This window comes from Granulicella pectinivorans (genome assembly GCF_900114625.1).
GTDB classification, from domain to species: domain Bacteria; phylum Acidobacteriota; class Terriglobia; order Terriglobales; family Acidobacteriaceae; genus Edaphobacter; species Edaphobacter pectinivorans.
The window spans coordinates 2,300,580-2,358,250 of sequence record NZ_FOZL01000001.1 but is presented as its reverse complement, the minus strand read 5'-3'; the positions used below and the strand labels follow the sequence as shown (position 1 = coordinate 2,358,250).

Below are 57,671 nucleotides of genomic sequence, written 5' to 3'. Positions count from 1 at the left end.
GTTCGATTTTCAGCTTGGCGCGAACAATACGCTGAGCGTGCGGTATATGTACGACCGGCAGAAGCAGACCAACAGCGGTGTCTCGGGGTTTGCCCTGCAGAGCCAGGCCTACGATGTGCTGAACCATGAAAACACCATCCAGATCAGCGACACGCAGGTGTTGAGCCAGAAAGTCGTGAACGATTCGCGCTTTCAATATACGGCGGCACGCAACAGCCAGGCGGCCTCCACGACGACACCCACCGTGACAGTGCAGGGTGCGTTTACGGGCGGCGGCAGCAATGCGGGCACGGTGAAAGACAACCAGGATCGCTACGAGTTCCAGGACTACATCACGGCGGCTGAAGGGCTGCATGCGCTGAACTTCGGCACGCGTCTGCGTTTGACGCACGAGGTGGACTCCTCCACTTCGGGCTTCAATGGGAACTACATCTACCAGTCGCTGAGCGCGTATGCGGCGGGCACACCATCGGAGTATGACGTGACTGCCGGCACTCCCACAGCGAAGGTGAACCTGTTCGACGCTGCGTTCTTCTTTCAGGACGACTGGTCGATCAAGCCGAACCTGACGTTGAGCTACGGCGTTCGGTATGAGGGACAGAACCGCATCAGCGATCACGCGGATTTCGCGCCGAGGTTCGCGGTCTCGTGGGCTCCGGGGGCTCGCAACGGCAAGAAGGCCAGCACCGTGTTGCGGGCGGGCTATGGCTGGTTCTTCGATCGCTTCAGCTCGACGTATGTGCTCGATGCAATCCATCAGAACGGCATCAACCAACAGAACTATGTGGTGAAGAATCCGACGTTCACGACGAACGCTCCATCGGCCTCGCAGTTGAGCGCGCTGAGCACGGCTGCGCCTACGCTGTATTCTGTGTCGCCCAACCTGAAGGCGTCGGTGAACCAGCAGGCTGCTTTCGGGATCGATCGGTCGTTTGGGAGAATTGCAACACTTTCCGCTACGTATATCAACTCGCGCGGTGTTCATCAGTACATGAGCGACAACGTGAACGCGTATGTCGGGTATGACGCGACGACCGGCACGGGGACTCGGCCGAACGGGATCAATGAGAATATTTACCAGTTTCAGTCGGCCGGACAGTATAGCCAGAACCAGTTGATGCTGAACTATATGGTGAAGGCAAAGAAGGTCTCGCTGTTCGGGTTTTATATGCTGGGCTTTGCGAAGTCCGATACCTCCGGTGCGACGTACTTCTCGTCGAACCCGACGAATCCCAAGGCGGACTATGGTCGCGCCACGTTCGATGTGCGCAATCGCTTTGTGCTGGGCGGCAACTACCAGGCGCCGTTCGGGATCTCACTGAGCCCGTTCCTGGTTGCGAATTCGGGCAGCCCGTTCAACGTGACGATCGGTCAGGATCTGAACGGGGATAACCAATATAACGACCGGCCCTCGTACGCGACGGCATCGAGCACGAGCACCATGCAGACGGCGTATGGAGACTTCGATCTGAACCCGAGCGCTACGGCCACGCGCATTCCGTACAACCTTGGCACAGGGCCCGCGCAGTTCAGTATGAACCTGCGTATGAGCAAGACGTTCGGCATTGGGCCTCGCGTGGAAGGCGGATCGGGCGGCGGATCGCAGGGCGGAGGTCCTGGTGGCGGAGGTCCTGGTGGCGGCGGCCCGGGCGGTGGTGGTCCCGGGGGTGGTGGTCCGGGCGGCGGCGGTCTTGGGCCGGGTGGGTTGAGCGGCAACGGTGGACCACCGCGGCTCGACCAATTGGCACCGCGGCGCTACTCGCTTACGTTTTCGGCGATGGGACGGAACGTGTTCAACCATGTCAGCCTGGCTGCTCCGGTTGGTGTGCTGAGTTCTCCGTCGTTCGGGCAGTCGCGATCCATCGCGGGAGGCTTCTTCGGATCGGCGGCTTCGAATCGCAGCGTCGACCTGCAGGCAAGCTTCAACTTCTAGTGCCGACGCAGCACACTACGTGGGCCGCATCCTCATGGGATGCGGCCCGCTGGTGCGTGTGGGCGATAGCGCTCCGGCTATGGAGCAGATAGGGAGCGGCCATGGCTGAGATTCACCGCAGATGCGATGTTTATTCTGGAGGAAGCTCTCCCACGTTTTTTTGTTGTCACTATGCGCCGGCATTGGCGCGCGCCTGTCTTGTACCACTGAGGAGCTTATGATCCAGGCAAAGACCACGATTTACGATCCCGCCTTGAGCGGCAATCCACAGTCCGGCGGTGGACGCGTCTATCCGAACGGCAATCCGAACGACTCGTTGAATCCGCCGGGAGCGAGGAACACGGACAGCGTTGTGCCACTGCATTCCGCGGTGCCGGTGGTGCATGACTATCACTGCGATGGACCTGCCTCTGGAACGATCGGATTTCGGTGGATCTACGGGTCGAACATTGCGGCGAGGAATCGAGATCCACGCGTGCAGGTGATGCAGTACAACGAAGATACCTACCTGATGCGGGAGAACATCTGCGTACATTGGGAGGGACCCTTTACGTACCTTCTGTTTGGAAATGATGGTGCGCTGCTGATCGATACGGGAGCGACGAAGCAGGTAGAGTGGTATCCGCTGCGCAAGACGGTGGACGCAATCGTCGCCCGCTGGGCGAAGATGCGTGGGCGCGTCCATGTACCGTTGACGGTGGTGATGACTTCGGGCGAGGACATCGCGCAGAACCAGGGATATGAACAGTTCGTTGGACGACCCGACACGGTGCTGGCTCCGAAGACGCTAGAGGGTGTGAAAAGCTTCTATAAGCTCGAGGGTACGTGGCCCGCGGGGGCGGGCGCGATCGATCTTGGTGGGCGCGTGATTGAAGTGCTGGCGACGCCGGGTACGCATCGGGACGGTGTGAGCTTCTACGACCCTTATTGCGACCTGCTTTTTACCGGAGACTTTTTGTATCCGGGAAAGATACAAATCAGCAACGATGCGGATTTTGTGCAGTCCCTGACGGTACTCGCGACATGGAAGAAGACGCATCCGGTGAAGTGGATCCTGGGCGGGCATGTGGAGATGCAGTTTCTGCCGGGAAAGGCTTACCCACGGTTCTATACGTACAAGCCGTATGAGCGCGTCTTGCAGATGGAGCCTGGGTTGATCGATGAGGCTCTGCAGTGCGCGAAGGAGGTCGTGGGCAAGCGGATGGTGCTGGTTCGTCCCGACTTCCATCTGCTGAACGGTGTCAGTCCCGACCAGAAGACGACGGTCTTCCCTGCCGGGGTGCCGAACATCACCGCACCGCGCCCCTTCTAAACTGGCCCTTTGAGGAGATCTCTTCCATGATGAATCTGAATCGCAGAAGCTTTCTGTCGCTTCCCGTTGCTTCGATCGTGGTTCCGGTGGCCGAAGCGATGGCACCCCACGCCTATGCTGCTCCTGTGAAGGCCTTGACGGTGAACTTCAAGGAGAATGTGCCAGCGAAGGGTACATTTCCCGCGAGGTGGATCTGTGGGTCGGAGTCCGCGATGGACAACACCGATCCGCCGACGCAGGTGCACTGGTACAACGAACACACCGTGGTGCTGCGGCAGAACAAATGCTACAGCTATGAGGCTCCGTTCATGATGCTGTACTTCGGCAATGAACGCGTGCTGATGGTGGACCAGGGCTTCAATACCCTGGCTACCGACTGGCCGCTGCGTGCGGTCGTGGATGAGTGCATGACGACGTGGGCGAAGAAGCACGGGCGCAAGATGGAGGACATGGAGCTCCTGCTTGCGTTCAGCCATCTGCACGCGGACCACTATGCGGCACAGAATGAGTTTGCCGGTCGCACGAACACGCGCATCATGGGATTGACGCATGAGGAGATGGTGGGCTTCTGGGGGATGACACAGTATCCAGAAGAGCGCGTCGTGCTCGACCTGGGTGGGCGTGAGATATGGATATGGGGAAGTCCGGGCCATGTGATGAGTGAGTTCGCGTACTACGACACGTATACGCAGATTCTCTATACCGGCGATATGTTCTACCGGGGGCGCTGCTACATCAGCTTCTGGCAGCCGTGGTTCGACAGCATGACGCGGCTGATGAAGTTTCTCGATGAGCATCCGGTGACGCATGTGGTGGGGTGCCATGTGGAGATGGGACGCGGTGGCGAGGACTATCCGTATGGGGTGACGTGGCAGCCGGATGAGGCGACGTGGCAGCTCTCCGTCGCGGAGCTCCGGCATGCGTATGACGTGGCGAAGACGATTACCAAGCCGGGGATCTATTTCACCGGGGGCGTGTACCTGTGCAATCAGACGCGCGGTACGACGACGATCGACAAGAATCCCTACGCGTATTGAGCGGACTTTGCTGAGCCCGTGCCGTGGAACATAGGCCGCGGTACGGGCTCGTTTTTACTTTGCAGCTTCGGGCATAACGGCGCCGGCCCTGATCCAGTCTTCGATGGTCCTAATGTCCGCGTCGGAGAGCTTATCGCCCTTCGGCGGCATATTCCTGGGCTCGTCCTTGGGGCCTTCGTGGCGAATGAGCGTGATGAGCACGGACTTCGCCGGATCTCCGGGAACGATGACAGCACCATCGCGTCCACCTTTGAGCAGGGACTCGCGAGTATCCATGTTGAGGCCACCGCGGTGATTGACGCCGCCATGGCAACGAGCGCAGGTCGCATCGAAGATAGGCTTCACCCGCTTGGTGTAGAACTCCTCCCTGGCCTTATCCTCGCCCGCTTCGACGTGAGTCATGGGCTTCAAGGCAAGGGTGAGGAGCGCTGCAACGGTCAGTCCAACAAAAAGCGAACGCATGATCTCTCCTGAGTGTTTGTAAAGAGTTGATTCGATCGTTTCAGGGTTTCGTCTGATCCCACATGTGACCGAGCTGGTATTGCTGAACCTTCTCGAAGCTGGACTGCGACCTGTCCGCGGCGCGGAAGGCCGGGCCAGATGGCCACAGAGAGAAGTCCCGATAGGCGACCCGCTTCGGGGATCCATGCAGGCTTTCAAGGGCGGCCTCCATCTCGAGAAGAGCACCACGCGAGAGCGATAGCTCATGCTCGTCGGGTTGGTAGAGGGTTCCGGTGGGGTAATCGAGGAACGGCGTGCGTGTCTCCTCGATATGACAGCCGAGGATATGAGCGATCGGCTTGTCCTGCGTGAACTGCACGAGCCGTGTGGTGCTCCGGACAAAGGCATCGAAGTCACGGATGTAGATGCGGCCAGGGTAGAGGCTATCTCCGGTGAGAAGGACTCCCGTGTGGCGATCGTAGAGCGCTACGCTCACGGCGTCGTGGCCGGGGATGGGAATGGCGTCGATGACACGGTCGCCGAGATCGATGGAGCCGGTGTCCTCCGGCCAGTTCGCGATGTTGTAGAGGGCCCTGGTGGGCTCGATAGCAGCGGCGACGAAGGTGATGGGCATGGCAGGATCGTTGAGCGCCTGGATGCCTGCGTCGCCGGCGACATGGTCACCGTGTGAGTGAGAGTGGACGACGACGAGCGGCATACTCGTGCGCTGGTTGCGCTGCATCCACTGATGCATGACGTGTTGCAGCGTGGGCGCGAGATTGCCCTTGCGGGATCCGGTGTCGTAGAGCAGAGCGCGATCCTTGCCGAAGAAGAGATAGACGAACGGCTTCTCGTAGTCAGTGCATCCGCTCTGGCGCAGGATGAAGAGATCGGGGTTGTACTCATGGACCTGCCACTCAGGCATCTCCATGCAACGGGGACCGCCAGTGGACCAGGAGAGCGGAAGTCTTCCGGGACGCACGGATCCGCCATCCGGCTGAGCGAACTGCGCGTGCAGCGAAGTGGAGAGTACGAGGTTGGCGAGCACACATCGTATGAGCATCTTCAAGCGAAGGTTCCTTGCATGGTGATCGGCAATGCCTTCGCGATCGGAACGGGTAGGACAGATGTCCTGCCGCCACGGCGAACGGTAGATATTGTGTATCACACCTCTTTCGCGGTACAGACTCGATACGAGGAGTGTCAAGTCGTCGATAAAAGCCGATGTTTATTGGGTTTTATCCCATATTGACAGACAAATCGAGCAGGAGTGATCGATCTATCTACGCGTTGACTTTATGCCAGCCATAGGGAATGCCTTGGGGTCCGAGAATCGGTCTTTTGGTGCGCTATGCTCGGACCATCAATCGAACAAATCGCCAGGCCTGAAGACGCGTCTATGCATGACTGTCGAAGTGTAGACCGAAATTTTCGCCTGAGTTTGCACGCTTTCCCAAGGATCTTCCGGAGGATGTTCATGCCGATTCACAAGCTTGATTTCTGTAGGAGCATTGCTTTCGCTCTCTTGATCGCACTCGGCGTCTGTTCGCCGCTCGTTGCACAGAGCAATACAACCAGCATGAGCGGGACCGTCGTCGATCCGCAGGGTGGGCTTGTCCCCGGCGTTTCGATCACGCTGACCAGCACGACGACTGGAGCGAAGCAAGCCACCATTACGAAGTCGCAGGGTGAGTATGTGTTTCCTCAACTGACCCCGGATCTCTACGAAGTCCGCGTGAACGGCGAGAACTTCTCCGAGCAGATCCAGACGGTGAAGCTGCTGATTGGAACTCCTGTGAAGTTGAACTTCACCCTGAGACTGGGAACGTCGCAGGTGGTCAATGTTGAGACGAGCCTTGCGGTGATCAACTCCACGGACGGCACGCTGGGCAAAGCGTTCGACAGCGCCCAGGTTCAGAACCTTCCCTACCTCGCCAACAATGTGACCTACCTTCTTTCCCTGCAGCCAGGCGTTCTTGGCCTCGACAGCGGCGCGCAGACCGGCGGGCTCAACCAGGATACTCGCACCGGCATCGTGAACGGTGCGCGACAGGATCAGACCAACATCACGCTGGACGGCATCGACAACAACGACGTCACCAACGGCTACGCCTTCAACGGCGCTCTGCGTTCCACACGCGATTCCGTCGAAGAGTTTCGCGTGACGACCACCAACGCCGGCGCGGAGGCGGGCCGGTCATCCGGAGGACAAGTTTCCCTGATTACACGCGGCGGCACCAATATCTTTCATGGCAGCGCGTATGAGTTCTATCGCGGCGGCATCGGACTTCAGAACAACTGGTACAACAAGCAGAGGCAGCTCGCTTCCAATCTTCCGAACGTTCCGGCCAAGGTGCTTCAGCACACCTATGGCGCGTCGTTTGGCGCGCCGCTTCTGAAGGATAAGCTCTTCTTCTTCGGTGCTTATGAAGGCTTCAAGCAGGCCAGCGGTACCACGGTCAGCCAGACGGTACCGTCGGTGTTCGGCGGTGGTGGACTCTACACCGGCAACGTGACGTATGGTGCCTGCGCAGCCGGCGTGAAGAGCTGCAGCGCGATCTCGAGCTACAAGACACTGACACCGTCCGACATCAAACAGATGGACTCCCAGGGCATTGGCACCAATCAGGCGGCGCTGGCCTACTTCAATACCTTCCCTCTTTCCAACACGCCCGGCGCCACCACCACAGCCGACACGTACAACACCGGCGTCTATTCTTTCGTGTCGCCGCTGCCCATCCACCAGATTACGAATATTGTGAAGCTGGACTACAAGATCAGCGATAAACAAAGCCTGTTTGTGCGCGGTAACCTGCAGAGCGACAACCAGGCAACGGCGCTGCAGTTTCCGGGTCTGCCTCCGGCTTCGAACATCTTCAGCAACAACAAGGGACTCGCGGCCGGACACATCTGGAATGTTCGGAGCAACCTGGTCAACAATGCCCGCTACGGTGTTGTGCGGCAGGGTACCGCGACGCGCGGGACGGGCAGCCAGCCGTATGTCAGCTTCTCCGGCATCAGCACGATTACAGCCACGACTACCTCCAGCGTTTACTTCATCACGACGCATAACTTCGCGGACGATCTAACCTGGACCAAGGGGCACCATAACTTCCAGTTCGGCGCGAACGAGCGTCTCATTTATAACAGCCGTTACTTCGATTCTCCGCTGCTTTCGAACGCCACCATCAGCGCAACGATTCTTGCCAATGCGGGCATTGCCGGAACAGGCGGCAGCTTCGATGCGGGCGCCTTCAATTGCGCCAACTGCGCCGCGGTGGCAACGGGCTTCAAGACGTTCTACAACGCGGCCATCATCAACAACGCGGGCATCATTGAGAACGCCAGCAGCGGTACCGAATACCTGGTGCAGAACGGATCGCTTGTTCCGACCTCAAGCGTCCCGACACACGTGTACAAGAACTGGGAACAGGACTACTACTTCCAGGACCAGTGGAATGCCACTCCACGGTTGACGATCACCGCCGGTGTTCGCTACTCGTATCTCGGTGTTCCCTACGAGAAGAACGGGCAGCAGATTGCCCCGACGGTCAATCTCAACGACTTTCTGAAAAACCGCGTGTCTGCTGCCGCGGCCGGCACGTCGTACAACACGCCGATCTCCTTCCGGTCGTCGGGCTCGGCGAACAATCAGCCGGACTTCTGGACGCCCCAGAAGACGAACTTCGCTCCGCGCATCTCCTTCGCCTACTCCACGCCGAACAATAAGACCTCGGTCCATGGCGGGTTCGCGCTGGTGTTCGACCACATGGGAACAGGCATCATCAATCAGTACGAGTCGAGCTCCAGCTCACTTCTGTCGCTCTCGAAGACGAACTCCTTCCCGTATAGCTACATCGATACCAACCCCCGCTTTACGGGCTATCACAACGTGCCGATCGGTACGGTGGCCAACACCTCCATCGCACTGCCTGCCACGCCGGCCAGCGTTCCCTTCAGCTTCCTGCGCAGCATCAACCAGCAGCAGAAGACGCCCTACGCCGAAACCTTCAATCTGACCGTGCAGCAGGAAATGACGCGTGGCATGATCTTCACGCTGTCCTACGTTGGCCGCCTTGGTCACCATGTTCTTGCCAACCTGGACGTGGCACAACCTTTGAACCTTGTGGATACGGTGAGCGGCCAGACGTACTATCAGGCTGTTCAGGCTTACGACAAGATGATCGACTCCGGTACGACCGCGGACAACGTTCCGGATAGCGGCTACTTCCACAACATGTTCCCCAAAGCAGCGTACAAGGGGTACAAGGGCGCGCAGGCCTACTATGCGTATCTTGCGAACGGCGATCGCGGCAATGAGACCGATCCGTTGTTCAACTGGGATACGAGCACGGCTGCTTCGTCCGCAGGCCAGAGCTTTCGCTTCTTCTATCCCCAGACCTCGTCCATCTACGCTCAGTCGACGGTTGCCAACAGCAACTACCATGCACTGCAAGTCTCGCTGCGTCACGTTCTGAAGTCGGGTTTCCAGTACGACGTCAACTACACCTGGGGCAAGGCGATGGATCAGGGTTCTTCGCCGGAGCGCTCGAACCTGAATAACCTTCACAATACGGTGGACCAGCATGGCGAATATGCCGTGGCGGACTTCGATGTGCGGCACAACATCACAGCCAACTACAACCTCGCTCTGCCGTTCGGCAAGGGTAAGGCCTTCCTCAACAACAGCGGATGGCTCGATCGGATTATCGGTGGCTGGCAGTTGAACGGCGTTGCCCACTACAGCAGCGCCTTCCCCTTCAGCGCAATCGCCACCGGCAACTATGGAACGAACTTTGCCAGCGCCAGCTACAAGGTAAAGACCGGACCGGTCGCTTCCGGAGGTCATACCTACAACCCAACGACCAAGGTTCAGTCGGCATTGGCCGGTGGCACAGCGGCCAATGCGGTTGCCAACATGCGCTTCGCCTACGGCGGAGAGGTTGGACGCCGCAACGACTTCCGTGCGGATGGCTATATCTCGCTGGACAATGGCATGTCCAAGTCGTTCCGGACCTGGCATGAGCAGGCGTTCAAGATCTCCGCAGAGGTCTTCAACGTTACCGGGTCTCCCCGGTTCAATACACCGAGCACCAACGGAACCAGCACGACGGCCTTCGGAAACTACACCGCTATGCTGAACCAGCCTCGGCAGATGCAGTTCTCCGGCAAGTACACCTTCTAACCCAACCCATGGTCGAGGGTGGCAGCGGGCCAAGCTATCGCCCTCGACGTACTCTTGATCTATGACTATCCAAATGCAGCGCAATCCGCACAGAGAATCAGGACACGCGATTTGATTCGTGAGTCCTGATCCTCTGCTTGTCAGCGCAAACCGCCAGGAGCCGATGATGTTTTCGAGATACACGCACCGCACCCTTCGCACACTCTGCCTGATCGGATTGACCGCAGGATCGTCTGCATGGGCTCAGGAACAACCGGCACGCACGACCCCGGAGAAGTCCGCGCCGGTCTCCGACGTGAAGACGCCGGGGCAGGCCAAGCCAGCAGCAGGAGAAGCGAAGGAAGACGCTCCTGCAGGAGGCGAACGGCGCAGGTCACGTGGTGGCGAAGCTCCGGGTAAGGCGGAGAAGCCGGAGAAGACCGCATACGACTACGAGCTGCCGGGCAGCGACGGAAGGGGCGTGCCGCTGAGCAGCTTCAAGGGCAAGACGTTGCTGATCGTGAATCTGGGACGCAACTCCAGCTACAACAGCCAACTGCCTGCTCTTCAGAAGCTGAGCGAGACCTACAAGGACAAGGGCGTTGTGGTCATTGGCGTGCCTTCGAATGAGTTCGGTGCGGCGGAACCCGGGACCGAGGCGGAGATCCAGAAGGCTTATACGTCAGAGGCCAAAGTGACCTTTCCTGTGATGGCGAAGTCCACTTTGACGGGCGAGGCGGAGCTGCCCTTTTATCTCTTCCTGACGACAGGCAAAGGCGCACCGGAGGGCGGACCGGTCCACTGGAACTACACCAAATTCATTGTGGATAAGAACGGTAAGGTCGTGGCACGCCTTAGTCAGGATGCGGCACCGGACGGCACCGAGCTTCTGTCCATTCTGGATCAGATTCTGGACGGGACCTACAAACCGAAGAAAGCCGGTGGAGGAGGAGAGGGTGGTGGTCCAGGCGGCGGTGGTGGAGATGGCCCGCCGAGCTAAGGCCGGTGAGATACGACTGCTCGCAAAGATCCTCTTTGCGAGCAGTTTCTTATTGGAGGGTTGCGAGATAGGCGCGCCAACCGCCGAGATGGGTGATCTCGAGCGCGTCTTCTGTCGCGGATGGCTCGACGAGGAAGCCCATCACGAGTGAGCCGTCGTCAAGCTTCAACTTGCCGATCGAGAGCGGCTGGGGCACGCCCTCGACGAAGGTTCCCACAGTGTCGGCGGGGAGGGCCCAGATTTCGACCTCGATGCCGGAGCCGGTGTATCCGGGCACGCGAACCAGGCCAGGTTTCGGCGGCGTGGTGTTTTTGAGGGCGTAGAACTTATAGTCGGTGCTGGTCTTGCAGCGGCGGATGAGGCGGCCTCCGCGCTGGGTCAGCTGCCAGTTGAGCGGCTGGCCTTCGAGGTGGGCTCCTACGACGGCCATGAGCAGTGTTCCCTGCGGAGGAATCGCGATGGCCAGAGGCGTGGTTGCTGCCAGTGTTTCAGAGCCGCCACCGAGAGTTGTGTTGAGGGCCCGGTGCAGGCGATCCGCTACGGGGAGCAGGGCGGTTTCGGTGAAGGCTTTGCCGATGAAGGAGACGCCGAAGGGCAGGCCGTCGGGGCGCATGCCCGCGGGCACGGCGATGGCGGAGAGGTCGAGCAGGTTGACGAAGTTGGTGTAGGTGCCGAGGTGGCTGTTGCGCTCGACGGGGGCCTCGACGATCTCGGCGATGGTGTAGGTGCGAGGCGCGGTGGGGAGGAGCATGAAGTCGATGTCATTCCATACGGCGCTGGTGGTTCTGCGCAGGGCTTCGAGCTTGTAGGCGGACTCGAAGGCATCGACCGCGGTGTAGTTCCCTGCCCCGGAGATGATGCCGGCTACGGTGGGGTCCATGTCGGCTTTGTGAGCGGCGATGAACGAGGCGATGGCGGCGTAGCGCTCGGCTACCCATGGGCCTTTGTAGAGGAGCTGGGCGGTGGCCAGGAATGGGGCAAGATCGATCTCGACGGGTTGTCCGCCGAGGTGAGTGAGGGCTTCGACGGCGGCTTGATAGAGAGCGGGATTGTGTGTGTCGCCGAAGAATTCGAGTGTGTTGGCAGCGGGAACGCCGAAGCGGAATGTGGGCGCTGCTGCCCATGGAGAGGCTCCCGCACCCGGTGTCGGCTGGCGTGAGTATGGGTCTTTCACATCGAAGCCGCTTGCTGCGGCGAGTACCAGGGCTGCGTCGGAGGAGGTCTCGGCGAAGATGGAGACGCAGTCGAGCGTGCGGCAGGCGGGGACGACGCCGTGCGTGCTGAGGACGCCGCGCGTGGGCTTGAGGCCGACGAGGTTGTTGAACATGGCGGGGACGCGGCCGGAGCCGGCGGTGTCCGTGCCGAGGGCGAAGGAGACGAGTCCGCTTGCTACGGCTACGGCGGAGCCTGAGCTTGAGCCTCCGGAGATGTAGTCCTTGTGGAAGACGCTGGAGCAGATGCCGTAGGGGCTGCGCGTGCCGACGAGGCCGGTGGCGAACTGATCCATGTTGGTCTTGCCGATGAGGATCGCGCCTGCTGCTTCCAATTTCGTAACGACCGTGGCGCTTTCACTGGGGGTGTAGGCATAGGCAGGACAGGCGGCGGTGGTGGGGTGGTTGGCTACTTCGATGTTGTCCTTGACGGCGAAGGGGATGCCGTAGAGGGGCAGTTTGGCGCGGTCTTCCGGGGTGAGGTGCAGGGCGAGGTGGTTCGCGCGGGCCAGCACCTGCTCCTTCGGGAGGAGAGAGATCCAGACTGGGTGCAGGCCTTCGGCTTCGATGCGGGCGAAGATTTTCTGGACGACCTCAACCGGTGTGGTGGCGGAGGAGGCGTATTCGCGGTGAAGGGCTTCGATGTTCAATGGAACTCCTTAGCCGGGGCGGCCTTCAATCGGGGCGAACGGAGACGAGGAGCTGGCCGCTCATGACGAGCGAGCCGAGATTGCAGTGGACCTCCGCGACTGTGCCCGCTATGTGCGAAGGGATCGCGATCTCCATCTTCATGGCATCGAGCACGACGAGCTTCTGGCCTTCTTCGACGCGGTCTCCGACGGCTACAGGGATCTGGAAGACGCTGGCTGTAACGGAGGATGAGATGCCTTCGCAGCCATTGGGGACGACGGCGTCGGGCTGGTCCATCGGGGTCTCGGGCGGCTCGACGATGGTCATCTGCCCGGCGGCCTTCCAGCGCTCGCGCTCGGCGTTGAAGGACTCCCTTTGGTGTTTCTTGAAGGCGGCGGCTTCGGTGGCGATGGAGGCGAGAAAGGTTTGATAGTCGGCGAGGTTGAAGGTCGTCTCTTCGACGCGGAGTTCGTATTGGCCGTGCGGGAAGAGTTCGCGAGCTTCCATCAGCTCTTCATGCGAGACGGGGTAGAAGCGAATCTGGTCGAAGAAGCGGAGGGACCATGGCTTGCCAGCGACGAAGGCGGGGGTGGTCTTCCATGCGTTCCAGACCTGGATGGTGCGGCCTACGAGCTGGTAGCCGCCGGGGCCTTCCATGCCGTAGACGCACATGTAGGCTCCGCCGATGCCGACTGCGTTTTCGGGGGTCCAGGTGCGGGCTGGGTTGTACTTGGTGGTGACGAGGCGGTGGCGGGGATCGACGGGTGTGGCTACTGGCGCGCCGAGATAGACGTCACCGAGACCGAGGACGAGATAGCTGGCTTCGTAGACGATGCGATAGACGTCGTCGATGGAATCGAGGCCGTTGATGCGGCGGATGAACTCGATGTTCGACGGGCACCATGGGGCATCGGGGCGGACGGCCTGCATGTATTTCTGCTGGGCGAGCTTGGCTTGCGGGTCGTCCCATGAGAGGGGCAGATGCACGATGCGCGAGGGGACGGTGATGTCCTTGAGCTCGGGCATGGCGAGGTCGAGCTTGCTGAGGGTTTCGATCAGCAGAGCACGGGGCAGGACGAGGCCGTCGTAGTGGATGTGCAGCGAGCGGATGCCGGGGGTGATGTCGATGATGCCGTCGAGGTTGGCTTCGCGGAGGTTTTGCTCGAGGACGTGCACGCGGAAGCGGAGATTGAGGTCGAGTTCCATGGGGCCGTATTCGACGAGCATGTACTTGTCGCCGTCAGCACGGAAGACCATGGGAGTGGCGCGGTCGGTGAGGGCGAGGATGACGGCCGGTTCGAGTTCGGTGGTTGCCGGCAGCTCGGCGAGGGGTGTGGTGAAGTCGATGAGGAAGTCGTTCTGCTGGCGTTCGAGGGCTTCGGCCTGGGCGAGGGTGAGGCGGCGGAAGTGGACGGTGTCTCCGGCCTTGAGTTGGCCGAGCTTCCAGAGTTCGGCCTGCACGATGACCGCGGGGCAGACGAAGCCGCCGAGCGAGGGGCCGTCGGGGCCGAGCAGGATGGGCATGTCGCCAGTGAAGTCGATGGCGCCGATGGCGTAGGCGTTGTCGTGGATGTTCGAGGGGTGCAGGCCGGCTTCGCCGCCGTCGGGGCGTGCCCAGGTGGGCTTGGGGCCGGTGAGGCGGACACCGGTGCGGTCGCTCTGGTAGTGGACCTTCCAGAGCGTCGCGAAGAGCATCTCGATGTCGCCTTCAGTGAAGAAGTCGGGTGCGGTGTGCGGGCCGAAGAGGACACCGATATCCCAATTGCGGGCGAGCGTGGGCATGCTGCCTGCGGGCATCTCGATGGGGTCGGAGAGGGTGAGGTCCGACTGGCCGAGATAGAGGACATCGCCGCCGCGCAGGCCGCGTCCGGCGTGGCCGCCGAAGCCGCCGAGCATGAAGGTGGCGCGGCTGCCGAGGTAGGGCTGGGTGTCGATACCGCCGCGCACGGCGAGGTAGGCGCGGATGCCTTCTTTGGAGGCTGCACCGAGCGAGAGGGTGTCACCGGTTTTGACTTCGATCGGCTTCCAGCGGTCGATGAGTTTGCCGTTGAGCTTTGCGCCCATGTCCGCGCCGGTGAGGGCGATGACGGTCTCGGTCTGGAAGCGCATGCGCGCGCCCATGGTGGCGAACTCGATGGCCGCGGCGTTGGCGGAGTTGCCGACGATGCGGTTCGCGATGCGGAAGTTGAGGTGGTCCATGGGGCCGGACGGGGGTACGCCTACGTTCCAGTAGCCGATGCGACCGGGATAGTCCTGCACGGTGGACTGTGTGCCGCCTTCGAGGATCTCAATGGCGTTGCGCTTGAAGGCAAAGGTGCCGAGGAAGGCGGTTGTAACCGTTCCTGCTACAAACTCGGGGGAGGCGGCTACTTCGCGGAGATAGGAGAGGTTGGTCTCGGTGCCGTCGATGTGGGTCGCGGCGAGCGCGGCGTCGAGTTTGGCGAGGGCTTCGGTGCGGTCTTTGCCGGTGACGATGATCTTGGCGATCATCGGGTCGTAGAAGGGCGTGATGGTCGCGCCGGATTCGATCCAGGTTTCGGTGCGGGCGAGATCTGTGCCAGGAAATGTTACGAGTGTGAGTTTGCCGGGTGTGGGCTGGAAGTTGCTGGCGGGGTTCTCGGCGTAGACGCGGGCCTCGATGGAGGCACCGCTGAGCTGCACGTTGTAGGAGGAGAGCGGGGCGAGTTCGCCGGCGGCCTGCAGGACCATCCACTCGACGAGGTCGACGCCGGTGACCTGCTCGGTGACGCCATGTTCGACCTGCAGACGCGTGTTGACTTCGAGAAAGTAGAACTCGCCGGTGACGTCGTCGTAGATGAACTCGACGGTGCCGGCGTTGGCGTAGTGGACGGCTTTGCCGAGGAGGATGGCGGAGTCGTAGAGGTGCCTGCGGGTGGCATCGGTGAGGCCGGGCGCGGGGGTCTCTTCGAGGACTTTCTGATGGCGGCGTTGGGCGGAGCAGTCGCGCTCGCCGAGGGCGATGACCTCGCCCTTGCCGTCGCCGAAGATCTGGACTTCGATGTGGCGGGCACGGGAGACGTACTTTTCGAGGTATACGCCGCTGTCGCCGAAGTTGGCGCGGCTGAGACGGAGCACGGAATCGAAGGCTTCTTCGAGGTCGGCTGCGGACTGGCAGACGCGCATGCCGATGCCGCCACCGCCGCCGGAGCTTTTGAGCATGACGGGGTAGCCGAGCTTCTCGGCCTGGGCGAGGGCTTCGGGGAGATCGGCGAGCAGACCGGTGCCGGGGAGCAGAGGCACGCCGCAGCGCAGGGCGGTGGCGCGCGCGGTGTGCTTGAGCGCGAAGGCGTCGATGTTGTCCGGCGTGGGGCCGATGAAGACGAGGCCACGCGCGGTGCACTCACGGGCGAAGGCGATGTTCTCGCTCAGGAAGCCGTAGCCGGGGTGGATGGCCTGTGCGCCGGTCGACGCGGCGGCGGCGAAGATGGCGTCGAAGGAGAGGTAGCTCTGCGCGGCGGGGGCGGGGCCGATGAGGATGGCCTCGTCGGCGTCGAGAACATGCAACGAGCTGGCGTCAGCCTCAGAGTAGACGGCGACCGAGCCCACCCCCATGCGGCGGAGCGTGCGTTCGATGCGACAGGCGATAGCGCCGCGGTTGGCGATCAGAACTTTGCTAAACATTTATTTCCTCGAAGCTAGGACGCGGGTTCATCCCAGATGAGGATGCGGACCGGCGTCGGGTTATACGCGTTGCAGGGATTGTTGAGCTGTGGGCAGTTGGAGATGATCATGAGCGTATCCATCTCGGCACGGAGTTCGACATATTTGCCAGCGTCTGAGACACCGTCTTCGAAGCTCAGTTTACCCGCCGGCTGGACAGGCACATTCATGAAGAAGTTGATGTTCGCCGTGAGGTCGAACTTATTGAGTTCGTGTCCGCTGATCGCTGACCACTGCATCGCTCCCTTGAGGAAGCTCTGGCGGCAGGCGTGCATCGAGCGCTTTTCGATATCGTAACGAACCATGTTGCTTTCTGCGGAGCACGCGCCACCCAGCGTATCGTGACGTCCGCAGGTGTCGGCGACGATGGTCAGCAGCGTGTGGCGCAACGTGCTGATGAGTTTCGTCCCTGTGGTGAGGTATACACTGCCCTGCGTGCGAATGGTGTCCTGCGCGCTGTAGCGATCCACATAGTTATGCGCGTTGTAAAACAACGTATCGACAGCCTGGTTGCCTTCGAGATCGACGATGCGGATGTATTGCCCGCGCTCAATCTCGTGGACGAAGGAATCTCCGGCCAGGACCACCTGGTCGAAGACGGCGTCTTCAGAGCGGCGCGGACTGATTTGGAGCATCGTCTCCGGTATAAGTTCAATTCCTTGAACGTTCATAAAAGCTCTCTCTCTCCTTCCCTAAAGGAAGTAACGTTCCGTCATGATGAAGCCGCGCGCATTTTCAGCGCGGGAGTTGCGAGTCAGGTCGTCCGGTCCGGGTGCCGGTACCTGCTTGAGCGTCAATTCAACGCGTTTCTGCGTGTAGTCGCGGGATGGGTCCATGGGATGCTGGCAACTGTTGAGGATGACGAGCGTGTTCATCTCCGCGCGCAGCTCCACCGCATCACCAGCCTGGGCGTTGTTGGGGACAAAGCGCATCGCGCCTTCGTCCGAGACCTCCACCTTGCTGAAGAAGTTGATGTTCATCATCAGGTCACGTGCACTGAGGCCGTACTTGGCGAGTTCGATGAGAAAGCCGTCGAGCCCGCTCTGGTGCCACGCGTTGCGTGATTGCTGGTAGGAGCTGAGGCCATACTTTGCGGCCACCATGGCATCGTCGGAGCAGCCACCGAGCGGATCGTGCCAGCCCACGGTGTCTTCAGTGATGGAGCAGAGGATGCGGCCCATGTCGGAGTAGAGGGCCACACCGGCGGTGAGACGCGCCAGGTGCTGTGCCTTCAGTGCGTCCGGAAGGCTCATCCTCTCGGAGAAGTTATCGGCGTTCAAGAGGATCACGCCCACGTTGGGCGCGTCATCGATCGCGGTAAGCCGCAGCGCGGTACCGCGTTTCAGAATATGGGACCAGGTGGAGGAGCCAGGTAGCGTCTCCTGCCAGAGAATGCGTTCGTTCAAGGGATGTATCTTTCTCCAGTCAAGCGACCGGTTGTTTGCAAGTTCGTGCGGTGCCGAGCTTAGTCCTGCTGAGGGGGAATGCGCCAGACCGAAGCCAGACGAAGGTTCGAGAGCCAGACCGAACCGCCGCCGGCGCGCATGCCGTCGCCGCCCGGTCCGGCCCACTGCCCCACTACCTTATTTGTTTTCGCATCGACCTTGGTCAATGGAAAGTCGAACATCGCCGCCCAGACAAAGCCGTCGGCGTAGGACAGATCGCCGCCACCGCCGGGAATGCCACACTCGATCGTCGCGACCAGCTTGCCGGTCTTCGTGTCGACGCGCGAGATGGTGCCGTCGCCCTGGTTCAACGTCCAGACCGAGCCTTCGCCCGCCGTGATGAAGCGTGGCTTGGGGCCGATGGGAATCGTCGCCACCACGGTATTCGTTTCAGGGTCGACCTTGATCAACTGGTTCTGGCCGAAGGAGGAGACCCAGACGAAGCCGTCGGCAAACGTGGGATTCTCAGTTCCTTCCGGCAGATCGATCGTCGCGGCCACGGTGTTGCTCCTGGGATCGATGCGAAGGAGCTTGCTGGGCTTGACGACGAACCAGACCGAGCCGGCGCCGGTGGCGATGCCGCCCTCGGAGTTTGCGGCGTCCGCGGGAATGCTGGCGACGATCTTGCCGGTGGCTGGGTCGAGCCGGTCGAGCTCATGGGTACCGCAGCTTGGTGCCCAGATGGAGCCGAAGCCCTCAGTCAGGCCGGAGCAGGGGCGCGCCACGTCCACGATGAGGCCGACCGTATTGGTCGCAGGCAAAAGCTGCACGACGTGATTGGCACGGGCGCTCGAGACCCAGACGGCATCCCGGGTGATGACGGACCAGTCCGGGCTACCCTCGACCGGGAAGACCGCGGTCTTCTTCAGTTCATCCATCGGGTGAGAGACGCCAGGAGTATGCACGCCGGGCCGCACAATACGGGGCGGCCGCGCCGGTGGGGTGGCACCGGTTGGAGCCGGCAGAGGGGTCTGCTGCGCGTGCAGCATCGAGACGCTCAGGATCGTAAGCGCGGAGGCAACATGGGCGATACGTTTTGCTTTGGACATCGCTCGATTCCCGTCTTCAACTCGTGTGGATGCTTCCATGCAGGGGAACTAGGCACAGCAAGGGTATTTCCCGGCTGCAGACTGCAAAGAAGAACATTGGCTGACTCATTCCCTATTGGCATTCTCATACGCGTGCATGTGGGTCGAGGCGTTCTATTGCCACTCCCCTATAACAGCTATTGCCGAATGCCATGCATCGCGAAAGGGGTAAAAAGCCATGGCTAGAATGGGCACATGCATTCATTCCAAAAAACCGGTGGTTCGCACCGTCAGGCGAAGACCTGTACCTCGGCGTCCCCTGCCGTCTCTGGTTATCGGTCTGGTTATAGGTCGGTACTGGTTGCAGCGGCTGTCTGCCTGATCGTTGCCTTGTCGACCTCTGCGCCACTCGAAGCTGAGGTGCCCAGCTTTACCGTGGGCTGGTCCGCATACGCCGGTTGGAATCCCTACTTCTATATGCAGAAGTCGGGCATCCTGAAGAAGTGGGCCGATAAGTACGGGATCGCGATTAAGGTGCAGCGTTTCGACTATGCCGCCTCCCTCGACTCCTTCGTTGCCAAGAACATCGATGCCTGCACGATGACGAATATGGAGGCGCTCGATATGCCGGCGGCCTCCGGCGTGGATACCACCGCGATCCTCATGGGCGACTACTCCAACGGCAACGATGCCGTGCTCACCCGCAACGGTATCGGCTTCGACAAGATCGGCGGCAAGAAGGTGATGCTGGTCCAGAAGACGGTCTCCGAGTACCTGCTGGAACGCGCCATGGTGCTGAATGGCCAGCAGTCCAAGCTTTCCTCGCTGCGGTTGATCAATACCTCCGACTCCGACATTGCGCCTGCGTTCATGAACAATGCTGCGAACGAAGTAGTCGTCACCTGGAAGCCGCTCGTATCGCAGATCCTTGGCGATCAGGGCGTGCATTCCATCTTCGACTCCTCCAAGATTCCCGGTGAGATTCTCGACCTGCTGGTCGTGCAGACCTCCGTACTGAATCGTCCCGATGGCTCGGGCGAGAAGTTCGCCAAGGCCATGGCCGGTGCGTGGTACGAGACCATGCAGCGCTTGACCTCCGGCGGTCCCCAACAGGCTGAAGCGTTGAAGATCAGCGCCGGCGCATCGGGCGATACTGTCGATTCGTACCGCGAACAGTTGAAGACCACTGCCCTGTTCAGCACACCGCAGGCCGCCGTCGAGTTCACGACGAGCCCGACGCTGAAACAGAAGATGGAGTTGGTACGCCAGTTTTGTTTCACGCACGGTCTTCTGGGCAAGGGCATCAAGTCGGTGGACGATGTGGCGATCACGTATCCGGATAGCAGCGTACAGGGCCGCAAAGATCGCGTCCGTCTCCGTTTCGATGTGAAGTATATGCAGGCAGCGATGCAAGGGAAACTCTAAACGCCATGGCTCGATTCTCCCCGTTCGATATCCAGGCACGACCAAACCGTCTGCTCGGGCAGGTGCTCTCGGCGCTGCTCTTCCTGATATGTCTGGGGCTTTATGTCCACACCTCGCAGGTGCGGCATCGCGAGAATGCCGAAGACCGCATCGTTCCCAACGTGCAGCAGTTGCGCGCGGGCGTTCATGCCTCCGTGCTTGAGCCCGCGGAAGAGGACGACTACATCGCTCCGGAAGGCGCGTCGAAGTGGGAGCGCTTCCGTCACTCCATGATCTGGAAGGACACGGCGTCGAGTGGACGACGGTTCGGCATCAGTCTTCTCCTCTTCCTGCCCGCGATTCTGCTGGCGCTGCACATCGGGCTTTACCCGTACTTCAACGCGGGCCTGATGCGCTTCGTGCTCTTCTTCGACAAGATCGTCGCGCTGTCGCTGCTGCCCATCCTCTTCATCGCCTTTGGCATCGATGAGCTCTCCAAGATTGCGCTGATCTTTATCGGCGTAGCTCCCACACTGATCCTCGACGTCGTCCAGATGGTGAAGGCGGTGCCGCAGGAGCAGGTGGTGAAGTCGTTCACGCTGGGCGCCAACAACTTCGACGTGACCTACCGCGTCGTGCTGCGGCAGATTCTGCCGCAGATCATCAACAGCCTCCGTCTGAATCTGAAGCCCATCATGCTCTTCCTGTTCGCGGGCGAGATGATCGCAGCTTCCGATGGTCTGGCTTACCGTATCGCAATCATGCGCAGGCATATGGGGATGGATGTCATCCTGCCCTATGTTCTGTGGGTCGCTCTTCTCCTGTTCCTCGTTGACTTTGGCCTTCGCCTGTTGAATAAGAGGATGCATCCGTGGTTTCAGTCCTAGATCAGGAAGATAAAATTATGGCGCTTTCAACCGCGCCAACCGTGGCGACCTCGATCCATGTCGACCAGGTCTCTGTCTCCTATGCGGCAGGCAAGAGAGAGCGCAAGACCATTCTCGATGAGATCGACCTTGATATCGCGGCGGGTGAGTTCGTGGTGGTTCTGGGCGAGACGGGCTGCGGCAAGAGCACGCTGCTGCGCATGATCCTGGGGCAGGAGCGTCCCACCAAGGGGGCGATCCACGTCGCCGGTCGTACGGTTGAACGGGTGGGCGCAGGTTGCGGCTACGTCCCTCAGAAGTACTCGCTCTTCCCGGATCGCACCGTGCTCGGCAACCTGATGATGGGTCCGGAGACGGCTGGCTATCACATCCTCGGTCGTCTCCGACCTGGCTTCCGCGCCTTCCGCAGGCAAGTTCGCGATAAGGCGTACCAGCAACTGGAGCGCATGGGGCTGCAGCGCAGCGACGGAGACAAGTATCCGCATCAGCTTTCTGGCGGCATGCAACAGCGCGTCGCCATCGCGCAGGCACTGATGATGAAGCCAAAAATCCTGTTGATGGACGAGGCTTTCAGCGCGCTCGATCCCGGCACGCGCACCAGCCTGCAGAGGATGCTGCGTGAGATCTGGCTGGAGACACGTCCGACCATCGTCTTTGTCACGCACAACACCGCGGAAGCTTTGTTTCTTGCCACACGCATCATCGTACTGGCCAAGCAGACCACCGGCGGCCGCTCCGGAGCGAAGATTGCCCTGGACATGCGGCTGCCGGACGCAGGGATGAGCCTGAAGCATCATGGCCAGGCATTCCTCGATCTCGTTGACCATATCGAACTCTGTTCGCAGGGTTTTGAATCGGCAGTTGAACGGATAGCGAACCTAGAAGGAACCGCGCGATGAAATCACGTTGGCTCATTGGTACATGCACTCTGCTCGCTCTGAGCGGTGGAATCAGCTCCATCACCGCCGTTTATGGCGCCGAGAATCCGCAACAGAAACCGAAAGACAAGGTCCACTCCGCAACCATGTCGGCGGCGGAGATGTCGAAGTACTTCGAGGATAACGTTCAACCCATTCTGGCGAAGAACTGCCTCGGCTGCCACACTGACAAGATGAAGGGTGGGCTTCGACTGGATTCGCGCGATGCGATGCTGAAGGGCGGCGATACCGGTCCGGCCATCGTTCCGGGCACCCCGGATAAGAGCCTTCTGATCGAGGTCGTGAAGCAGACCGGCGAGACCAAGATGCCGCCCCCGTCCAAAGGCCCCAAGCTCTCCGACGCAGACATCGCCAAGATGTCCGAGTGGGTGAAGATGGGCGCGGTCTGGAGCGGTTCCGCCACCACCGTGGCAGACACCAAGACACCCGGCAGGGATGTCGCGGGGGAAGAGTTCTTCGAGAACAAGGTTCGTCCTATCCTCTCCACGCAGTGCGGTCAGTGTCATATGGCCAAGTCCTCCGGTGGTCTCAGCCTCACCTCGCGGGAGGCGTTGCTGAAGGGTGGAGACGACGGCCCCGCCGTGGTTCCCGGCGATCCTTCGAAGAGCCTTCTGCTGAAGGCCGTTCACCAGGTCGGCGAAGTGAAGATGCCGCCCAAGGGACAGAAGCTCACGGACATCGATGTCGCGGCTCTGGAACAATGGGTGAAGATGGGCGCTCCGTGGCCTGCGACCTCTGCCTCGGTGCGTGCAGCGAATGACGATATCACCGACGAGATGCGCAACTTCTGGTCGTTCCAGCCGCTGAAGGTTCCGGTGATTCCGCCCGCCTCAAAAGATGCGGGGTGGGCCAGGACCGACATCGACCGCCTGGTGCTCGCGAAGCTTGAGACCAAGGGCCTGAAGCCCGGGGCCATGGCTGACCGTCGCACGCTCATCCGCCGCGCCACGCTGGACCTGACCGGACTCCCCCCAAGCGAGGAGGAGGTTCATGCTTTCGAAAAGGACACGGATCCGAAGGCGTACGAAAACCTGATCGACCGCCTGCTGGCATCGCCGCGTTACGGTGAGCGCTGGGGTCGCCATTGGCTCGACGTCGCACGCTACTCCGACGACGACATCCGCGGTCTCGATCCGCGCGGCCGTGGCTATATGCCGATGGACGGCGCTTACCTTTACCGCGACTGGGTGGTGAAGGCCGTCAATGCCGATCTGCCCTACGACCGCTTCATTAAGATGCAGCTCGCCGGCGATCTGCTCGAAAAGAATCCGACGCCCGACGATCTCTCCGCGACCTCGTTCCTCGGCGAAGGTCCGTGGATCTGGGATCAGGCCGAGCCGCTGCAAGGCCGTGCCGATGAGCGCAATGAGCGCATCGATGCGGTCACGCGTGGCATGCTTGGACTGACCGTAGCCTGCGCACGCTGCCACGATCACAAGTACGACCCCATCCTGGCCAAGGACTACTACGCGCTGGGTGGCGTCTTCGCCAGCTCCACGTATAAGGAATACACGCTGGCCCACGAAAGCCAGGTGAACTACTACAAGGATCTCTTCGCCAGGGTCGACAAGATGGACGAGGCGATCCAAGCTTACAACAAGACTGAAGGCGAGCAGCTTGCCAAGGCCATCGCCTCGCAGTCAACGGCCTACATGGTTGCGGCGTGGCGCGTCTCCGGGAAGCAGAAGATGAAGGTCTCGGATGTAGCCGACCGCGACAAGCTGGATCCTGAGCAGCTCGACCGCTGGGTCAAGTTCCTCGCACGCAAGCAGTCCTACTACCCCTACCTGCACGATTGGCAGATGATGATCGCGCAGGGCGGCACGGAGGACCAGGCGAAGGCGCTGGCGGAAACCTTCCAAGACCTCATTCTCGACATCGAGTTGGAACAGAAGTCGCTCGAGGAAGAGAACGAGAAGATCAAGGCGCGGGCCGACATCCCCACGCGGCGCAAGAAGGATGCCAAGCCCAACGAGTTCGACACCTACGACGAGTTCTGCCCGGGCTGCAGGCTGGAACTCAAGGTCATGACCTCCGAGCGTGCGAATCTGTACAGCGATCTGTTCGTGCGCGCACTGTCTTCGGATGCGGAAGGCGCCGGAGAACCCGGACTTTTTGCGTACCGCGGGTGGGGCCTGCGCCGTCGCCTTGGCGAGACCGAGCAGACCTACCTCGCGACGCTTGAAGCCCAGTCGAAGAAGATGCACAAGGAGCTGCCGGATCAGTATCCGTTCGTGCACGGCATGGCGGACAAGCCGAAGGCAACCAACATCCCTCTGAACATTCGGGGCAACCCGGCGAACTTCGGCCCTGAGGTCCCGCGTGCCTTCCTTACGGTTCTCCGCACGCCGGACAAGAAGCCGTACAACCAGGGCAGCGGCCGGCTGGAGCTTGCGAACGACATCATCGCCAGCCCCATCGCCTCGCGCGTCTGGGTCAACCGCGTGTGGAAGTGGCACTTCGGCACAGGCATCGTCAACTCGGCGGATAACTTCGGCAAGGTCGGCGATCCGCCGTCCAACCCAGAATTGCTGGACTATCTCGCGGTGACGTTCCAGAAGAACGGTATGTCGCTGAAGAAGCTGCAGCGCGAGATCATGCTCTCGGCCGTCTACCAGCAGACCACGAAGGAGAGCCCCGAGGCTAAGGAGAAGGATCCGGAAAATCGCCTCTACTCGCACTTCACCCTGCAGCGTCTGGATGCGGAGCAGCTTCGCGATTCCCTGCTCTTCGTCGCCGGCGATCTGGATACGAAGATGGGCGGTCCTGCAAAGGAACTCGGCATCGGCAACACCCGGCGTACGATCTACGCCAAGGTGAGCCGCTACCGCATCGATCCGTTCCTTCAGGCATTCGACTTTCCCAACCCGACCTTCACCGCGGAGCAACGCTTCTCCACCAACGTTCCGGTGCAGCGGCTCTACTTCATGAACAATCCGTTCGTCTTCGCACAGGCGGGCAAGTTCGCCGACCGCGTCGCCGCCAAGGGAGACGATTCCGCCCGGATCACGCAGGCATACGAGTATCTCTTCGGTCGCAAGCCCACAGCGAATGAGCTGCAGCTCGGGCTCAACTTCCTGAAGTCCACTCCCGAGAAGCCAGGCTATCTGGTCAATCAGGAGCCCCTCACCGCATGGAAACAATACGCACGGGTGTTGTTCAGCTCAAACGAGTTCGAGTTCCTCAACTAAGATAGATGTTGGGACACCAGCGTCACGGTACGGATGCACTGAGCAAGTTATGGAGATACCATCATGTTCAAGCCGAAACCTGTCAATCGTCGCGACGCCCTGAAGAAAATCGGTGGTGGATTCGCGTTCCTCAGCTTTGCCAGCATGATCGGCGAGTCGCTCGCCCAGGCTGAATCGCTGCCCGATGCCTTCGCTCCAACTGCTCCCTGGATGAACAAGGATCCTAAGTTCAAGCCCAAGGCGAAGCATGTCATCTTCCTGTTTATGAACGGCGGCATGTCGCACGTCGATACCTTCGATCCGAAGCCGATGCTCGCCAAGTACGACGGCCAGCCCATGCCCGGTGGCGATCTGGGACACGAACGCAAGACCGGCACGCTGATGAAGTCGCCCTTTGAGTTCAAGCGTTATGGCAAGAGCGGGATCGAGGTCAGTGAGCTCTTCCCCAACGTTGGCGAGTGCATCGACGACATCTGCGTGGTCCGTTCCGTTCATACTGAGATCCCGAACCACGAGCCTGCGCTCATCATGATGAACACGGGTGCAAACGTTGCCGGTCGTCCGTCCATGGGCTCATGGCTCACCTACGGTCTCGGCACGACGAACAAGAATCTGCCCGGCTTCGTCGTCCTGTGTCCGCGCGTGCCTACAACCGTTGGCCCACCGCTCTGGAGCTCAGCGTTCCTTCCCGCGATTCATCAGGCGACGTACGTATCCTCCGATGTGCGCGACAAGGAGTTCGACCCCTACAAGCTCATTCCCAACATCCATAACTCCCGCTTCGACATGGACGCGCAGAAGCAGGAACTTGACCTGGTCAAGAAGCTCGACCAGTTGAACATGACCGACACGCAGGAGAATCCGCAGCTTGAGGCCACGATCGGCTCCATGGAGACCGCCTACCGCATGCAGACCGAAGCGCCCGACGTCTTCGACGTGCGCAAGGAGAGCGAGGCGACCATCAAGATGTACGGCGAGGGCAGCACCGCGCGCGGATGTCTCACTGCGGCCCGCCTTATCGAAAAGGGCGTGCGGATGGTGCAGGTCTACTACGCGGCGGGCGATCCCTGGGATCACCACGCCGATATCCTGATGCATCGCAAGACCTGCAAGGACTCCGACCAGCCCTTCGCAGCGCTCGTGAAGGACCTGAAGGCACGCGGTCTCTTCGACGAGACGATCATCGTCTGCGGCTCGGAGTTCGGTCGCACACCGGTCGTAGAGCTCGGCGGCGCAGGCACGCATAACGGCCGCGACCACAACCCGCATGGCTTCACCATGTGGCTGGCCGGCGGCGGCATCAAGGGCGGCATGACGTATGGTGCCACCGATGACTTCGGCTGGAAGGTCGCCGACAAGCCAGTCCACGTTCACGATATCCACGCGACGATCTTGTACTTGATGGGTATCGACCACACCAAGCTGACCTATCGCAACAGCGGCCGCGACTTCCGTCTCACGGACGTCTCCGGCAACGTCATCCACGACATCATCGCGTAACTGCGATCCAACACGAGGCCCTGCGGGGGCAGCCCAAGCCGGCAGCCTCCGCACGCAGGAGTGAAGCAGCATGAAGCAGAGCAGTCGAGTCGCCGCACTTGTCCTCGCCGTTACCGTCCTTGGGCTTGCTGGATGCAAGGCCACTCCACCGGGCAAGGCGGAGACCAAAGTTGCCGATTGGACCAAACACCATGTCACCGTCGGCGGCAAGAAGGACGTCAATCCCGTGAAGGCGACCGAGGAGTCGATCGAAGACGGCAAGCAGCTCTTCAACTCCTACTGCATGGTCTGCCACGGCCTCGACGGGCAAAACACCGGCGTTCCCTTCGCCGATACACTCTCACCCCGAGTGCCCTCGCTCGCCAGCCCCGAGACCCAGTCCTACACCGACGGCCAGCTCAAGTGGATTATCAAGAACGGCCTTTATCCCTCCGGGATGCCCCCATCGGATGGCGAGTTCTCGAACGACGAGATGTGGCGCATGGTCGTGTACATCCGCCATCTGCCCCCCAAAGGAAGCCTGGGGGTTCCCCCCGTCTATAGCGGCAAGTAGGCCCGTCCATGTCGGGCAAGCGACACACCTCCGGTTCTCGTCTACTGTAGATAGCAGCAAGCATTGGGGATGCCGCACGGAAGGAGAGCAGCACGGCGCCCTGATCTGACTCAAGTTCCAAGAGGGGCTCATGTACTTCGACTGGCTGAACACGTTCCTGGAAGTCGCGCGAGAGAAGAGCTTCTCGCGCGCCGGCGAGAAGCTGCACGTTACCCAGCCGTCGATCTCCGCACAGATCCGCTCGCTCGAAACCCACCTCGGGCATCGCCTCTTCGATCGCGGTGGGCGCAAGGTGACCCTCACCGCCTCCGGCAGAATCTTCATCCCCTTCGCCGAGGAATCGCTGCTCCGCTTCAAGCATATTCAGGCCGCACTGGCCGACCAGGAGCGCACGCCTCGAGGCACCCTGACCGTCAGCGCCAACGACTCTACCGCGCTCTACGTGCTGCCTCTGCTCATCACCAAGTTCAAGAAGAAATACCCGCGTGTCGTCCTCAATATCGTCCGTGCCGAACGCTCGAAGACACTCGCTTTCGTGCTCGACCGCGAGGTGGACTTCGGCATCGTGTCCCTGCCCATCAAGGATCCGCGCCTACACGTCGAACTGATCCACGAAGACAGGCTGGTGCTGGTTGTGCCCGCAGCGCACCCTCTTACGCTGCTCGAGTGCGTCACGCTCTCCGATGCCGCCAAGCATGGATTTCTGGTCCCCAAGGAAGGCCGTCGTCGCGAGTTGATCGATCACCTCTTCGTGCGCAACAAGACCGCCCGTCGCATCACCATGGAACTGGACTCCAGCGAACTCCTCAAACGGCTGATCGTCGCCGGGCTGGGCATCAGCTTCATGCCCAGGATCAACGTCATCGACGAGCTCAACCAGGGTCTCGTGCAGATCATCGACGTCAAGGGCGTCTCCATCCCGCGCAACCTGGCACTGATCTCTCGCAACGATATGCCGCTCACCCGCGCGGGCAACGCCTTCTTTGCCTCTGCCACAGGCAGCGCCCGAGACGCCGCAGGCTCGAAGAAGCCCGTCAAGACGAAGGCCTGACGCCGCCTACCAATGCAACATGCAAGCAGGCGTCTTTCCCAGATGGCCGTGGACAGGAGGCCTGGGGAAGTATTGCGTCGTCGCCTGCACGCCTTCGGCGGTCTTCTCATCGAACAGCAACTTGATGAGTTCGAGCGCGCCGTCCAGGCCCGCCGAGATGCCGCCACAGGTAAGCCGATTGCCGGACCGCACGAACCGCCGGTGTTCGCGATCGACATGAACGCCCTCAAACTGCGCGAGGCAATCCACAAACGCCCAGTGCGTGGTCGCATGGTGTCCCTTCAGCAGCCCCGCGCGCGCCAGAAGCAGAGCTCCCTCGCATACGGAACACACCCAGGTCGCCTTCTCCGACACGCGACGCAGATACTCGAAGTACGTTGCGTGTTCGTGAGGCAGCATCCGCTGGAGTGCTTCAAGCGCTCCGCCCGGCACCCAGAGTACGTCGAGGTTTGGAGCACTCTCAAAACTGCCGTGAACCTCGAAGCGGATGCCATTGCCGGAGGTCACCCCATGCCCGTGCTCCGAGAGCAGGATAACCTCAAGCCCCTTGGACGGATCGACCCAGCCAAACATCTCGCACGGTCCCATCACGTCCAACAGATCGACGCCTTCATAGACTGGTATTCCCAGCTTCATCGTCTTCTCCATCCAGCAAACAGCCGCAACGAGAGCGCAGGCTTCGTTGCGGCTGTCGAGCTGCGTCAGTGCTTCATCTGATCATGCTCCAGCATCATCATGGCATCGGGCATCGGAGTGGCCAGATCCTTCACCACGTTTTCTACCTCCATCATCCCGAGGTCCTCGTGATCCAGGATGTGGCAGTGCATGACGAACGCTCCGGTGAAGTCCAGGTACTGCGTATAGACATTCACGTTCGCGGCAGGAGGGATGAGCAGCGTATCCTTCCACACCAACTCAGGATTGCCGTTGGGATCGGAGCGAGAGACCTGGAAGGGATTGACGTGGATGTGAAATACGTGCGGCAGCGGTGGAATGCCGCTCGGCACATTGGCTGGATCGCCAACGGTGGTAATGTTCCACATCTCCGTTGCGCCGAGCAGCAGCTTGCGCTCGTGGGACGGGTCATAGGCCATGTAGTTCACCTGAAAGTAATTCGTCGGGCAGCCTCCAGGGTTCGAGGCGCAGTTCGGAGTACCGCCCGGATTGCGCAGATCGGCACCCAGCTTGAAGACCACCTCCTGCACGCCGATCGGTCCTCCCTGCTGACCAAGCTGAGCCGGCAGATTTACGTTCGGAAACGGATTCATCTTCGCCATCTCCGCGGCGGTGGGCAGAGTCATATTTTCCGGGTCACCATCCACCTCGAGAATGGCAAGCAGAGCCTCACGCTGCTGCGAACCGCGCAGCGACTGGTTGGTCGAGACTGCACGATTCCACAGGCCATAGCGGCATGTCGTCGGAGCAACCGCCCTCGCATTGGGAGCCATCAGCAGAGCACGCACATCGCTGTGCGACAGCAACGACGCCTCGGAGGCAGCGTGCTGCTGCAGGTTGCAGGGTCTGGCCTTCACAAGAACGTCGCTGCGATAGCCGGGTTCAAGGTCGAGCGGCTGCGTATCCTCATTCCAGTCGTCGATCTTGCCGGTGTAGATACCGTCCAGCGCAATCTCATGCAGTGTATGGTCGTCCAGTTGCAGTTCGATCGACTCGCGGAAGCTGGTATCGATCATGCGCCACCGCGACACCTCACCCGGTCGCATATGAATGATCGGAACGATCTGGCCATTGACCGTCGTCCTGCGATTCGAGCACTGCCACGTGCCAACCGACGTCTGGTCGGGCAGAGGCCCACCGAACGCCGCGCAGTTCTTGACCGTGGGGATACCGGGCGATGGAAAGAACGAAGCGATGGTCGTCACTTCGCCATCCTGGTTATAGAGAATGCTCTCGAACTCGAGGATCTTCTCATGCTGCTCGTCGCTCGCGTCGCGCAATGACGCAGGCAGAGTCGCGGGATCGTCATCGATGATCAACGCGCCCGCCATACCGCTGCCCACCTGAATCGAGGTAGAACCATGCGCGTGCGGGTGATACCAGAACGTCCCGGCCGGATGATTCTTCGGAATGGCCACTTCATACTTTTGCGTCTGTCCGGGCATGACGGCGATCAAAACATCGTCGCTTGCAATCAGTTCATCTTTGCGTCCCGGAGCACGGACAATGTGGCTCGAAGGCGACACATGCAGACCGTGATAGTGCATGTTGGTGGTATTGAAGCTGTGCGGAATGGTCACGAGATGCGCCTGGGTCGCCTCATCCTCATACTGCCGTGCGACCTCCGCCGCTGTCTCCTTCGGCAGCGCGTTGATCAGGTTGAGCTTCAACGTATCGCCCGGCTTCAGCCGTATCGTTGGCCCCACCAGCTCTCCGTTGAACGAACGCAGCTTCACGCCGCAATCGGCCAGCTTCGTCTTGGCCGGATCGGTATACTTCACCGTCAGATCCGTCTGCAAAACGCCGCCCACGGAACGCAGCGCAGGTGGCGTCTTCAACGGCTGCATCGCAACGCCAGGCTTTTCCAGATCGATGGGCACATACGGGCAAGGCCCCTTCGGATCCTTCAGGGCGAAGCTCTGGAGCCGGGCAGCCGGCGTAGGAGTTTGAGCAGCGGCACTGCCAATCAAAAGCAGAGCAAGCGAAGCAACAGTTCTCACGAAAGTAGACATACGGGACATCTCTCCTAGGTGCGTCTCAGTGGGGCGAAACAGGATGATTCCGCGGCAACAACCGGACACGATGCCGCAGTAGTACGGGCCCGAAGAAAACCTTTGCGGTGTGCGCGCCAGACGATCGACACAGCCACGCCGAAGCTGCCGGCATAGTCCACCGCTGGAGCGAGATCGAAGATACGGAATGCCGCAATGAGCAAGAGAGAGGCGACCGCCAGCAGAAGCGGCGCACATCCTCTTCCCCGTCGCCTGAACACGACAACAACGCACGCCCCAAGTGCCAGAGCGGTGAGAGTGAGCAGCACGCTATCCACGTAGTGAAACGGCACACCCATCAGGCTGCAGAGAGCTGCCAGCAGAGGCCAGCAAAGCGGACAGCCAAGCTTCGGCACGCAAATCATGCAGACCGTAGCCGATGCCGCCGATCTCGATGGAGATATCAATTTCATCAGGCGGCCTCTTCCAAACGCACGCCGTGACGACGGCTCCAGAACGGCATATCGGGCCAACGCATCTCATGCGCGTAGTGGACAGCGTGCATGCGCAGGAAGCCTTCCATGTGACGCGCCATCAACGCACCATAGCGGCTGTGCGCCTCATGCGCTCTTCCCTGCAAGGCATCGACTGCGACGAACGAAGCCAGCACGCCCGAATGGAGAGCTTTCGTGATGCCCTGCGCAGCCAAGGGGTCGCAGCTCGCAAGCGCATCTCCAGTCGCCAGCCAGCCATCACCGCCAGCTACGCTCAACGCGCCGGTCGAGGCGGGACGCACAACGATCTCATCGCCGCACTCCACATCATGGACAAGCTTGGCAACATGCTCGGTCTCATCGAACAATGCAGTCCAGGCCTCTGAGGACGGCAAACCCCGCTCGCGCGCAAGGTCCACATCGGAAAGAAAACTCACGATGCGTCGTCCACCGGGGAGCGGTGCCGTGTACCACCAACCATGCCGGCACGCCTCGATCGCAATGCTTTTCTCATCGCACTCGCCTTCGCGAAAAAAACGCGAGTACGCGATGAGACGATCGAGCATTTGCGGCCTGACACCTTGACCGCGCGCAAACGCACAACGCCGTCCCGTCGCTTCCACCACGAAGCGTGACAACACAGAAGCACCATCGCTCAGCTCAAGGTGCCAATCCTCTCCCTCGCGCTCGGCAGCGCGCAAGCTGCAGGCCCTTCGCACCTGCGCTCCGCTGGCCTCCGCATGAAAACACAGCGCCGCATCGAAGCGGTTGCGGTCAAGATGAAAGCCCTGCCCCGCTGCCGAAAAGAGGTGATGCGTCTCCAGCAGGCGCGCATCGCCCCATGCCGATGAAGCGATATGCGACGACGAACTCATACCCACCAGCCTCTCCTTGGAAAAGCCAATCTGGCGCAGCACCGGCAGAGCCGCCGCCGGAAGCACTTCCCCAATGCGCTGCTCCTCGAAACGCGTCCGTTCCAACAGAAGCACCGTGAGCCCCGGAAACCTTCGACACAGCGACGCAGCGCATGCCGAGCCTGCCGGTCCAGCACCGATCACCGCGACGTCGAACCGAGTGCCAGCCATCAGCTCGGATCCACCTTCACCGCATAGAACGACGCAACCACCCCCGCAGGCGACACACCGCCATTGCCGGAGGAGTGAGGAATCGTCCGGACCACGGACCCGACCATCGCCGTCTTCTGTAACGTCGCCGTGCTGTTCGGCCACACCGGCACCAGCCAGGCGATGTAGTCGTAAATCCACTCCTCGCCGCTCACCAGGCCTTTACCCTGAAAGCGCACCTGCGCGGGCGAGCCGTATCCACGCGATCCGTGCAGCGCAAGCGACCAACCATCGCCGCCGATCGTGCCGGTAAGAAGCTCCATCGGTCCGTCGTCGATGACGATGGTTCCTACACCAAACTCCAGACTGTTGAACGGGACCGACGCATCCGTCTGATTCAACAAGCTGCGATACGTCCAACTGCCCACAAATGGGTTATCTGCCATGTGCTTCCTCCATCCGCGCTTTAGGCGGATTGATCGTTCAGGTTGCGCTCCACGCCGATGTACTTCTGATTCGGCGAAGGCTGGTTCAGGTCACTCTGCGGCTTGGTGTAGGGGTTGCGCACCACGAAGCTGAATCGCGGCCACTCCGTCACCATCTTCAAATCGCCCGCCAGCGTCTGCGGGACACCCTGCGCCCACGCAAGATAAAGCAGGTTCGGAGCCTCGTCCGTCCCGACGTTCTCGAACACCTGCATCGGCCGATGCGCCGGCCACCACAGCGTCTCCCACACCATCGCCTCCCGCTTCATCCACGGGTCTTTCGGGTTCTTCGGGTTGATGGTGTTCCAGAGCTCGTACGTCACATCGATATCCTGCGTCGAGCACTCGTTGAAGTCCGCCTGCCATGGCAGAGCCATCATCTTCGTCAGGTCTCCCGGTTGCAAACCCGCCTTGTAATCGCTCGACTGGCTCAGCGGACTGGAGATGTAGCCGATGTAACGCTGCTCCGGCGTCTGATTCTGATTCTGGTTGGCGGCTGTCTGCTGAAACGTGTAGCAACTGGGGTCGGCCTTGATGCGGTAAGGCTCTGCATAGATCGATGGATTGCGAATAATCCAGCCCACCTCCGCACCTGGGCAGAACGCTCCCCCGGCAAGGTTCGTGAGGACGTTCTGGTCGAGCTCGCGCCCCGTCCTGTTGACGACATCCTTGTAGGGCTCCCACGGATCGATCGCATCCTTCGGCACCCAGCCCTCTTCAATCTCGTTGAAGAACTTGCCCTGCATCCACTGGCGCAGCAGATACAACTGCACATCCGTCAACCGCAGAAACTTTGAGGGAAGATCGTTCGAGATAGGATTGTCGCCGCTGAGCAAAGGCATCAGCGGGAGATGATGCACGCGACTGGTCGGCTTGGCTTCCACACGGAAGATATTTTCTTCACTCTCTTTGCGAAGCAGATCGTACAGATAAGTGCGATAGCGCAGATACGGATCGACCGTGCTCTCCACCTTCACCTTCGCGAGCTGCGTTGCCAGCATGGTGCCGGAGCGGTACGCCGTGTACAAACGGTCAAGCGCCGCACCAACGGCATCGCCAGGACGCGGCGGCTTTTGCACTGCAAGCGCGGCCTTCAGGAGATGCTTCTGTTCCGCAGTCTCCGCATTTGCAAGCTGCGTCGAAAGCTGCTCTCCCATTTCCTTCAGTACCGCCTTGAGATGCGCAGAAGCGGCCAGGTAGGCGTTGTTCGTATCGCTCTCCGGCTCCTGCGCATTCGCATACGCCAACTCCCAGCGTGCAACATAAGCCGTTACATCCTCAGGACTCACCCCGCCGGCCGCCACGTCAGCAAACGCCTTCAAAGCCTTGAGCAGCGAAGTCCGTATATCCGCGCTCTGCACCGCGGCCAGAAGCCGTGGCTTGTCGTTGAAACGCTTCGAAGTCTGGATCTGCAAGTCGAGCATCATCAACGCCGCTTCCAGTTCGTCCATGAAGAGTTCGCCCGACTGATTCGCAGTCGTCGAGCGCACACTGCCGCGCGTATATGCCACCTCGTTCACCTGCGGAGGCACCTGCAGCTTCTCCACATCGAAGTTGCCGCGCTTGGTCTGATTGTGCGGATAGTTCGACTGCTGCAGCACGTTGGTCAGATAGGTGTACTCATCCGCGCGAAAGAGAATCGGCCAGATATCGCGGAAGAACCACGGCTTATAGTCGGGATTCCACATCAGGTTGGAAGCCTGCCAGAGCGCCAACGCTTCCATATCGGTCGGGTCGATGACCTGCGGCTGCGCGAACGTACCTGCCTTGCCATAGAAGTTCGTGCGATAGGCAAACTGGGTCACCGCCGTGTTGAAGACCACGTCGTCCAGCGTGATCATATCCAGGATCTCCGGCACATACGCGGGGTACGCGCACACCACCCACGCCGGATAGTCGACGTCGATATAGCGCGTGGCCGTAACCTCCTCCGAATACATAATCAGCCGCGCCATCACTGGCCCATCCGACGTGTCGTCGAACCATCCATCGGTGTTCGCGTAGCTATCGATGCGCGGCTGCCCCAGCCCCTTCAGGTACGATCCCGAGTTCCCATGCCCACCCAGCACGAGTAACTGCCCCGCCGTGTTCGTCAGCAGAGCGCCGAGAGTATCGATCTTTCGTGGCTCCAGCTTCTCCGGGGGAAAGGTCGGCGAGTATTGGTTGACGTCCGTGCGGTCGAAGCTTGCACTGCCGTTATCCTTATCCACCACACGCGGCCCCGGATCGATGATCAGCGTCTGCCGCTCATTCGGATCGGTGACGCTGGCGTTGCGCAGTGGATGCCCATCGAGATAGCCGTGTTCGCCTTCGAGTTGCTGGAACTCGTACCATGCCGACTTCTTGTTCGCGAGATACACCCGCCATTGAATGTCCACCAGCTTCCCGTGATTCCCGCCGCCCTCCACAGGATCGCCCAACTCGAGCGGACGCCCCTCCGGACTCCTCTCGTCGTAGACATATACCTGGAAGCGCGCAGCCTGCCGACGGATACGGCCTGCCTTGTCCTTGAACTTGGTGATCGTCAACGGTGTCTTGCCGTCGACATCGAGCAGCGGATTGCCCTGCGCATCGCAGGCAATCGGCAGCGCAGCAGGCGTCTCCGGCGAGATACAAAACTCGTCCGGGCTGTTCCCCAGACGCGCAATGCCAATGGCGGGATGAATCTTGTACTGCGGAATCACTCTTGGTTCGCTCACGAACGAAGTCCTTTCTGCAACAGCTCAATCTTGATGTGGAGAAGTTTTAGTCGAGGAAGTTCAGCGAAACGCCATCCATTCGCAGCAACTCGCGATCTTCCTCGTAGTCCGCTCCAATCACCACCAGGGTGATCGCGATCGAAGACGCACCTGCGTCAAACAACCGGCGGGCACACGCCGTCACGTTCACGCGATGGTTGCGCGGGGCGTTGTGGCTACGCGGTCGAAGGTCATACCTGCTCCGCTGCGGCACCGCACAGTGTCCGGGGCCACCAATGCAGTCCCCATGTCCGAAGATCGCCAGGTACCCCGCATAGTTCGCATGATCGATCGGCGTGTTCGCATTCGCATCGGGAAGGTTCAGAAACACCCGCACAAATCCCGATCGCGGCAACTGCGGTACGCGATGCAGCCGCACCTCCGCGGAACGGAACGAGCCGCGCACCGTAGGCGCAATCTCCAGTGGCTTTGACACAAACCGCGCGACAGGCGACGCCGCCCCAACCGGCAACAGGCATGTGCTCTTCACGTACTCGTAGCCGAAGCGCCGCATCTCCAGCGTGTCGTGGATGGTGTAGCTCCAGGGCGTCAATACCGAGTCGAGATCCGCAGGAAGTCCGCTCGGGTTCAACTCCTGCCACTCATGCCAGATGCGGTCGATGTTCACATGAATGCACCAGAAGATGGGATCGTACGAAGCAGTCAGGTTGCTGAACATGTCTCCCAGCGCCGGCTGGCTATAGAGATCCGATTTCTTGTGAAACCGCCTTCCCGCAACCCGCACGCTCTTGTTGCGATCCTTCGTGTCACCCGCATCTTCCTTGGCCTGCGGGTTCATCCCTCCAGTCCAGATGTGCATCGTATTGTGCGGATTCTGGTCCAGGAAGCCGAACGCATCGTCATAGCTGCTTCCACCACCGAAGTCGCGGAAGCTGCGCAGGCTCAGAATCTGCGCCATGTCATCGGCCGTAGGGTAGTGGTAGTGAATCTGCTTGTTGATCGTCTGCCCTTTGAACTGCCCCGGATACCGCAGCGGGTACCACAAAGGATTGGCCGCCAGCAGCGCGTCGATAAAGCGCTCCCGCGCCACACCCGTCGTGTACTGCGCTCCAATTGCGCCGCCCACCGCATCGAAGAAGTCAGTCTGCCGTGCGAAACGCTCACCCACCAACGGCTCGAGTCCATCTACCGGGATGCCATGATCCGCAAGAAACGGCAGAGACTCCTTACGCAGAAACGCCTTCAGCGCCGGCGGAATGATCTCTCCTTCAGCAGGCCTGGCCGGCACATACTGTGGCATCGTGAAGTCCCAGTACGGCAGTGTCACATCGGGACAGATATCTTGAATCACCTGCTCCAGCTCATACAGGTAGACGCGATGCCACGGCAAAAACCGCTCCCATCCATGCTGACAGTGGTTCTGGTGAATCAGCGCGACATTGTTATAGTTGCGCGCATCGTCCGGCCAGTCATTCAGCGCGTAGAGTTCTCCAAAGGCATAGCGCAGGCGCTCAATCTGATCCTCCGACATGCAGTCGATGTTCATCCTCTGCCGCAGCTCGCCATTTTGATACTTGTATTCGTTTGTCGCGCCCTGGTACTCCGCGTAGGCAGCGCCAGCGTCCGCATAGGCGGAAGGTTCTACCCGCACACGAACCTGATCAGCACTCCAGTCGCCGCGCCCAACGACATACTCCTGCCCGATCGGTGCGTCTTCCGGAGCGCCATCGGCGATCCACGCCTCGATCAGTGCGATCTCCTCCGCCTTCATCGCACTCTTACCCCACGGCAGCCTGGGATACTGGGACTGATCGAACGGAAATTCTCCCTTCAATCCAAGCACCAGCGCGGAAGCTACCGCTCCCCCAGGCGTGCTGGAGCAACAACTCTTCTTCACGGCTACACTCACCAGAGGAAGTCCACCTAAGGTGCTATTCAGGAACTCCTGTCGCGTCATCGTCCACAGGCTAAGTCCGGCAAACGCCGAAGCATCCCCATGACTCACATCTTCAAGAAGCTGTAGAACCTGCTTGAAAGAAAGACTTACTGCCGCAATTGCCATGTAACACCTCACTGAAGCTGTCATCCACACGCACGAAACCACATCATCAACGCGCAGGTTCGCCTACGCCCGGCTCACGCAGGCATAGCGAATACAGACTCAGTGAGGGGTAAAACAGACACGCAATGGCAGCAATACTCTGGAGGCCCGGAAACTTCTTAGGTGTCAGTGAAGCCAATGTAGACCTTCACGGGTTCCTCGTCAAGCGGCGTAGATGGAATCCTTTTTCCGGTCCGAAAAATTCATTCCTTACCTATTCACGGCAGATCCCGAAGTAATACAAAAGCATGAAATATTCCGCAATCAACTCGTCCCAATAAAATCTGGTAAAAGCTCGACAACTAGCTTTGACAGATAAGTACGACATCCGAACCTTATAAGTTTCGAAAGAAAAAAGTCCAGCATCCGTAGATGCTGGACTCTCTTTGGAAACACGAACAACAAGTTGCATCCACGCTAGAAGGCATACTTCAGCGAGAACTGCGCGACACGCGGACCTCCCTGTGTGGACGTGATCGTCCCAAACGATGTGCTGCTGCTGATGGGATTGCTCGTATTCGGATTGCCGAGTTCGGTATGGTTCAGCACGTCGAAGTACTCCGCTCTGAACTCGAGTGCAGACTCACGATAGATCCGGAACGACCGGATCACCGCAGCATCCATGTTCGTATACCCGGGACCACGCAGCGTTCCCTTCACCACGTTGCCGAAGCCCGTACCGGGACCGGTATTGGCAGGCACGGAGAACGCCGCATTGTTCAACCAGTTCACGCACGACTTGCCTGCCTGGCAATCCCCCGCGTTCGACGCATCGCGCGAATAGGCAGGCTTCGTGAAGTCGCGCTGCGCACGATCCTGGCTCAGCCCGGTCAGCGAGTTGTCCGTTCCGGTGTAAGCTGTCAGCGAGTCTCCCGAGTGATGCTGCACCAGCCCCGTAATTCTCCAACCATTCAGAAGGAAGTTCGCTGGAGCGAATGACGTATACGCCTTCGGAAACTTGTACACGTACGATGCCGAGACGACCTGAGGGTGATCGATATCCGAGATACCCCGGTCGAGCGCCTTGATGTCCGTGACATAAGCCGCCGCGGGAATGCCCGTCGCGTTCGACGGATAGAGTGGATAAACATACGAAGCACCGGCGTTGAGATCCTCCGTGTTGGAGATCCTCGTCGCCTGCGGCATATCGTCCAGCGACTTCGAGAATGTGTAGTTGAGCAGGAGCGAAAGCCCATGGCTCATCTTCTTTTCAAGCGTTGCCTGGAAGGAGTTGAAGTTGGCATTCCCAATCATCGCCGCCATGATGATCTGCGAATAGTTGGCATTGCACCCCGTCGCGGAAGCGCACGGACCGATCGTGGGCGCGGTGTTATAAACGCGCCGCGCGTTCGTGCTCAAACCGGAGCCGTTGTTGACCGAGGGATTGATCTCCAGGTTCACAAACTGATGACGCGACACCGAACCCACGTACGCAAACCGAGCAGACCAGCTTGGCGCGAGCTGCTGCTCGACGATCAGGTTGAAGTCGTCGGTAACAGGAATCTGGAAGTTTCCTGAAGGGTCGTACTCTGCAACCGTAATGCCGTTGGGGAACGCCTTCGTGGAAGGAAACGGCAGGCTGAAGGGGAAAGGATTCGGTGTGCTGCCGACCGCGCATCCCGTGCAGTAGGGGTTGCTGAACGGTCCACCGGGATTGGCTCCAGGCGTGGGCCCGGCAAGCCCGGGATTCGTCAGCGTGATGGAGATCGTGTTCGGCACAAAGCTCGCCTGGCTCAGGTTGAAGAAGCCCGGCAGTCTGTCCTGGTAGAAGATGCCGAAGCCGCCGCGCACCGCCGTCTTGCCATTGCCAAACACGTCCAGCGCAAAGCCCACACGCGGCATGAACTGCGTGTACTTGTTCCTCACGCCATTCTTCGGCACCCCCGGATCGCCCGAAAGCAGAAGCCCTGCAGGCAGCGTAGTGAATTGGCTCGTCCCGCGGTTAGCCGCATAGGCGGACGCACTGAACTGCTGCTCCGATCCAATGCGATTCGACCACGGGGCGAACGACTCCCAACGCAGTCCATAGTTGAGCTGAAGTCGCGGCGTTACCTTCCAGCTATCCTGCAGATACACGCCTGGGAAGTGATTCCGGTCATTGACCAACTCATAGTTCCCCTGGCCAAAGCTCGTCATAAAGCCGAGCAGGAAGTTCGCATACGCATTGGGGTACTGGTAGCTCGTCGATCCAATCTTATTGGTCGCCGTGCCGAAGCCAAACGCACCGTACGACTGGAAGACATTCGTCACGTCGAACTTGCTCAGCTCGAAATGACCGCCAAAGCCGATATTATGCGAGCCCTTCACCCAGTGAACATCGTCGTTGAAGGTGTAGTTGTTGCGGCCCCAGCCCGCGAACGCCGAGGACGATGCGCCAAAGTAGCCTGTAATCGTTGCCGCAAGATACGGCCCCGTATCCGGTTGCCAGATGTTCTTCACTCCGAAGGCCGTAATATTCGAACTGCCCGGAGGCCCGCCACGCAACGCAACCTCACGCTGGTAGTTCAACACCAACGAGTTGACCAGGTTCGTCGTAAACACATGCGTGTCGCTCAGAAGCGCGTTCTGATACCGCGTATTGAAGTACGACTGGTAGCTCGCCAGGTTGTTTGGATCGAACACCGCGGCCTGGTTGTAGAAGTTGTAGTAGTACCTGCCGAAGAGATGGTTCTTCGTGCCAAAGTCGTGATCGACGCGTGAGACATACTCATTGAAGTACTGCACGGTCGGCTTGTAGTAGCTCACCAGACCGCCGATCTTGCCCGCCGCTTCCGTGCCCGAGTAGGTCGGAAACACCTTCTGATACGCCACCGCCGCAGGGTCGAAATCCGAAGAAGGAATGCGGTTCAAGGGATACGCCGCATTCGTAAACGGATTCAGAATCTGCTGACTCGCATTCGTGCAGATGTTCTGCGCGTTGAATCCAGCCGCGCACAGATTGCCAAGATCGGCGTACGGCAGCGTGCCGCCGCTTGCGGTGCGGCCCTCCTCCGCCAGCGTCGGAACCGTCGTTGTATTGGCGTTGGAGTTCTGATGGACCAGTGTGTGCTGATAGCCGAAGAAGAACTGCGTCGTTGTTCCCGTAGAGAAGTGCGGAATGATCACCGGGCCGCCGATGGTCCCACCAAACTGGTGCCGGTGCAGGTTATCCGCGGAAGCCGCGAAGTAGGGCTTGGCATTGAAGTAGCCATTGCGCAGAAACTCGAACGCGGAGCCATGGAACTTTCTCGTTCCCGACTTGGTCACGATATTGACCACGGCGCCTGCACTCTGCCCGAACTCAGCGTTGTAGTTGCTCGTTTGCACGCTGAACTCCTGCAAGGCGTCGGGAAACGGAAATGGCCCGTTGACGTTGGTCATCTCGTCCACATTGTTGCCGCCATCCAGCAGATAGTTGGACTGGTTCGGCAGCGTGCCATTGGTGCTGGTAATCACCGCCGCGGGAAACGTCTTGCCATTGCCCTGGTTGGCTCCATTGCCTTCATTCGTCGCATCCACCACGCCGGCGACGAGCGTGATCAGCGCAGCGGCATTCCTCCCATTCAGCGGAAGATCGACAACCCGCTCGCGATCGATTACCTGCGACAGAGTTCCCGTCGTCGTGTCGATCTGCGGCACCGTACTCGTCACCTCAACCGTCTCGCTGACCTCGCCAAGTGCCAGCTTCGGGTTGATCGTCACCGACTGGTCCGCCTGCACGATGATCCCCTTCTGCTGAAAGCTCCGGAAGCCCGTCGTCGTCACCTTCAGCGAGTAGCTCGCAGGTGGAAGCGTCGGGAACACGAACGCACCGCTCTGGCTTGCCGTGGCGGTCGTCTGACGGCCTGTGTCCGTCTGCGTGACCACCACCACGGAACCCGATACCGCCGCCCCGGTCGGATCCGTCACCGTGCCGGAGATGGAACCATAGCCCTGCGCATAGAGGCCCGTTCCAAGGAGCATAAACAGCGTGAGGACAAATGCGGAGCGAAAGCCGCAGTTGCGAACATGGAATACTTTTCCTATTGGTTTCATGGGCCGAAACCTTAGACGCGCGAAACAACGGCAGTCAAGCCCAAGCGGACCCCAAACCAATAGTACAAACGTACTACTCGAAAGCCGCTGGCAGGACTATCCCATAAGCTCCGATTGGCTCACCGCCCGAAGGCCCGGATGGCAAAGCACTCAGTCCGATTCCGCGAGAACGCCGCTCCGTATCGCCGAGGCCACAGCCTCCGTACGGTCGGAAACGCCAAGCTTTTCCATGATGTTGTTCACATGGTTGCGCACGGTGTTATCGCTGATATTTCGATCCTTGCCAATCTGCTTGTTGGTCAGGCCCTGGGCCAAAAGCTCCAGAATCTCGAGTTCACGTCCCGTGAGGTCATCCTTCATCATGCGATCGGCGAGCCTTGCCGCAATGTGCCGCGGAATGTAGCGCTTCCCCTGCATCACGATGAAGATTGCAGCGACCATCTCCGACTCCGGCGTGTCCTTCAGCAGGTACCCCTGCGCCCCAGCCCGAATCGCACGGTAGATATCCTCCTCCTTTGCGGAGTTGGTCAGCACCACGACGCGAGGAGGTGTCTCCAGTTCCTTCAGCGCATGCAGCATGGACACACCATCCATCCCCGGCATCCGCAGGTCGAGCAGAATCAGATCCGGGCGCTCGCACTCGAGGATGGCAAGCGCCTCCTGCCCGGTAGCCGCCGACCCCGCAACCTGAATGCCCGGCTGCGCGCTCAACATACTGGTGAGCCCGGCGCAGACCACGGGATGATCGTCGACGATCAGGAGTCGAATCGGAGCTTCAATCGCGTTGGACATGAATCACACTCCCCCGAAGATACTTCCACAACCGCTTCACCAGTATCGCCAGATTCAGCCCCGGTGGCAGCGGAGCGATCGCTGCGACGCGCGTTCCTCCTCCAGGCTCACTGTCGATATCCAGCGCCGCGGAGATCGAGGCAGCGCGTTTCCGCATACCGCGCAAGCCAAAGCCGAGCAGGTCTCCGCTCTTCGTAAAGCCACACCCGTCATCCGCAAGAACCAGCCGAACACGATCATCCATGAACTCGAGGACGATCTGCAAACGCTCGGGATTGGCATGACGTACGGAGTTCGCAATCGCCTCCTGCCCAATCCGCAGCAGCGCCGCGGCCACCAGCGGAGGAATCGCCCGCGGTTTGCCTACGGAGGAGGTCTCCACCTTCACGGATCCTCCCGCGACCAGCGTACTCGCACACTCACCCAGCGCCGAAAGCAGATCCATCGACGTATCCGCCTCAACGACCGACTGCTCGCTATGCCGCCTGGCCTCCTTGTGACTATGCTGCACAAGCGCCCGCGCAACATCCACCTGGCGCATCAGCATCGCGTTCTCCCCACGCACGCTCTTGCGGATGGCCTGCAGTTGAAACCCGATGCCCGCAAGGCTCTGCGCGAGCGTGTCGTGCATCTCGAACGCCATCCGCTCTCGCTCGTCGAGTACCACCTGCAACTTCCATCGCGCGATCCGCCCACGTATATCCCGCGCCACGAAGATGAGCACAAGCACGGCGAGCACCAGGGCGATATAGATCACGTGCCGCATCGTCCACCACGAGGGCGCCTCGATCACCCGCACATCGTCCGGCGCACGCAGCACGATCTCATAGCGAATCGCGCTGGCCGTCGGACCATCCACATTCCATGTCCCTTCCGCATCGAGCATGCTGATGCCCGAGACGCGCACGATACTTCCCTCCTTCAAATCCTGCAGAGAGTTGAAGCGGCCATTCTCCGAGAGTTGCGCCAGCAGCAGCGTGGACCCCGACTGAATCAGCAGCACGATGCGATAGGGCTCAACAACTCTGCGAAGAAACCGCCCTTCGACACGGACAAGGTTGTGATTGAAGGTGCCCGACGCCAACTCCTGCGCGCTCACCGTCTTCGGTGGCAGCGGATCTCCATGCGCCAGGTTCCGCAGGATGGCATCTTCCAGGATCGGTCCCGTGCTCGTCGGTGCGGGATACCCCGCAGCCTCCACCCGATCCCCAAGTTCGATCGCACTGTTCTGCACGGTGGCGACATACAGTGCGCGCCCATCCTCTTCCAGAATCAGCGACTCACCGGGCTTGTAGTACGTCACCGTCCCGGCAACCTTCACCCGATGCAGATAGTCGGTGCCGCTCCGGTACTGCATCAAACGCTGAATCGGCAGAAGGGGCAAAGACGCGATACTCCGCTCCGGGCCACGCAGCACCCTGATCCCCTCCATCCCCGGCACCATCAGCGTCGGCCCGATGATCTGCCGATTCTGATTCTTGGTGCTGGCAGCAACGGCATGCACCTCAACCAGCGAGTCCGTCAACGCACTGGCTGCGGCCGCATCCTTCTCCGGAAGCGAGGCATAGATCGAGCCATCATCCGTGGCAATCTTCAGCCACAAACGCTGCGATTGCGAATCCCTCGCCCGAAGACCCGCCGATCGAACGATTCCCGACAACGACACGTACTGACAGTCGAGATCGCCCGTATTCAACTCCCGCACCGTGGTGACCGTCGGCTTCGGGAGCGGCCCTGATCCCAGCTTCCGGATCGACACCGGCAGAACTCCCGGAGAGAAACGGCCTTGATGCACAACTCCTTTCAGCTCAATCACGTCATGCACGGAGAGATCGTTGGGATGATCCCGGAAGACCCACACCCCTGCGGTCTGATCCTGCAGAAAGAAGCCGAAGTCCGTGGTGCGCGTGACCACTCCCTTCAGCATCACCGGTTCGTCACGGTACGCGCGATCCGGTGCAAGCGCAAGAATCGAGGCCGCATCCCGATACGTCTGCTGCGCGTGGCACCTGGACGCAAGCCCCAGACACACAAGCAGCACGAGCGCCGTCACGATCCCGTTCCGCAGCCAAGCGCGATGTATTCTCTTCATCCGATCGTCCCAGCACCGCGAATGCGCCACAACCGCCGCGACGGCTGTGGCGCTGCATCTAGGACCATAACAAAAGACCGCGTAATCGGCATCGATCGTCATACCGTATCCAAGTTGCGGGAAGGTATGAAGAAAGCCCCGCGCTCCAGAAGGAACGCGGGGCGGGAGAAACACGTGGTACCGATCCAACTTAGAACGTCAGCTTCAACGCCACCTGCATATTGCGCGGGGAGTTCGCCTGCGCCGTGATAAACCCGAAGCTCGACGATCCGAACGTCGTATTCGGCACGCTGAATTGCACCTTGTTCAACACGTTGAACGCCTCAAGACGGAACTGCAATCCAAGACGATCGTGGATCGGGAAATCCTTCAGCAACGAGACATCGTCCTGGAATCCCACCGGGCTCCGCAGGCTTCCCGAAGACCGCGGTACATTGCCAAGCTCAAACGCCGTCGCCAGCCGGAATGCCGCTGGATTCAGATAGCCCTGCGTCTGTCCCGTTCCGCCAAGACGCTTATGCAGATCGCCCGTAGTCAAAGCGCTCACGCCCGCAACAAAGAAGGGCCTCGATCCCGAGTAGGCCTGTCCGCCCGTCTGTGTGATCGCCAGCGTATAGCCCGACTGCACCGCGACGATCGAGTTCAGCTTCCATCCCCCAATCACCTCGTTCACCAGGCCGCTCACGTTGCCGCCGAACCTCTGTCCACGCCCAAACGGCAGCGTGTAGTTCGCGTTGGCCACAAAGCGCTGCGGGATATCCGTCGCCAGATTCGACCACTCCTTATCCTGAATGTGATAGCTGTTTTGAAAGCCCGGCGTGCCGTTCACATTCAGAAATCCCGTCAACAGCGGAGACGTATTGCCCATCAGCTTCGAGTACGTATAGCTCAGCGTAGCCGTCAGGTTCTTCGAACGCTGAATCGTGATGAACGCCTGCGCCGCATTGAAGATCGAAGCGCCGATTCCAAGCTGGCTCACCGTGAGCGATCCGTTCGCCATGCCCGTGTTCGGTGTGTACTGCGGATAGGCCGAAAGCAACTGCACGCGCTGCACCGTCGCCGCCGTACCCAGCGGCCCAGCATTCGCCACACCGAAGAAAGGATTGGCGACCTGCGCGTTCAGGTAATCGATCTGCGTCTGGCTTCCCGCACTCCCAAAGTACTGATCCCGCAGATCGTTCGGACGCCAGTTGATCGGCAGATGGATCCCATGGCTTCCCACATAGCTCAAGTGGGCCACGATCCCCTTCGCAAGCTGCTGCTCCACACCCGCGTTGAACTGCTCGAAGTACATCAGCGGATTGTTATACAGAGCGCCGCTCACGGAAGTTCCCGTACCGGCCGTCACACCCGCCGCAGGACCGGCCGGCAGGACCACGCCATTCGGAAACGGATTCGCAATCGTGGTCGTCGGGACCGACGTGCTCGTAAAGTTCGTCTGCGTGTTCTGCGCGTAACCAAGCGTGCCTGTGCCGTAGAACCGCTGCGAGGTCGGCAGATACGAGATGCCGTAGCCCGCACGAATCACCGTCCTGTTGGTCGCCTGGAACGCCAGCCCAAGCCGCGGAGCGAACTTGTCCTTGTACGTCATCCACGTGCGCGTCGGAAAGTTCGTTCCCAGATACCGTGCGCCGCCCGTGAACGAAAGCCCCGTCGCTGCCGACAGCGGATTCGTCACGCCGAGATCCAGATCGGCCCACTTGTTATAGCGCTCCGCATAACCCGTCTCGAGTTCGTACCGTAGCCCGAGGTTCACCGTCAGCCGCGAGTTCACCCGATAGTCGTCCTGCAGATAAAACGCGTTGTACCAGGAGTTGTAAGCCGGCTGCACCTGACGCGTCAGCGTAGCCGACGTAAACGTGCCCAGCAGGAACGCCGCGAACGAGTCGAACTGCGCCTGATTCGAGGCCGCAGACGCCGTGACGTTCGGTCCATTCGTAAGCGTCGTGTCGAACGAGATCGACCCCGGACCATTGCTCGCGCTCTGCTGATGCTCCTGGATGCGCCGTCCGTCATACCCGAATGTCAGCGTATGCTTGCCGCGCTGCCACACCGCCGTCGACTCCAGAACATGGGTGTAGTGTTCCCACCGGTTGGTATTCGCCGCATTCGAAAGATTCGCATAGCTGGAGATGCCGATGAACGGCAAACCCTGGATCTGCTGCTGACTGTCGAGATTGGTGAACCCGTACTTCGAAGCCATATACCCCGTGTAGTTCTGCGGAATCTGAAAGTTCTTCTGATAAGCAAACCCATAGTTCGTCTGCAGCAGGAAATTCGGGCTGATCGTCCACGTATCGCCCACAGCGAACAAGTACGCGCGCAGCGTCTGGTTGATGCCGCTCGGCCCCGTCGGCTGGTTGAACAGATCGTTCTCATGGTGCGTGTTCGTGTCCCGCGTGCCGCGCACAAACACGCGCTGCTTCGACGAGAAGTTATGGTCCACGCGGAAGTTGAACTGGTCCACCTGGTCGCTTGTACGGTTCGCATACACATAGTTGTTCGTCAGCCCCGCCACGTTCGGCAGAGGCAGAAACTGCAGCAACTGCTGCGACACCGGGTTGATATTCTGCACAAACTTACCCGCCGCATAGCATCCCGCAGCGTTGCATCCCGCCGGCAGCGGCTGACGCGTATTGCCGCTCGTGCTGGAAGGATCGTAGATCAACCCCGGCGCCTCCGTGAACACGCCCTGCCTCTGCAAAGCCGTCGGCACCGTCGTCGTCACCGGCGCATACAGCACATTGCGCGAGGCCTCCCAACCAAACGTGAAGAACGTCTTGTCTCGTCCGTCGTACACCTTCGGAACATAGACCGGCGCGCCCACAAAGAACCCATACTGGTTGAACTTGTGCGGAGCCCGAAAATCGCTATGCCCCGGCACGGGAGGCTTGTTGTTGTACTTCAAGAAATACGGCGCCCCATCCAGCTTTTCGTTCCGCAGATACTCATACACCGAACCATGCACCTGGTTCGTACCGCTCTTCGACCCGATGTTCAAAATGCCGCCCGAAGACCGCCCGAACTGCGCCGAAGGAACCGACGTGATCACCTTAAACTGATCCACCACCTCCACCGAAGGCGTCAACGCCGGCTGCCCTTGGCAACATACCGTCACCGGCACGCCATCCAACAGAATCTCGTTCGATCCCGCCGCGCCGCCATTCGATTCGAAGTTGTTCGTACCCGCCGCGACCACGGCCCCGCGCACCTGGCTCACCCCTTGCCCGAACCCGCCACCCGGAGCGATACCCGGCGAAAGCGCCGCCAGCCCATACGGATTGCGTCCGTTCAGCGGCAGATCGCTCACCTGTCGCGCGCCGACCGTATAGCTCAGCGTCGCGTCGTTCGTCTCGAGATCCGCCATGCCCGACGACTCCACGTTCACCGTCTCGCTGCTCGATCCCACCGCCAGCGTCAGGTCGATGTTTGCCGTCTGACCCACCGTCAGCACCAGCGTCGTCTCGGTGCTCTTGAAGCCCGTCTGCGTCACCTGCACCTTGTACGGGCCGGTCTGCAAAGACGGAAACGTGTAGATGCCCTGAGCATTGCTCTGCTCCTTCACCACCAGACCCGTGTCGGTCTTGGTCAGCGTTACCTGGGCGTTTGGAAGGATGGCGCCGGTACTGTCCGTCAGTTGGCCGGTAATGACTCCGTTCGCGCCCTGCCCCAGCAAGCCAGCCGGAACCAGCGCCAGCAGCAGGACAAGACCAAGGGAGCGGCAAAGAGAAACGAGTGTGTGCTTCATGGATAGCCTCTCAAAGGGAACTGCAAAACTGTTTCGTCTCGGGGTCCGCGAAGTTCGCAACGCGGATCCAGGCTTCTCTGTTACGGCTCGCAACTATGGCGTTCGCAGACGATCGTCGTGTAGTTCCAGCCTGTTACGTTACGTAACAGATGCATTCTTTTCAGCAACTTGCAGAGATAACAGGCTAGAACGCCTACTCGACGCCCGACCCCGTCGCCTCCTGCTCGAGATGAAGGATGGCTTTCTGGCTGCGCAGCCTCTGCTGCAGAGCCACCACATCGACATCCTGTACGGCCGTCTTGCCCTTGATCGCCATCGCCGCCGTAACGCCCGCCGCCTGGCCCATCATCATGTACTGCGGCTCCATCCGGACCGACGAGTACGCTACATGCGAAGCCGACAAACACACCGGAACCAACAGATTGTCCGTCTGGTCTTTCTTCGGAAGAATTGTCCCGAAGGCAATCTCGTAAGGCTTTACCGAGACCTGCACATCGCCCTCGTTCCGCACCCCGCCATCGGGCGTCGCTACCCGCTGTATGTTGTGGGAATCGCTGTTGTACGACCCCATCGCGATCGAATCCTTCTTCGTCCGGTCCGTCTGCAGATCAGCCTGGTGCATCACATACACCCCAACCATCCGCCGCCCCTCGCGGATATAAAGCTGGTTCGGCCACCCGTCCGTATCCGGAAACTCGTCCTTGGCTCGCCCCCAACTGTTCACCTCATCCCGCAGAGGCTGCGGCACCCGAGGATCCGAAGCCAGAAACCACAAAAACGACTGCGTATAGAGCAGGTGGTCGTCCCAGATCCTCTTCCGCTCCGCATAGCTCGCATCCGGATACGTCCAGCTCTTCCCGATGTAGTCGCTCGAAAACGCGCCGTTGTTGTTGAAGTCCGCCTCCCGGTGCGGAATCATCACCGGGTTCATCACATCGTGGAAGTTCGGCTCACGATGCATATGTTCCTTCCACTCCCCGAGATACTTCGCCAGCAACGCGAACCTCGCCGCGTCATATCCCTTCGGCTTCGTCCACGGCATCCTGTTCGCCGGGTCGTCCGTCAGAATCATCCGGAAGTTATAGGCCTGCACCTTCTTGTCGCCCGCGCCATTCGCCCCCATCGGTCCGGGATCCACCTCCGGCATAAGCTTCCCGTTCTCATCCCGAGGCGAGATCTTCCACAAAAACTGATGTTTCGGCGTATCCACTCGCACCCCGGCCAGATCCTCGCCGTAGGTCTCCTCACCCTCCCGGCCCACCGTATACTTCACCCCGGCCTCGGCCATCACGTCGCCCTCATACGAGCAGTCCGCGAAGATCTTCGCCGCCCACACTCTCCCGTCCTCGGTCGTAATCGAGACCACATGCGTACCCTTCTTCGAGACGCCGCCATGCTCCTTCACCCGCTCATGGAAGTGGACCTCCACCCCAGCCCTCTTCAGCCAGGTGTTGAAGATCTCCTCGCCCACCTTCGGTTCCGAGAGCCAGTCCTCATGCGCGTCCAGCTTGTGGACGCCGTAGTGCGCCGCAGCCTCACGATAGAAATCGCGGGCATACCCTCCGATGATCTTGAAATAGGCAGCGTCCGTCGCCGAAAGCCCCCCGGTCACCATGCCGCCCAGATGCCCGCCGGGCTCCAGCAGCACAACGTGCAGACCTTCCCTGGCAGCCGAGTACGCAGTAACAACACCCGAGGCAGTCCCCCCATACACCACCAGATCCACAGGCGGAGCAGCGGGAGCAGCAGCAAGGGCAGAGACAGCGGTGGAGGCAAACAGCAGACCGGAAACAACACAGAGCGGACGAAACGGGTTCCTCTTCATGGGAAAACATACTGTCACCCGCACCCCATGCCTGACACGTTTCGAGCCGTATGTTACGTGCTGTTACATCGAATTTGCAGGCACTTGCGAGGCAAAAGCATGAATCGCAACCGGCCACGTCCGCAGCGGCCTGTTGTTCTCCAGCTCCGTATACGTCACCATCTCGAAGTACTGCGGGTTCCCATTCTTCTTCAACATCTCCTCCATCGAGTTCGACCCCGCCGAAGACGACAGCAGCGACACCAGCGCACCCGTATCCCTCGACTGCAGAAGCAGCACCTTCAACCCCGGCGCCCGCCCCGGCAGCAGAGCCACTAGCGACGGCCTCACCTCACGCTCATTCGACGTCTTCCCCGACTTGTTGATGATCTCGTACGTCGCCTGCTCTCCCGGTTTCGGCTTCGCGTTGATCACCCGCAGCTCCGACGGAGCCAGCGAAAAGTTCATCGCCTGCAGATACTCCTTCAAAGGCTGCAGCGTCTGGTGCGTCCCCACCGCAATCACGTTCGAGTTCTCCAGCACCAGCGGTGACAAATCCCGCGTCACATCGAACGAAATCCTCTGCTGCGCTCCCACCGCGTCCAGATAACGCGCCATATCGATCGCCGCCAACGTGTCCCACGTAACCGTATACGACTGCTCGAACGATGGCTTCCCCAGCTTGTCCACCAGCGCTTGAAAATGAGGATCCTTCGGGATGTCGTTGAAATCATTCACCGATACCGACCGAAGCCGGAACGTCGGCTCATTCGGAAAACCGAAAAACACCGGCGTCGGCAGAATGATTTTGATCGGGGCCGTCCCCTGCAGGAACGAAGCCCAAAAAGCGCTCGTCTTCGGAACCGGTCGAATCCGCCCGCTCAGCTCATGGTTCCGCCATCCCAGCCAACCTGCCAAAACTGCCAGCACGACCACCATCCCCACCAGCCCCGGCACCAGAAAATCGCGGCGCGTCTCGACCTCGGGAACGTTTCCAACCGCCTCGACAGCCTCCACCCGCGCCGCCACCGCCGGATGCTCCAGCACCATTAGCTGATGTGTCCCTGTCGGAATCACCAGCAGCTCCGGCTCCCCGGGCTCCTGCAGATAGTAGTCCTTCAGCTTCCGCCGCAGCCGCGAGATGTGCACACGCACCGAAGCGTCGGTCGTAGAGTCGAAGTTGCTGTTACGCCCCAGCCCATCGGTCGCCAGAGCATACTCGCTCACCGTCTCGTGCCGATGTTCATACAGATAAGCAAGCAGCTTCCGTTGCGTGTCGGCCCGTGCAAAGTGAGGACTCTGCAACAAGCGCTGGACATGCGCCTCCAGCGCATCGGCAACCTCGGGCGTTTCCTGGGGCGGCGGCATCGGTATCGTTGCCATGCACGGCATTCTACGCAGACACGAATACTCTTGTCCCCAGCGAAGAAAGACAGCATCGGCATTTTCCACGAGCCGTTGTCGGAAACCAGGTGGCAGATCATCTAGAATCAAGAAAGAGAGGCGGCTTCCAGACGACTGCCACATTAGACCGCAAACCGGAGCTCTTATCCGAACCGGATAGTGCTTCAAGCAGCGATCTGACAAGTGCCGGGAGCAGAAAGCGCATCGTGGCATCAGCCTTTTGGCACTAGGAGCGTTGGAGAGTATAGAAGATGAAAGTTGCTTACCCCATGCGCGTCGACGCCTTGGACAAACCTGGCGGAGACCTCCTTCTCATGCGCGAATATCTTCAGCGCTGTACCCAGGCCGCTGCAAAACGGGGAATCCCTTTCGAAGGTGTGATCTCGACAAGTCTCAATCCCGATTTCTCTGACTTCGATGTAATTCACCTTACCAATATCGATCGTCCCGTTGATCTCTATCGACAATTCAAGGCAGCAAAACAATCAGGCAAAAAGATCGTCCTGACCCCTCTTCACCACTCCTATCAAGAGATTGCTCTTTATGAACGGCAAGGCCGTGGGGGCCTGATCGGCTTGTTCTCAGGGATTATTGGATATAGTACCCTTGACGCACTGCGTAGTCTGGTCAAGTCGATAAAGTATCCAGAGTTACGTTCAGCAACTCTGGAACTAGTATTGGAGGGTGTCCGCGAGGGACAGTCGCAAATATTGCTTGGAGTTGACGTCAACCTGGTTGCCGCGGACAAGGAACTCGCAGACATAGAAAACGAGTTATGCAAGCTTCCTCCTGACAGGGTTCTTTGCATCCGCAACGGCTTTGAGATGCCACAGTTTGGGTCCCTCCACCCCCCATCGGAGCGTGACATCGACATCTGCGTAATGGGGCGGATCGAATCACGCAAGAACCAGATTGCCATCCTGGAGGCACTTGAATCTCTTGGGTTAGGCGCGACCTTCATCGGCTACGAAAACCCGAATCACAAGCGATACTGCGATCGCTTCAAAGAGATGATCGCGGGAAGTCGATCTCATTATCTCGGCGGTGTTCCCTTCGAGCAGGTCAACAGCTACCTTGCTCGGTCACGCGTTCACGTAGCTGCGAGTTGGTTTGAGGTATCCTCACGGCTGGACATCGAGGCATACGTACTCGGTTGCCGTGTTGTCGCTTCGATCTGTGGAGGCACTTCGGAGCTTCTGCGCCAAGATGCCTACTATGTCGATCCAGCTTCAAAAGAATCCATCGTGCAACGGATACTAGAGGCACTCAAAAGCAGCCATGATGGGACGGTAAACTCGATTGATCTAACCTCGGGCGCCATCGAGACATGGGACCAAATCGCGGAGAGGCTCCTTGATATCTACCTCAACAAAGCAATCTCTCATCGAAACTAGACCTCAATTAGAATTTGCGCTGGACCGTTATTTTCCTCATTCTCGGCAACACGCTTCTTGTATTGCAGCATCCCATGCCACATCCAGAATAAAAGCATAGGTTTATAGCTGACGAAGATATCGATAAAGCAGGACGTCGTAAGCAGAATGAAAACATACTGGCGAAAAGCCCAGCTCGACTTGGACCGTGAGACCAACAGAGACCAGGCAAAGCATCCGAACGCAAAGAGTCCAATGAGGCCTGTCTCGATAAAAAGACGCACGAAATAGCCATCGACAGCCGCGGAACCGAACGACGGGCCCAGTCCCAGAACGATGGAGTCATAACTGGCAAGCGTGGTCTTGATGAGCGTCATCCAACGGAAGATTCTCTGCAACCCACTTTGGTCGGCCTCTACATTTGTGGCATCGTCGATTGCAGCGGCAAATTGACCATCGATGTAGTCTGTCGACTTAGCATAAGTTGGAGCACTTCGATAGACCGCGATGGGAATATCCAACGTGAATCCAGAAACAGCACTGGAGAGGCGCCCAACGATGCTTCCGTCCTCCTCGCCCGAGCCGATGGTCAGGCTGCTGGAGACCGCCACCAGCACAAACCCCATCACAAATAGTGTAGAGACAATCGCAACTCGAGCTGCACGGGTCTTAGTTCGAACAATGAAGAACTGCAGGAGGCTCAATGCAGCCCCGATAAAAGTGATACGTGACGCAGAAAGAACAACCAGTCCCGTCGAAAGGACTCCCTTAATGCGACTCTTCTGTCCGTACCCCAGATAGCACATTAGAAATGCGGCGACAGCGGCCATCTCATAAGGGCCGTTTGTATTCCCAACTGCCCGTGAGGTGATTCCCTCAAACGCACCGGGGACAGGAACAAGGCCCAACATCTGAAGCGGAACAGCCACACATAAGATGATGAGGAACCATGTGAGCATTTTCGATATGCGGATGCCCCTCTCACTCACCAGATATCCCAGATAATAGAAGGTGCAGTACTGAATCAGTCTCACGATGAAGAACGTCGCGATCATTCCGCCAACACGGCCCAACGCGGTATTCCATATCGCTGAAAGAAAGCTTACTGCGATAAAAAAAATATACAGATTGAAGGACCTGGATCGCTCAATTCGACTGATATCGCCGCGTAAAAAAAGCAAGAGAGCGGCGATCAGAATCAGCAGATCGTCTAAGCGGATACCGCTCTCTCCAACACCGATAAGCACAAACTTAAATGAGAAGATACAGCAGACCAGAATTCCGTAGAGAACCTTATCGCTTATCCGTCTGAGGTTCATCATCTGGTTTTAATGACTCTTCCCGGAACTCCAACCACAACCGAACGGGCCGGGACAGATCGGGTTAATACCGTTCCAGCACCAAGCACCGATCCCTCACCTACCGTGACACCGTCGAGAACTGTCACATTATTGCCGATCCAGACATCTCGCTCGATGCAAATGCCTTTGCGAACGACCCCTTGCTCGAAAATGTCTCCCTCGCCCGAAAACGCATGATTCTCCGCAATTAAAGACACATTTGCCCCCAACTGACACCGGTCACCAATCGTAATCTGAGCAGCCGCCCCAAGGATAGACCTGGGACCAATATAGACGTTGTTCCCGATCGTGATGCCCTCTCCCGGCTTGTCATAGTGGCTCGTCAACTGTACCCAGCAACCTTCACGAATCGTCACGCTATTGCCTATCGTGACACCATCCACAGACAAGCAATCGAGATATCCGTAGTTGCCGATATAAACGTTATTCCCTATCTTCAGCATCGACTTGTTGAGTATTTTGCACCCCTTCCCCAGAAAGAAGGAGCCACGCGCCTCCGCCAGCCAGATCTTGACAAAAGTGCCACGAATCAGAGGGACAAGCCCCTTCTGCGCAAGATTTGTCAGCACAGCCATCGCAGAAAGTTGAGGTGCGATATCGAGTTTCCGGCCTCGAAACCGCCTCATCAGATAAGAAGCTATGCGGTCGCTAAGCATTCCGTGAACCCCACCTTGAATTCTCCTGCATCAAGCTAGTTGCCATCTGATCCGCCTTGACTCGAGTACTTTTTGAAGCTCTCAATGAACGTCTTATCCGAAAATCTCAATAGCGCTGCATCGTAAAGTTCAAGCAACTGCCTCGTTGGCAAACCTTGTACCTCGACGATCTTTTCCACAAATGTATCAACCGCAAAATCGTTGGCGATAAGGGAGTCTGGTATCCACTCATGAAATACGGGAATCGGGCTCGCGACGATACGGATCCCTCGAACCATTGCCTCACGAGCGACGATACACATTGACTCGTAGAAAGATGGGATCAAAACCGTTGCAGATTGGGAGATCGTGTCCCAAGGAGTGTTGCTCCATCCAAGAAAAATCACTTTGCGCCCAAACGAGAGTGCTTGCGCTTTTATCTTCATATCCGCAAAGTCCGGACCATCCCCAACAATCGTTAGGGTCGCGTTAACGCTATTCTCTTCAAGCCTGCCCAGGACATCGAGCGCAATCAGGTTATTCTTGTGTCCGTAGTCAATCCGGCCAATCATCCATAGATCGATCACTCTATGTCCAGAGATGCTGGCATCTCTCTCGATATCTCGAACAACCCGTGTCTGCTCTCCAATGGGTGGGGAGTAAAGGTGACCGATGAAAGGCCTTCTTTTTCCCCTTAAACGCGCCTCGACATCGGGTATGGTGGATTGGCTCGGCGTAATGATCGAAGGGTAAAGGCTGAAAGCCCACCGGTCCGCACTCCAGTCTCTCAAGCGACTCAGAAGCGCTCTTCTCCATGATGCGTTCTTTATCAGTACTGCAAACCGCTCGGTATTGTGCAGCCATCCATGTGGCTTCTCACCAAACCATAAAAGAGTCGTGAGAGGGGCAAGGCAGAATTCGATTCCTGAGAGATTCAGCCACCAGCCCCTGACTCCGAGACGCAGCAGCGGACGGAGAATACGAAAAAATGCGGGTATTCTAAGAGGAAAACTGAAAATATTCAGAGGAAGAGCGGGCGGACACTCAATAAACTCCAACCGCGGTGTCAGACCAACAATCTCCTCAACCGCTCGTCTGGTCTTCTCTGTGCATACACACACAACACGTTCACTGGTGTTGCATATGATCGAGCGGATTCCCCACCCCATGGCAATCTGTGCTCCACCGAAAGTATGCGCATCATCAATGAAAACGATTGGCGGTGAAGTATTCACGGACATCATTGGCGAGCCTTCAAAAAACGCGCGGGAACACCCGCCACAATCGTATAATCAGCGACCGACGTCGTCACAACGCTCCCTGCAGCAACGATGGCCCCCTTCCCGATAGTGACCCCGGGAAGGATCGTCGCGTTCGTTCCGATCCATACATCATCTTGAATCGTGACACCCTTTTTATCTGTCCTGGATGGCTGTTCCGTGATCGGCCGTCCCAATTCGGAAGAATGGTTGGAACTGATGATAGAAACTCCTTGTGAGATAAGGCAATTGGAACCGATACGAATTCCGCCAGCGGCCCGCAGATTATTCCCTTCGCCAATATAGGTGAAATCCCCCACATCGAGATTCGCGACATCACCCGGTGCAGCGTGAAGATCCGGTTCCACGGATATAAACGTAAGCGCCCCAATCACGACGTTGCGGCCAAACTTCAGGTGACAATCATGACCAACTCGGATGATCGCCCTGGGATCAATACGACAGTTTTCGAATTTCGCCCCAAAAGATTCCAGCACCATCCGGTCTCTAACCAGCCGCGCGGAGTTTTTCAACGTTTGTAGGAGTAATTTAACGATCATGACTTTATGAGAAAAACCGAATCCAGTTCCATTTGAGTCTCTTCCTTGCCCTGCCACCATCCCCCATTCAAGAGTTCCACATACAAATCCCTTTGATCATGGAGCCACTTCTACCCATATCTTATCGGGTTGCCAAATCAATGCGCGAGACGGACATCGCAAGCAGCCGCGCAATCGAAATGCCTCCGCGGGACAGCAGCCATGTGCCACCAACCATCTGGACAGCTTCGACCGCGGTCATGGCAAGTACCCCGCCGAGCGCGCCATAGTGAGGAATCAACAAAAAACCTACCCCCACATTCAGCACTCCAACGGATAAAAGGAGTCTGCTCTGCACTTTCTCGAAACCAAACGGGATCAGTACGAGCGTTGACAGCATATAGGTCATCGCGGCCAATCCTGGAAACAAAGAGAGACAACGAAGTAGAGGCACAACAGCAATGGCGTTATGGCCAAATGAAAACAGAGCGATCGGTCTGGCAAGCAAGAAGAGTAAGCTCCCACCCACGAGACCGACGGCCATGAACCAGAACATGAGCTTGCGGATAAAGAGGAGCGCAAGGTCTTTCGACTCTGATACTAGCCGAATGACGCGAGGGTAGGAAGCTTGGATGATCGGCGCGACTAAACCGGTGATAGCCCGAATCAGTTTATCGGCAAGGCTGAAGTATCCGGCTTGAGCATCTCCGCCAAGAACTCCAACAAGGAACACAT

Annotated in this window: 37 protein-coding genes (2 of these 37 cut by a window edge); 13 read left to right on the top strand and 24 right to left on the bottom strand. The window is 59.4% G+C overall.

The features are described from left to right. The 3 genes from BM400_RS09440 to BM400_RS09430 all read left to right on the top strand — a co-directional run. Positions 1-1,933 carry the 3' portion of a TonB-dependent receptor gene (locus BM400_RS09440; RefSeq protein ID WP_089838763.1) on the top strand. It extends 935 nt beyond the left edge of the window, so 1,933 of the gene's 2,868 nt are visible here — the last part of the coding sequence; its start codon lies beyond the left edge, outside the window; its stop codon occupies positions 1,931-1,933. 217 nt (positions 1,934-2,150) lie between these two features. Continuing rightward, a complete protein-coding gene (locus BM400_RS09435; protein WP_089838761.1) occupies positions 2,151-3,245 on the top strand; it encodes an MBL fold metallo-hydrolase in 1,095 nt (364 codons plus the stop codon). Positions 3,246-3,271: 26 nt separating this feature from the next. Further along, positions 3,272-4,282, top strand: coding sequence for an MBL fold metallo-hydrolase (locus BM400_RS09430; protein WP_245781786.1), 1,011 nt, complete (start codon positions 3,272-3,274; stop codon positions 4,280-4,282). A 54-nt stretch (positions 4,283-4,336) separates the two neighbouring features. Here the strand turns inward: BM400_RS09430 and BM400_RS09425 are convergent, their stop codons facing one another. Both BM400_RS09425 and BM400_RS09420 read right to left on the bottom strand, forming a co-directional pair. Beyond that, on the bottom strand, positions 4,337-4,744 hold the full coding sequence (locus BM400_RS09425) for a c-type cytochrome domain-containing protein (RefSeq protein ID WP_089838759.1): 408 nt from the start codon (positions 4,742-4,744) through the stop codon (positions 4,337-4,339). Positions 4,745-4,784: 40 nt separating this feature from the next. Further along, positions 4,785-5,786: an MBL fold metallo-hydrolase gene (locus BM400_RS09420; RefSeq protein ID WP_089841683.1), complete on the bottom strand. Its 1,002-nt coding sequence runs from the start codon at positions 5,784-5,786 to the stop codon at positions 4,785-4,787. 516 nt (positions 5,787-6,302) lie between these two features. On the opposite strand from BM400_RS09420, the gene BM400_RS09415 reads away from it, so the two are divergent. Together BM400_RS09415 and BM400_RS09410 are read left to right on the top strand one after the other, a co-directional pair. Beyond that, positions 6,303-9,908: a TonB-dependent receptor gene (locus tag BM400_RS09415; protein ID WP_245781785.1), complete on the top strand. Its 3,606-nt coding sequence runs from the start codon at positions 6,303-6,305 to the stop codon at positions 9,906-9,908. A 163-nt stretch (positions 9,909-10,071) separates the two neighbouring features. After that, entirely contained in the window at positions 10,072-10,887 is an 816-nt protein-coding gene (locus tag BM400_RS09410; protein WP_089838756.1) for a glutathione peroxidase, read from the top strand. 49 nt (positions 10,888-10,936) lie between these two features. On the opposite strand, the gene atzF is transcribed toward BM400_RS09410, so the two are convergent. From atzF to BM400_RS09385, 5 genes are read right to left on the bottom strand one after another with little or no spacing between them, the layout of a single operon-like run. Further along, complete coding sequence (gene atzF, locus BM400_RS09405) at positions 10,937-12,748, bottom strand: allophanate hydrolase (protein WP_089838754.1); 1,812 nt, start codon at positions 12,746-12,748, stop codon at positions 10,937-10,939. A gap of 25 nt (positions 12,749-12,773) precedes the next feature. Further along, a complete protein-coding gene (gene uca / locus BM400_RS09400; RefSeq protein WP_089838753.1) occupies positions 12,774-16,370 on the bottom strand; it encodes an urea carboxylase in 3,597 nt (1,198 codons plus the stop codon). 14 nt (positions 16,371-16,384) lie between these two features. Then, a complete protein-coding gene (locus BM400_RS09395; protein ID WP_089838751.1) occupies positions 16,385-17,080 on the bottom strand; it encodes an urea amidolyase associated protein UAAP2 in 696 nt (231 codons plus the stop codon). Positions 17,081-17,101: 21 nt separating this feature from the next. Beyond that, positions 17,102-17,815 carry an urea amidolyase associated protein UAAP1 gene (locus tag BM400_RS09390; RefSeq protein WP_089838750.1) on the bottom strand — a complete coding sequence of 238 codons (714 nt, stop codon included), beginning with the start codon at positions 17,813-17,815 and terminating at the stop codon, positions 17,102-17,104. A gap of 59 nt (positions 17,816-17,874) precedes the next feature. After that, positions 17,875-18,903 carry a Vgb family protein gene (locus tag BM400_RS09385; protein WP_245781784.1) on the bottom strand — a complete coding sequence of 343 codons (1,029 nt, stop codon included), beginning with the start codon at positions 18,901-18,903 and terminating at the stop codon, positions 17,875-17,877. A 369-nt stretch (positions 18,904-19,272) separates the two neighbouring features. On the opposite strand from BM400_RS09385, the gene BM400_RS09380 reads away from it, so the two are divergent. The 7 genes from BM400_RS09380 (at position 19,273) to BM400_RS09350 (ending at position 28,406) form a co-directional block, all read left to right on the top strand. Continuing rightward, entirely contained in the window at positions 19,273-20,307 is a 1,035-nt protein-coding gene (locus BM400_RS09380; RefSeq protein WP_245781783.1) for a putative urea ABC transporter substrate-binding protein, read from the top strand. 5 nt (positions 20,308-20,312) lie between these two features. Beyond that, positions 20,313-21,173, top strand: coding sequence for an ABC transporter permease (locus tag BM400_RS09375; protein ID WP_089838745.1), 861 nt, complete (start codon positions 20,313-20,315; stop codon positions 21,171-21,173). A 17-nt stretch (positions 21,174-21,190) separates the two neighbouring features. Next, entirely contained in the window at positions 21,191-22,072 is an 882-nt protein-coding gene (locus BM400_RS09370; RefSeq protein WP_245781782.1) for an ABC transporter ATP-binding protein, read from the top strand. Beyond that, positions 22,069-25,302 carry a PSD1 and planctomycete cytochrome C domain-containing protein gene (locus tag BM400_RS09365; protein ID WP_089838742.1) on the top strand — a complete coding sequence of 1,078 codons (3,234 nt, stop codon included), beginning with the start codon at positions 22,069-22,071 and terminating at the stop codon, positions 25,300-25,302. The genes BM400_RS09370 and BM400_RS09365 overlap by 4 nt, the downstream gene beginning before the upstream one ends. 63 nt (positions 25,303-25,365) lie before the next feature. Beyond that, positions 25,366-26,802: a DUF1501 domain-containing protein gene (locus BM400_RS09360; protein ID WP_089838740.1), complete on the top strand. Its 1,437-nt coding sequence runs from the start codon at positions 25,366-25,368 to the stop codon at positions 26,800-26,802. Between the two features lie 70 nt (positions 26,803-26,872). Continuing rightward, entirely contained in the window at positions 26,873-27,355 is a 483-nt protein-coding gene (locus BM400_RS09355; RefSeq protein ID WP_089838738.1) for a c-type cytochrome, read from the top strand. 130 nt (positions 27,356-27,485) lie between these two features. Beyond that, positions 27,486-28,406: a LysR family transcriptional regulator gene (locus BM400_RS09350; RefSeq protein ID WP_089838736.1), complete on the top strand. Its 921-nt coding sequence runs from the start codon at positions 27,486-27,488 to the stop codon at positions 28,404-28,406. A 6-nt stretch (positions 28,407-28,412) separates the two neighbouring features. Here BM400_RS09350 and BM400_RS09345 read toward each other — a convergent pair whose 3' ends face one another. The 12 genes from BM400_RS09345 to BM400_RS09290 form a co-directional block, all read right to left on the bottom strand. Beyond that, the gene (locus BM400_RS09345; RefSeq protein WP_089841676.1) at positions 28,413-29,042 is read right to left on the bottom strand and encodes a DJ-1/PfpI family protein; all 630 of its coding nucleotides are present in this window, start codon (positions 29,040-29,042) and stop codon (positions 28,413-28,415) included. A 65-nt stretch (positions 29,043-29,107) separates the two neighbouring features. Further along, positions 29,108-31,093 carry a multicopper oxidase family protein gene (locus tag BM400_RS09340; RefSeq protein ID WP_175528944.1) on the bottom strand — a complete coding sequence of 662 codons (1,986 nt, stop codon included), beginning with the start codon at positions 31,091-31,093 and terminating at the stop codon, positions 29,108-29,110. A gap of 451 nt (positions 31,094-31,544) precedes the next feature. Beyond that, entirely contained in the window at positions 31,545-32,651 is a 1,107-nt protein-coding gene (locus tag BM400_RS09335) for a tryptophan 7-halogenase (RefSeq protein ID WP_089838732.1), read from the bottom strand. Next, positions 32,651-33,076: a hypothetical protein gene (locus BM400_RS09330; RefSeq protein ID WP_089838731.1), complete on the bottom strand. Its 426-nt coding sequence runs from the start codon at positions 33,074-33,076 to the stop codon at positions 32,651-32,653. Before BM400_RS09330 ends, BM400_RS09335 begins: the two co-directional genes overlap by 1 nt. A 20-nt stretch (positions 33,077-33,096) precedes the next feature. Next, a complete protein-coding gene (locus BM400_RS09325; RefSeq protein ID WP_089838729.1) occupies positions 33,097-35,814 on the bottom strand; it encodes a LodA/GoxA family CTQ-dependent oxidase in 2,718 nt (905 codons plus the stop codon). A 46-nt stretch (positions 35,815-35,860) separates the two neighbouring features. Then, positions 35,861-37,876: a tyrosinase family protein gene (locus tag BM400_RS09320; protein ID WP_089838727.1), complete on the bottom strand. Its 2,016-nt coding sequence runs from the start codon at positions 37,874-37,876 to the stop codon at positions 35,861-35,863. Positions 37,877-38,332: 456 nt separating this feature from the next. Next, positions 38,333-41,857 carry a TonB-dependent receptor gene (locus BM400_RS09315; RefSeq protein ID WP_175528943.1) on the bottom strand — a complete coding sequence of 1,175 codons (3,525 nt, stop codon included), beginning with the start codon at positions 41,855-41,857 and terminating at the stop codon, positions 38,333-38,335. A gap of 222 nt (positions 41,858-42,079) precedes the next feature. Next, on the bottom strand, positions 42,080-42,721 hold the full coding sequence (locus BM400_RS09310) for a response regulator (RefSeq protein WP_089838723.1): 642 nt from the start codon (positions 42,719-42,721) through the stop codon (positions 42,080-42,082). Then, a complete protein-coding gene (locus tag BM400_RS09305) occupies positions 42,705-44,813 on the bottom strand; it encodes a histidine kinase (RefSeq protein ID WP_175528942.1) in 2,109 nt (702 codons plus the stop codon). The genes BM400_RS09310 and BM400_RS09305 overlap by 17 nt, the downstream gene beginning before the upstream one ends. Positions 44,814-45,003: 190 nt before the next feature. After that, positions 45,004-48,561 (bottom strand): TonB-dependent receptor, encoded by a 3,558-nt coding sequence (locus tag BM400_RS09300; RefSeq protein WP_089838719.1) that lies wholly within the window; start codon positions 48,559-48,561, stop codon positions 45,004-45,006. 193 nt (positions 48,562-48,754) lie between these two features. After that, positions 48,755-50,386, bottom strand: a complete 1,632-nt coding sequence (locus BM400_RS09295) for an FAD-dependent oxidoreductase (RefSeq protein ID WP_089838717.1) — start codon at positions 50,384-50,386, stop codon at positions 48,755-48,757. Between the two features lie 63 nt (positions 50,387-50,449). Beyond that, positions 50,450-51,748 (bottom strand): helix-turn-helix domain-containing protein, encoded by a 1,299-nt coding sequence (locus tag BM400_RS09290; protein WP_175528941.1) that lies wholly within the window; start codon positions 51,746-51,748, stop codon positions 50,450-50,452. A 272-nt stretch (positions 51,749-52,020) separates the two neighbouring features. On the opposite strand from BM400_RS09290, the gene BM400_RS09285 reads away from it, so the two are divergent. Further along, positions 52,021-53,163: a glycosyltransferase gene (locus tag BM400_RS09285; RefSeq protein WP_089838713.1), complete on the top strand. Its 1,143-nt coding sequence runs from the start codon at positions 52,021-52,023 to the stop codon at positions 53,161-53,163. Here BM400_RS09285 and BM400_RS09280 read toward each other — a convergent pair. From BM400_RS09280 to BM400_RS09260, 5 genes are all read right to left on the bottom strand, one after another. Further along, the gene (locus tag BM400_RS09280; RefSeq protein WP_089838711.1) at positions 53,160-54,464 is read right to left on the bottom strand and encodes a hypothetical protein; all 1,305 of its coding nucleotides are present in this window, start codon (positions 54,462-54,464) and stop codon (positions 53,160-53,162) included. The two genes, BM400_RS09285 and BM400_RS09280, sit on opposite strands and share 4 nt — an antisense overlap. Then, entirely contained in the window at positions 54,461-55,078 is a 618-nt protein-coding gene (locus tag BM400_RS09275) for an acyltransferase (RefSeq protein ID WP_175528940.1), read from the bottom strand. Before BM400_RS09275 ends, BM400_RS09280 begins: the two co-directional genes overlap by 4 nt. Positions 55,079-55,194: 116 nt before the next feature. Beyond that, positions 55,195-56,373: a glycosyltransferase gene (locus tag BM400_RS09270; RefSeq protein ID WP_175528939.1), complete on the bottom strand. Its 1,179-nt coding sequence runs from the start codon at positions 56,371-56,373 to the stop codon at positions 55,195-55,197. 5 nt (positions 56,374-56,378) lie between these two features. Continuing rightward, the gene (locus BM400_RS22805) at positions 56,379-56,957 is read right to left on the bottom strand and encodes an acyltransferase (protein ID WP_281245492.1); all 579 of its coding nucleotides are present in this window, start codon (positions 56,955-56,957) and stop codon (positions 56,379-56,381) included. Between the two features lie 121 nt (positions 56,958-57,078). Then, on the bottom strand, positions 57,079-57,671 hold the 3' end of the coding sequence (locus BM400_RS09260) for a flippase (RefSeq protein ID WP_281245513.1). It continues 664 nt past the right edge of the window; the window shows 593 of its 1,257 coding nt (coding positions 665-1,257); the start codon falls outside the window, past its right edge; the stop codon is at positions 57,079-57,081.

Excerpts from the sequence above, each read along its gene's own strand:
- BM400_RS09435 (WP_089838761.1), top strand. The coding sequence starts at position 2,151 with ATGATCCAGGCAAAGACCACGATTTACGATCCCGCCTTGAGCGGCAAT.
- BM400_RS09430 (WP_245781786.1), top strand. The coding sequence starts at position 3,272 with ATGATGAATCTGAATCGCAGAAGCTTTCTGTCGCTTCCCGTTGCTTCG.
- BM400_RS09425 (WP_089838759.1), bottom strand. The coding sequence starts at position 4,744 with ATGCGTTCGCTTTTTGTTGGACTGACCGTTGCAGCGCTCCTCACCCTT.
- BM400_RS09420 (WP_089841683.1), bottom strand. The coding sequence starts at position 5,786 with ATGCTCATACGATGTGTGCTCGCCAACCTCGTACTCTCCACTTCGCTG.
- BM400_RS09415 (WP_245781785.1), top strand. The coding sequence starts at position 6,303 with ATGAGCGGGACCGTCGTCGATCCGCAGGGTGGGCTTGTCCCCGGCGTT.
- BM400_RS09410 (WP_089838756.1), top strand. The coding sequence starts at position 10,072 with ATGATGTTTTCGAGATACACGCACCGCACCCTTCGCACACTCTGCCTG.
- uca (WP_089838753.1), bottom strand. The coding sequence starts at position 16,370 with ATGTTTAGCAAAGTTCTGATCGCCAACCGCGGCGCTATCGCCTGTCGC.
- BM400_RS09395 (WP_089838751.1), bottom strand. The coding sequence starts at position 17,080 with ATGAACGTTCAAGGAATTGAACTTATACCGGAGACGATGCTCCAAATC.
- BM400_RS09385 (WP_245781784.1), bottom strand. The coding sequence starts at position 18,903 with ATGTCCAAAGCAAAACGTATCGCCCATGTTGCCTCCGCGCTTACGATC.
- BM400_RS09375 (WP_089838745.1), top strand. The coding sequence starts at position 20,313 with ATGGCTCGATTCTCCCCGTTCGATATCCAGGCACGACCAAACCGTCTG.
- BM400_RS09370 (WP_245781782.1), top strand. The coding sequence starts at position 21,191 with ATGGCGCTTTCAACCGCGCCAACCGTGGCGACCTCGATCCATGTCGAC.
- BM400_RS09365 (WP_089838742.1), top strand. The coding sequence starts at position 22,069 with ATGAAATCACGTTGGCTCATTGGTACATGCACTCTGCTCGCTCTGAGC.
- BM400_RS09360 (WP_089838740.1), top strand. The coding sequence starts at position 25,366 with ATGTTCAAGCCGAAACCTGTCAATCGTCGCGACGCCCTGAAGAAAATC.
- BM400_RS09355 (WP_089838738.1), top strand. The coding sequence starts at position 26,873 with ATGAAGCAGAGCAGTCGAGTCGCCGCACTTGTCCTCGCCGTTACCGTC.
- BM400_RS09350 (WP_089838736.1), top strand. The coding sequence starts at position 27,486 with ATGTACTTCGACTGGCTGAACACGTTCCTGGAAGTCGCGCGAGAGAAG.
- BM400_RS09345 (WP_089841676.1), bottom strand. The coding sequence starts at position 29,042 with ATGAAGCTGGGAATACCAGTCTATGAAGGCGTCGATCTGTTGGACGTG.
- BM400_RS09340 (WP_175528944.1), bottom strand. The coding sequence starts at position 31,093 with ATGTCTACTTTCGTGAGAACTGTTGCTTCGCTTGCTCTGCTTTTGATT.
- BM400_RS09335 (WP_089838732.1), bottom strand. The coding sequence starts at position 32,651 with ATGGCTGGCACTCGGTTCGACGTCGCGGTGATCGGTGCTGGACCGGCA.
- BM400_RS09330 (WP_089838731.1), bottom strand. The coding sequence starts at position 33,076 with ATGGCAGATAACCCATTTGTGGGCAGTTGGACGTATCGCAGCTTGTTG.
- BM400_RS09320 (WP_089838727.1), bottom strand. The coding sequence starts at position 37,876 with ATGGCAATTGCGGCAGTAAGTCTTTCTTTCAAGCAGGTTCTACAGCTT.
- BM400_RS09315 (WP_175528943.1), bottom strand. The coding sequence starts at position 41,857 with ATGCTCCTTGGAACGGGCCTCTATGCGCAGGGCTATGGTTCCATCTCC.
- BM400_RS09310 (WP_089838723.1), bottom strand. The coding sequence starts at position 42,721 with ATGTCCAACGCGATTGAAGCTCCGATTCGACTCCTGATCGTCGACGAT.
- BM400_RS09305 (WP_175528942.1), bottom strand. The coding sequence starts at position 44,813 with ATGAAGAGAATACATCGCGCTTGGCTGCGGAACGGGATCGTGACGGCG.
- BM400_RS09300 (WP_089838719.1), bottom strand. The coding sequence starts at position 48,561 with ATGAAGCACACACTCGTTTCTCTTTGCCGCTCCCTTGGTCTTGTCCTG.
- BM400_RS09295 (WP_089838717.1), bottom strand. The coding sequence starts at position 50,386 with ATGAAGAGGAACCCGTTTCGTCCGCTCTGTGTTGTTTCCGGTCTGCTG.
- BM400_RS09290 (WP_175528941.1), bottom strand. The coding sequence starts at position 51,748 with ATGGCAACGATACCGATGCCGCCGCCCCAGGAAACGCCCGAGGTTGCC.
- BM400_RS09285 (WP_089838713.1), top strand. The coding sequence starts at position 52,021 with ATGAAAGTTGCTTACCCCATGCGCGTCGACGCCTTGGACAAACCTGGC.
- BM400_RS09280 (WP_089838711.1), bottom strand. The coding sequence starts at position 54,464 with ATGATGAACCTCAGACGGATAAGCGATAAGGTTCTCTACGGAATTCTG.
- BM400_RS09275 (WP_175528940.1), bottom strand. The coding sequence starts at position 55,078 with ATGGCTGTGCTGACAAATCTTGCGCAGAAGGGGCTTGTCCCTCTGATT.
- BM400_RS22805 (WP_281245492.1), bottom strand. The coding sequence starts at position 56,957 with ATGATCGTTAAATTACTCCTACAAACGTTGAAAAACTCCGCGCGGCTG.